The sequence below is a fragment of the Actinomadura syzygii genome (genome assembly GCF_008085905.1).
Lineage (GTDB): Bacteria > Actinomycetota > Actinomycetes > Streptosporangiales > Streptosporangiaceae > Spirillospora > Spirillospora syzygii.
Map to the genome: position 1 here is coordinate 449974 of NZ_VSFF01000005.1, position 55171 is coordinate 505144.

The window sequence follows — 55171 nt, forward strand, 5'->3', positions numbered from 1 at the left end:
AGGAACTGCGGCACGCGGTCGAGCAACCCGTCGGCGGGTACGTCTGCGACGTGCTCGACGGCTTCGCCTCGGCGGCAGAGTTTTCCACAGGCTGTGGACGGCCGTTGGCCGCCGCGCCGGGGCTCGCCCAGGAGCAGATCGGCCCGCCCGGCGCCGAGGACCCGGAGCGGATCGTGCTGCGCCAGACCGGACGGCTCCGCCGCGCCGCCGACGTCGGGACGGTCGCGGCCGCGCTCGCGGGCGTCTGCGACGGCGCGCTGCCGCTCGACCCGCTGCTCGCCGCGATCGCGCAGCTCACCGGCATGGCCGAGGACGAGGTCAGGGCGCACGCCGACACCGTCCTGCCCGAACTGATCGCGGACGGCTTCTTCAGCTAACGCGGCGGCGGGCGTCGTCCAGGGTGCGGAACGCGCTGGCGCGCAGGCGGCGCGACAGGCCCCGGTTGACGCGGTGCGCCCACAGCGGCCCGCCGTACAGCATGCCGGTGTAGCCCTGGACGAGCGTCGCTCCCGCCCGGACCCGCTCCCACACGTCGTCGGCCGTCTCGACGCCGCCGACCGAGATCAGCGTGAGCCGTCCGCCGGTGCGTGCGCGCAGGCGGCGCAGGACGTCCAGCGACCGCTCCTTCAGCGGCGCGCCGGACAGCCCGCCGGTCTCCTTGACCAGGGCGGGCGGGCTGAGCAGGGCGTCCCGGCCGATGGTGGTGTTGGTGGCGATGACGCCGTCCAGGCCGAGGTCGAGGGCGAGGTCGGCGACGGCGTCGATGTCGTCGTCCGCGAGGTCCGGCGCGATCTTGACGAGCAGCGGGACCCGCCGCGCCGACGTCCGGTCGGCGGCCTCCCGCACCGCGCTCAGCAGCGGGCGCAGATGCTCCACGGCCTGGAGGTTTCGCAGGCCGGGGGTGTTGGGGGAGCTGACGTTGACGACCAGGTAGTCGGCGTACGGGGCGAGGCGCTCGGCGCTCGCGACGTAGTCGGCGGCGGCCTCGGCCTCCGGGACGACCTTCGTCTTTCCGATGTTGACGCCGACGATCGTGCCGGGCCGCCGGTCGCGCAGCCGCCGCGCGGCGGCCTCCGATCCGGCGTTGTTGAAGCCCATCCGGTTGACGACCGCCCTGTCCGGGACGAGCCGGAACAGGCGGGGCAGCGGGTTGCCGGGCTGCGGGCGCCCGGTGACCGTCCCGATCTCGACGTGGCCGAACCCGAACGCGCCGAGCGCCTCGTAGGCGACGGCGTCCTTGTCGAACCCGGCGGCGAGCCCGAGCGGGGACGGGAAGTCGATCCCGAGCGCGTGCACGGCCAGCCCCGGGTCGCGGGGCGCGAACAGCCGCCGCAGCAGCGGCACCGCCCCCGGCACGGACTGGATCAGGCGCAACGTGCGCAACGTCAGGTGATGGGCGGTCTCCGCGGGGACGCGGGTGATGACCAGTGAGAACAGGAGTCGATACATCGCCCCGCGATTATCTCAGCCGCCGTCGCGGGCGGGCGGTCAGCGTCCCCGGAAGGCGCGGCGGAGCTGGAGACGGACGTCGCGGACGGCGTCCCGCATGGTGCGGCTCGCTGCCCGGACGGGGTCGCGCACGGTCACCCGCCACGTCGCGCGGACGCCGCATCCGAGGGGACGGAGCACGGTCGTCCCGACCCAGCGCGCCGGTGCGACGACCAGGACCCGCACGGGGACGACGACGAACGTCCGCCACAGCCAGCCCAGCAGGCGCGCCGCGAGCCGCCACGTCCCTCGGGCGCCCGCGAGGACGGGAGACAGGAGGTACCGCCAGACCGTCCGGGCCGGGATGACGATAAGGACGCGGGCCAGCCAGCCGAAGAACCGTCCGAGCTGCCGCCCCGACCAGCCGATGCCCGCCCCCAGCGCGAGGGCGAACGCGCCGAGCGCGCGCAGCGTCGGCCCCAGGACGTACCGCCACAGGAACGACGCGGGCAGGACGACGAGCACACCGAACACGAGCGCGATCCCGGCGAAGAGGAACCCGAGCCCGCGGCCGGTAACGGCCAGCAGCCACCGGAGCGGCCGGACAATCAGGAAACCCGCGAGCCGGCCGAGCCCGCGCCCGACGAGCGCGAGGAACGTTCCGATCGGGACGAGCAGCACGCGGTAGAACCAGCGCAGGAAACCGAGGACCACGACGACGGCCAGCCACCGCACCGGCCGGACGACGAGCAGCGACAGGACCGCGCCGATCCCGCGCAGCACGGCGCCGAGCAGGCGTCCGACCGGGGCGAGCAGTCCGGTGCGGATGCCCCGCGCGACCAGCCTCACCAGGTCGTAGACGACCCGTAGCGGCAACACCACGATCAGGGCGACGATCCGCGCGGGCACCACGATCCACGCGGGCCCGGCCGACGTGCGTTCCGGTGGCTGCTTGCTCCGCCTGACCGGATTCTGCGCGGACGGCTCGTCGCCGATGCCCACCATTGCGCCCGCCTTTCTGAGGCCGCCCCACCGGCGCCGGTGGAACGGATCATGCCTCTGACCCCGGCCGCGACTGGGTGGTTCCGGGCGGTTGAACCCGTTCCGAGGGGATCACCGTACTGCTCCTCGATCAGGGCGAGCGGTGCGGCGGCTCGACCCGATCGCCGTGCGGGACCTGGAACCGGAGCTGGGACGCAGACGACATGGAGGACATCCACGATGAGATTCCCGCGCTGGGCGATACCCGCCGCGGCCGCCCTGACCGCGTCGGGGCTGGTGCTCACCGCGTGCGGGCAGGAGAACGCCGGAAAGCGGCAGAACGCCGCGGCCACGCAGACCCAGCCGCAGGCGGACCCGTCGGCCGATCCGTCCGAGTCGCCCGCTCCCGAGCCCGAACCCACGACGCTTGAGGTCGCGAGCATCACCAGGCTCGGCAAGGTCGTCACCGACGGGACCGGCATGACGCTCTACCGGTTCGACAACGACACGGCCCGTCCGCCCGCGTCCACCTGCGCGGACGCCTGCGCGAAGGCGTGGCCGCCGGTCGAGGCTGGCGGCGGCGACACGCAGGTGAAGGGCGTCGAGCAGTCGCTCGTCGGCAAGGTGAAGCGGGCGGACGGCCAGTGGCAGGTCACGCTCGGCGGCTGGCCGCTCTACCGCTTCGCCAAGGACAAGTCGCCCGGCGACGTGAAGGGCCAGGGCGTCGGCGGGACCTGGTTCGCCGCCGCCCCCACCGGCAAGAAGGCCGCCGCCGTGAAACCGGCCACGGACAACCGCTGGAAGGGCTGGACGATCGTCAAGGCCCGCAAAGACCCGAAGCTCGGCCTGATCCTCACCGACGGCCAGGGCCGGACGCTCTACCGCTTCGACAAGGACACCGACAAGCCGCCGACCACGAACTGCTTCGGCGCGTGCAAGAAGGCGTGGCCCCCGGCCGTCTTCACCGGCTGGAAGAAGCTCAAGCTGGAAGGCGTCCCGCGCGGGCTGGTCAACTTCATCGAGCGCAAGGACGATGGCAAGTGCCAGCTCACCGTCAACGGCTGGCCCATGTACTACTACGCGAAGGACGGCCGGCCCGGCGACGTGAAGGGCCAGGGCGTCGGCGGCGTCTGGTGGGCCACCACGCCGTCCGGCAAACGCGCCATGGGCACGGGCGGCGGAGGCGGCGGCGGGTACGGCGGAGGTTACTGACCGCGCTTTGACCGCCCACACAGGCGAAGGCGCGGAGGAGTCGCGGGTCGGTCGGGGTCCGCGAACCCTCCGCGCCTTCTTCTATTTTTCCGCGCCATTTTCGTTTCGCTCGCTTGAGGTCATTTAGGGCTGCGTATATGAGCCCGCACAATCGTGGAACGTGCCACCATTAAGATCAATATTGCGCATTGAATTGCCGCCGGATGAAAGTGCGGTGATTGGAACTCCTTGCGGCGGGAGCCGCTCTCACCCTGAGCATCGCGGTTTACTCGGGCGGATTCGGGATACTCCATGGTTTCCGAGTGATGCTTTGCCGGGACGGATGGGTCGGGTGGTTCCAGTGGGAGCGATGTCACCTACGGGTTGGTTTACAGTTGCCGATCACTCTCCGGAACTCGACAGTCACTCGAACCGGTGATCTGATGGGGAGCGGAACCGCTGAGGACGCGGCCCACCGGAGCGTCGCACCCGAGGTGGCGCTTTCGGGAGGTCCGATGGTGGAGTCGGCCGGGCGGAACAGGCGAACCGCGCGAGCCGGACGTCGGCGCGCCGGGCCGGGCCCGGTGGCCGCCGCTCTCGTCCTGTTGGCGAGTGGGCTCGTGGCTTGTGGTGGTGGGGGTGGTGTCCCCACGCTGAGCTGGTACGTCAATCCGGACGACGGTGGTCAGGCCAAGCTCGCCACCGCCTGCTCGAAGGCGTCCGGCGGCAGGTACAAGATCTCGACCTCGGTGCTGCCGCAGGACGCGACGCAGCAGCGGGAGCAGCTCGTCCGGCGGCTGGCCGCCAAGGATTCCGGGATCGACATCATGAGCCTCGACCCGGTGTTCGTCGCCGAGGCCGCGAACGCCGGGTTCCTGCGCCCGTTCCCCGCGAATCAGGCGAAACAGTTCACCGAAGGCGTCTTCCCGGCCGCCGTGGAGAACTCGACCTGGGACGGACGCCTGTACGCGGCACCGTTCTGGGCGGGCACGCAGCTCCTCTGGTACCGGAAGTCCGTCGCGAAGAAGGCCGGTGTCGACCCGGCCGCGCCCGGCTTCACCTGGGACCAGATGATCGACGCGGCCGTCCGGACGGGCACCACGGTCGGCGTCCAGGGCAACAAGTACGAGGGCTACATGGTGTGGATCAACGCCCTCGTCGAGTCCGCGGGCGGGCAGATCATCGGCGCCGCGCAGAAGGGCGACGACGCCGCGATCGAGATCGGCTCCCCGGCCGGGAGGCAGGCCGCGACGATCGTCTCGAAGCTGGCGCGCTCGAAGGCCGCGAGCCCGAGCCTGTCCACCGACGACGAGGAGCGGGCCCGGTTCCTGCTGAACGGCTCGCGCGGCGGCTTCATGGTCAACTGGGGCTACGTCTGGCGGGCCGAGAAGGGCGACGCCGAGTCCGGGGTGATTCCGAAGACCATTCCGTCCGACCTCGGGTGGGCGCGATATCCGCGGGTGAGCGCTGGGCAGCCGAGCAAGCCGCCGTTCGGCGGCATCGAACTCGGTATCGGCGCGTACGGGAAATACAAGAACACCCTCGCCGTGGACGCCGTCAAGTGCCTCACGTCCACCCCGAACATGAAGCGGTACATGATCGACTCGGGTAACCCGGCGGCCCGCGCGGTCGTCTACGACGACCCGGAGATCAAGAAGGAGTTCCCGATGGCCGGGCTGATCAGGGACTCGATCAACGCTGCGGCGCCGCGTCCGATCACGCCGTACTACGGGGACGTGTCCGGCGCCGTGCAGAGCCGGTGGCACCCGCCCGCGTCGGTGGACCCGGCGACGACGCCGGGCCGGTCCGCGACGTTCATCCGCCAGGTCCTGCACGACCAGGCGCTGCTCTGAAGGGACGTCCGATGACCGCAGTCGAGACCGCCCCGGCGGCCGGTCGGCGGCGGCGCGGGAGCCGCGCCGAGCTGTCCGACCGGAGCCGCGCCGAACGCAGGCTCGGGCTGATCCTGTCCGCGCCGGCGGTGCTGGTCATGCTGATCGTGACCGCGTATCCGCTGGTGAACGCGCTGTACCTGTCGCTGTTCCGGTACCGGATCACCGCGCCCGACGACCGCGAGTTCGTCGGCCTCGCCAACTACGGGACCGCGCTGACCGACTCGCTGTTCTGGCAGGACGTCCTCACCACGTTCCTGATCACGTTCGTCACCGTGGCGGTGGAGCTGGTGATCGGGTTCGCGCTGGCGATGGTGATGCACCGGGCGCTGGTCGCGCGGCGCACCGTCCGCACCGCGATCCTGCTGCCGTACGGGATCGTCACCGTCATCTCCGCGTTCGCGTGGCGGTACGCGTTCGACCTCCAGTCCGGGTTCGTGAACTCGTGGTTCGGGCTCGGCGACTACGCCTGGTTCGCCGGACGCTGGTCCTCGCTCTTCGTGATCGTCCTGTCGGAGATCTGGAAGACGACGCCGTTCGTGTCGCTGCTGCTGCTCGCCGGGCTGGCGCAGGTGCCGCGCGACCTCGGTGAGGCGGCGACGGTGGACGGCGCGACCGCCTGGCAGCGGCTGCGCCGGGTCACCATTCCGAACATGAAGGCCGCCATTCTCGTCGCGGTCCTGTTCCGCACGCTGGACGCCTGGCGCATTTTCGACAACGTGTTCGTGATGACGTCCGGGCAGAACCAGACCGAGACGCTGTCGTTCCTGACCTACCGGCAGACGATCACCCGTACCGCCATCGGGCTCGGGGACGCCGTCGGGGTGCTGCTGTTCCTGTCCGTGGTGCTGATCGCGGTCGTGTTCATCCGGGGGTTCCGCGTGGACCTTTCTCAGGTGAAGGGCGAGAAGTGATGGAGAGCGCGCGTTCCAAATGGCTGTGGGGCGTCGCGTCCCTGCTCATCCTCGTCTGGACGGTCTTCCCGATCCTCTGGATCGTGATGCTGTCGTTCAAGCAGCCGGGCGAGGTGGGCAACAAGAAGGGCTTCCTCCCGGCCGACTGGACCTGGACGAACTACGAGACGGTCTTCAAGACCGACATCTTCACGTCCGCGCTGATCAACTCGATCGGCATCTCGGTGATAGCGACGTTCGTGGGCGTCGTGTTCGCGACGCTTGTCGCGTACGCGATCGCCCGGCTGGAATTCCCCGGTAAGAAGCTGATCCTGTCGTTCGCGCTGGCGATCGCGATGTTCCCGGTCGTCTCGCTCGTCGGCCCGCTGTTCAATCTGTGGCGCGATATCGGGCTTTACGATACGTGGCCCGGCCTGATCATTCCGTACATCTCCTTCGCGCTGCCGCTCGCGATCTGGACGCTTTCGGCGTTCTTCCGCGAGATCCCGTGGGAGATGGAGCAGGCCGCGCAGGTGGACGGCGCGACGACCTGGCAGGCGTTCCGCAAGGTGATCGTTCCACTGGCGGCGCCCGGCGTGTTCACCGCCGCGATCCTGACGTTCTTCTTCTGCTGGAACGACTTCGTCTTCGGGATCTCGCTGACCTCGTCGGACGCGGCGCGTCCCGTCCCGGCGGCGCTCGCGTTCTTCACCGGGGCGTCGCAGTTCGAGCAGCCGACCACCGCCATCTGCGCGGCGGCGGTCGTCGTGACCATTCCGGTCGTCGTCATCGTCCTGGCGTTCCAGCGCCGCATCGTGGCCGGGCTGACGTCCGGCGCCGTCAAGGGCTGAAAGGGATCCCGGCATGGCCGCCATCACCATGAAGAAGATCGTCAAGCGGTACGGCGACGGGTTCCCGGCCGTGAACGAGGTGTCCCTGGACGTGCGGGACGGCGAGTTCATGATCCTGGTCGGCCCGTCCGGCTGCGGGAAGTCGACGCTGCTGCGCATGATCGTCGGGCTGGAGGACATCACGTCCGGCGAGATGCTCATCGGCGGGAAGGTCGTCAACAAGGTCGCGCCCCGGCAGCGGAACCTGTCGATGGTGTTCCAGAATTACGCGCTGTATCCGCACCTCACCGTGTTCGAGAACATCGCCTTTCCGCTGCGGCTCGCGAAGACGCCGGACGACGAGGTGCAGCGCCGCGTCAAGGAGACCGCCGAACTGCTGGAACTGACCGAGCACCTCGACCGCAAGCCAGCGAACCTTTCCGGCGGGCAGCGGCAGCGGGTCGCGATGGGGCGCGCGATCGTCCGGCAGGCGGACGCCTTCCTGTTCGACGAGCCGCTGTCGAATCTGGACGCGAAACTGCGCGGCCAGATGCGCACCGAGATCTCGCGGTTGCAGCGGCGGCTCGGCGTCACGACCGTTTACGTCACGCACGACCAGACCGAGGCGATGACGCTGGGCGACCGGGTCGCGGTGCTGCGCAAGGGCGTCCTGCAACAGGTCGGGAGCCCGCGCGAACTGTACGAGGAGCCGGTGAACCTGTTCGTCGCCGGGTTCATCGGCTCGCCGTCGATGAACTTCCTGCCCGCGTCGGTCGACGGCGCGTTCCTCGACACCCCGCTCGGACGCTTCGAATTGCGCGACGACCGGAAGGCCGGGGCGCTCGGCGGTCGTGAGGTGGTGCTCGTCGGCGTCCGTCCGGAGCATTTCGAGGACGCTTCGCTCATCGGCGAGGAGAAGAAGGCGAAAGGCGCCACCGTCCAGGCCCGGGTGGACGTGACCGAATGGCTGGGCAACGAGCAGTACGCCTACGTCCCGTACGAGGCGCCCGCCGATGTGGCCGCGCAACTCCGCGACCTGTCCCGCGAACTGGACGGCGACCAGCTCCGCACGCAGGCCGTCGTCGCGTTGGACGCCGCCAGCACCATCAAGCCGGGCGGCGAGTCGGAACTGTGGATCGACACTGCGAAGGTGCACCTCTTCGACCCGGCCACCGGCGAGAACCTCACCCGCGACGAGGAACACGTCGCCCAGCTCAACCAGCTCGCGGACGAATCGCGCGACGCGCACCGAAAAGCGCATCGCGGCGACTGACGCCCCGGGCCGGGCACGCCAATCCCCACCGGGGTTTTGACGCATCCAGAACGGGTCCTCTGACAAAACCAGTTGATGCCTCTGAGAGCATCGGAGGCATGTATGAGAGCTTCGCCCACGAGTACGCCGACCACGCCGAGGACAGCTCCTACAACGCCCTCTACGACCGTCCCGCTGTGCTCGGCCTGGCCGGGGACGTCGCCGGGCTCGCCGTGTTCGACGCGGCCTGCGGCCCCGGCCTGTACGCCCGCGAGCTGCTGGAACGCGGTGCGCGCGTCACCGGCTGCGACGCGAGCCCCACGTTCGTCCGGATGGCCGGCGACCGCTGCGGCGGCCGCGCCGACCTGCGCGTCCACGACCTTTCGGAACCGCTCGACTGGGTGCCGGACGGCTCGTCCGATCTCGTCGTGTGCGCTCTCGCCCTCCATTACATCGACGACCGGGTGGCCCTGCTCCGGGAATTCCGGCGGATTCTGCGGCCGTCCGGCGCGGTCGTCCTTTCGACCGAGCATCCGACGACCGGCTGGCTCCGGCTCGGCGGCTCCTATTTCACCGAGGAACCGGTCGAGGAGTCGCTGAGCCCCGAGCGGGAATGGCCGATCCGGGCGTGGCGGCGCCCGCTGACCGCGATCTGCGCGGAGTTCCGCGCGGCCGGGTTCGTCATCGACGAACTGCTGGAGCCCCGGCCCGCCCCCGAAATGGCCGAGCGCTATCCGGACGACCACGCGAAACTGGAGCAACTCCCGGCCTTCATCGCGTTCCGGCTCGTCCCGAGGCCCTCGCCCGCCGGTGGCTCGGGCATCGGGGGAGCCGTCCGTCAGTAGGCGAGGTCCGCGGCCGTGCAGAGGACCTGCTTGCCCTTCTTGTTCCAGGTGCACTTGTCGTCGAGGGTCCAGAACTTCTTGGCGTACGCGGACCCGACGTAGCTGTACTTGCCGTTGAACACGCAGTACCCGCCGCCCGGCCCACCGGCCTGGATATTGCCCAGGGCGTCGTAGACGTTGAACTTGTAGACCTTGAAACCCTGGCCCATCCGGAGGGTGTAGTGGCGCTTCTTCTTGAGCCGCCACTTGTGGGAGATGTCGGTCGAGACCTCCTCCGTCACCTGGAACCCGACGGTCGCGTTGATCGACTTGATGGGCGCGCCGAGAGTGGCGGTCACGGTGTTGCTGACCTTGTGGCCCTTCTTGAAGTCGATGCTCTTCGGGCCCCAGGCGGAGGTGCGCCAGGGCCACTCGTTCTTCCAGACGTATTCCGTCCGCTCGAAGTGCCGGTATTTGGCGGTCCTGCCGCCGGGCACGACACAGGGGATTCCCTTCTTCTTCCCCAGGCTCTTCGCGGCCGAGACGGTGCCGACGTCCTTGGCCTCGCCGGGCTGATCGTGGACGGCGGCGGTCAGGCCGATTCCGCCGAGAGCGGTCACCGCGGTCGCGATCACCGCTGTCCGCGCCGCTTTCCGAGACACCTGCATGGGCTTTCCTTCCCGTGCGATTCACTGGGAAAGGAAATCTACGAGCGGAGCACACGCTCGAATCAGAGCCCCAGGACCCCAATCACGGCAGGGCCCAGAGGCCCTGTCAGAGGTTGGCGTACCTGGTGGGGGATACGCCGACCGTGGCGGTGAAGTCGCGGGTCAGGTGGGCCTGGTCGAAATAGCCGAGGTCATCCGCCAGCGCCGCCCAGTCGAGGCGGACGCCCTGGTCGGCGCGGGCCGCGGCCTCGTGCAGGCGGGCCCGGCGCAGCACCCATTTGGGGCTCGCGCCCACGTATTCGGCGAACAGCCGTTGCAGCGTCCTGGCCGAGACGTGCAGCGCCTCCGCCGCCTGGTCGACGCGGAAAAGGGCCGGGTCGGCGGTGACGGCCGCGACCATGTCCGCCACCTGCTCGGCGACGGGATCGGGCTCGGGAAGGCCGCCCACCAGGAACTCCTCGACCATCCCCACCATCGCGTCGAGGTCGTCGCCGCGCAGAACGGCGCGGGAGACGGCGTCCACCCTCGGGCCGAAGACCTCGGCGGCGGGAATCCTCCGATCGGCGAGATCGATCACCGGACCCGCCGCGAACGGCCGGAAACAGCCGGGCCGAAACTTGACCCCCAGGACGTGCCCGCGCCCCTCAAGCCGCCGAACGAACAAACTCCGATCCACTCCGTACACGAGCGGGCCCGGCTCCTCGAAAACAAGATGGACGTTCGGGTGCGACAGCACCTTCGTCTCGTACGGCTCCGCGACGCTCCACCGAACATGCCAGTAGAACTCCACGAACCCCGCCAGAGCCGGACCGGGCGAACGCCGGTCGAGCTCCGCGATGGTCGCGTGCTCGCGCGGATACAGCACCCCGCGTCCGAAATCGTCCATCTGACCAGGCTACTTGGCGCGTTTCTCCAAGAAGCCGTCCCGTCGGCGTCCGTAGCGTGAGACCCATGAACGACCAGCACGCTCACCTGAAGGAATGCGCCGCCGAGGCCGCTCGCGTCGCCCACGCCGTCCCGCGAGAGCGGCTGGACGACCCGACCCCGTGCGCCCAGTTCGACCTCCGCGAACTGGTGAACCACCTGGTTCTCTACACCTCGCACGGGCTGGAGCACCGCGCGCTGCGCACCGAGATCCCCGACGAGCTGAACTCACGCGACTTCACCGCCGACGCCGCCTGGCCGCAGGAGTACGCGGCCCAGCTCGACCGCGCGGTGGCGGCCTGGGCCGACCCGGCCGTGTGGGAAGGCGACATCAACGGCACTCCGGCCGCCGACGTCGCCGCGATGATGATCATGGAGCTGGCCCTGCACGGCTGGGACGTCGCGACCACCGTCGGCGAGGAGTACCGCCTCTCGCCTGAGACCGGCGAATTCGTCCTGGGAATCGTCGAGAAATACGCCGACATGTACCGCCAGTACGACGGTTTCGCCGACCCGGCGCCCGTCCCGGACGGCGCCTCGGCCTTCGCCCGCGCCATCGCCGCCTCCGGCCGCCGCGCCTGACCCGCCGGGGCGATAACCGCTCGCCCGCCACGCCGTCCGGCGGTTACGGTCCGCCCCATGACGACCGAACCGCCGGACACGCTGACCGCACCGCGCGAACTACTGCTCGACTACCTCGACTACTACCGCGCGGCCCTGCTGCGCAAGCTCGACGGAATGCCCGACGCCGACCTGCGCACCAGCAGGCTCCCGTCCGGCTGGACGCCCCTCGCCCTGCTGAAACACCTCGCGTTCGTGGAACGCCGCTGGTTCCGCTGGGGCTTCGCCGCCGAGCAGGTGGACGAGATCTGGGGCGAGCAACGCCCCGGCTCGCCCACCTGGCACGCGGACGACTCCGACACCCTGGAAAGCCTCCGAGCCCTCTTCCTGGACGAATGCGCCCGCTCCCGCGCCATCGTCGCGTCCGCCGACCTCCAGGACACGGCCCGCACCGGCGGTGCCTTCAACCCGCCCGACCACCACCCGGCCCTGATCTGGATCCTCTTCCACGTCCTCCAGGAATACGCCCGCCACCTAGGCCACCTGGACATAGTCCGAGAACTCTCCGACGGCACAACCGGCGAATAATCTCCGGCCGACTTCAGTCAGCCGTCGGCATTCGCCAAATTGATGTCGTCCTTGAGTTTGTTGCCGACCTTGTACGTGAAGTAACCCTCGTGCTGCATCCGGCCCACGACGATGCCGGGCGCGATACCGATCTCGTCGGCGAACCGCCTCACGTCGTCGAGCGTCTTCAGCCGGGGTAGCATTTCGGCCTTCGCCGGTGGGATGAGGAGGTCCCGCGCGAATTCGTCGGCCTCCCGCTCGACCGGATCCGACCGGCTCACGTCGCCCTCGACCCGGACCTCCTGCTTGCCGTGCCTGATGACGTGACACAACTCGTGGAAGAACGTGAACCACAGCTGATCGTTCTTCTTGTACCGGCCGCTGAGCATGACCATCGCCTTGGTCGGCGACAGCCATTTCGTGGCTCCGCAGGAGCGCGCGCCGGTGATCTCCGGAACCACGACCACGGCTATGCCGTTCGCGGCGCAGATGTCGCGCGTGAGCCGGAAGAACACCTCGGGAGGCTGGACGGTCAGTTGCCGGAGCCGGGGGAGGGCGGCCTCGATCCCGGCCTTGGTGTACGGCTCGCAGCGCACGTCCTGCGCCTTCAGTTCGCCCAGCCGGATCCAGGACGCGACGGCGCCGGGCCCCGCCTTGAACGCCTTGCTCTGCCGGAAGCTGACGGCGTTCGACTCGTACAGCTCCCGGTAGGTCTCGAGATGGGCGACGCCGAAGAACGTCAGCACCTGCTGGACGCGGCTGCGTTCGTCCTTGGGGCCTTCCGGCAGGGCGCCCCGCTTGACGAGTTCGCCCACGGGGATCTCGTCCTTCACCCAGCGGGCGAGCTCGGCGAAGTCATCGCGCTGATGCAGGCGTCGTACGGACGTCTGGTAGTCGGCCTCCAGCCGGTTCCACATCCGCGCGGGCATCCCGGTGACCAGTTCGAGGCGCGCCGCCACCTCCGGCGACAGCGGAACCAGTCCCTGGACGAGCTGGTTGACGTGCTTGGGGGTGAGGGCGAGGCGAGTGGCCAACTGCCGCTGGGTCATGCCGAGGTCGTCCAGGAACTCGCGGATCGTCTCGCCCGGCGGCACGGCGTAGTCGGGCTCCGTGGGCGGGTACAGCTCTCGGGGCGTCGCCATCGTCGTCACTCCCTTCCGAGTTTCGCCTGATCAGCCTTGGTGGTAGTCGATGATCTCAACCACCAGTGCGGCCGTGTCATCCGGGATCTCCTGGGCCTTTCTCTCCTCGTCCGTCATCAGGCGGAAGATCAGTCGGTAGCCCCCGTCCAGCCGGAAGGCGAAGCAGTCCTTGTAGTACTCGCCGTTGAGCGGATGGCAGTGCCCCGGCGCCCGCATGAGGTCGTCGAGGCAGTCGGCCGCGTCGATCGCCCGAAGCCGCGTGGCGATCCGCCTGGCGCAGACGGCGCCGTACTTCCTGCGAAGCTCCCGGTCGGACGCACAGAGGTCGCGCAGGTCCGGGTCCGCATACCGCACCTCCAATCGCGTCCCTCCCTCAGTATTAACCGAACAGGTAAACGCTGAACCCTCGTTCGGGAAGAACTCTGCCACAGTCGAATCATGATCGTTTGCGCGCGCGGCGGCTGTGCGCATGCGCTGGGACATTGCGGACAAGGCGCGGAGGGCCGCATCGATCGTGGCCGCATCCGGTCATGCGGCAGCGCGTCGTCTGCCGGTCTGCTCATGCCTGGCGGACGTGGCCTTGCGATGGCGTGATTAGGGTTCGAGGTGTGGTGCTCTATGCGGGGGTTGAGCCTTTCGGGGCCGGGGTTTTGGAGGTTGGGGACGGGCATCGGGTGTATTGGGAGCAGTGCGGGAATCCTGTGGGGGAGCCTGTGCTGGTCGTGCATGGTGGGCCCGGGTCGGGGTGTGGGGTCGGGTGGCGGCGGTTCTTTGATCCTGGGCGGTATCGGGTCGTGCTGTTCGACCAGCGGAATTGCGGGCGGAGTCTGCCCAGTGCCGCGGAGCCCGAGGTCGATCTGTCGGCGAACACCACCGGGCACCTGATCGCCGATATGGAGCTGCTCCGGCGGCATCTGGGGATCGATCGGTGGTTGCTGTTCGGCGGATCGTGGGGCTCGACCCTTTCGCTGGCCTACGCTCAGGCCCATCCCGCTCATGTCAGCGAACTGGTGTTGTTCAGTGTGGTGACCACCAGTGCGCGCGAGGTGGAGTGGGTCACCCGGGATATGGGACGCATTTTCCCGGAGGCTTGGGAACGGTTCCGCGATCACGTGCCCGTCGCGGAGCGGCAGGGCGATCTCGCTGCCGCCTATAGCCGTCTACTCCATGACCCCGACCCCGATGTGCGGGCGGCGGCCGCGCGCGAGTGGTGTCGTTGGGAGGACACCCATGTCGCTACGGCCCCTGGTCATCGACATGATGAGCGTTTCGACGACCCCGATTTTCGCATGGTGTTCGCTCGTCTCGTCACCCATTACTGGGCCCATGCCGCCTGGGTGGGCGACTCTTTGGTGGACGGGGCGACGAAGCTGACGGGTATTCCCGGCGTCCTGATTCATGGGGCGCTTGATGTGAGTAGCCCGCCGGACATCCCCTATCGGCTCTCCCGGGTGTGGGATGAGGCTGAGCTCGTTTTGGTTGGGGACGCGGGGCACGGCGCTGGTTATGTCGACGTGTCTACCGCGCTCGTCTCGGTGCTTGACGGGCGGTAGGTCAGGTCAGTTTCTTCAGGAGGAGTTCGAATTCCAGGTCGTCGCGCTTGGGGCGGCCGAAGCGCTCGTCGCCGTAAGGGAACGGGGACAGTTGGCCTGTTCGGATGTAGCCGCGGCGGACGTACCAGGCGATCAGCTCCGTGCGGGCGCTGATCACCGTCATGTGCATCTCGGCCGCGTCCCATTCGTCGCGGGCCAGGCGCTCGGCCTCCGTGAGGAGGGATTTGCCGAGGCCGCCGCCCTGCAGACCGGGGCGGACGGCGAACATCCCGAAATAGGCGTGGTCCTCGCGCCTTTCGACTTGGCAGCAGGCGTTCAGGACGCCGTCCGCCTCGGCGACGAGCACCACGCCCGCCGGGGCGGCGACGGCGGCCGCGACCATTTCGGGGTCGGTGCGCTGGCCGTCCAGGAGGTCGGCCTCGGTGGTCCACCCGGTGCGGCTGGAGTCGCCCCGGTACGCGGACTCGACGAGGGCGACTAGGGCGGGCACGTCCGAGGCGGCCGCGGTCCGGATTGCGGGCTTTACTGCGTCCATTTCCCCGAACTTAGCGCAGCCCCGATCAAGCCCCGGCGGGCGGCGGGGTCCGGCTTTCGACCCCGCCGCGGCGGTCAGCGGGCCGGGAGGACGCGGCCTCTGACCTCGCCGAACCCGATGCGGGAACCGGACGGGCCGGGCGCCGTCGCGCCGATGACGACCTCGTCGCCGTCCTCCAGGAACGTGCGCGGTTGGCCGTTGACCTCGATGGGCTCCTTGCCGCCCCAGGTGAGTTCGATGAACGCGCCGCGCTGGTCCTTGGCGGGGCCGGAGACCGTCCCGGACGCGAAAAGGTCGCCGGTACGGGACGTGGCGCCGTTCACCGTCATGTGCGCCAGCATCTGCGCGGGCGACCAGTACATCTCCCGGTAGGGCGGACGGGAGACGACCTGCCCGTTCCAGGAGACCGTTAGTTCGAGGTCGAGCCCCCACGGGTTCTTCTCAAGCAGGTACGGAAGCGGCTCAGGGTCCTGCGGCGGCGTGGCGACACGGGCCGCTTCCAAGGCGAGAAGGGGAACGACCCAAGGGGACACGGACGTCGCGAAGCTCTTCCCTAGGAACGGCCCAAGCGGAACGTACTCCCACGCCTGAATGTCACGGGCCGACCAGTCGTTGACGAGCACGACACCGAAGACACGCTCGTCGAAGTCGTCCGCACTGACCGGGGTGCCGAAGGACGAACCGGTGCCGACGACGAAACCGACCTCCGCCTCGATGTCGAGACGGCGGCTGGGCCCGAACGTGGGCGTGGTGTCGGACGGCGCCTTGCGCTGCCCACTCGGCCGGACGATGTCCGTCCCGGACGGAACGACCGTCCCGGCACGCCCGTGGTAGCCCACCGGGAGGTGCTTCCAGTTCGGCATCAGCGGCTCGGAGTCGGGACGGAACAGCCGCCCGAGATTCGATGCGTGGTGCTCGGACGCATAGAAGTCGACGTAGTCGGCGACCTCGAACGGCATGTGCAGGGCAACAGCGTCCACCGAGTAGACGGCCGCGTCGGGTACGTCGTCCGAGACGAGCTCGATTACCTGTTCGCGCACCTCCACCCACCGGGTGTGCCCCTGTTCCATGAAGGGGTTCAGGGACGGCGCGGCGAACACGTCGTCCAGGACGGTGAGGTCGACGACGGATTCACCTACGCGGACGCCCACGCGCGGGACGGCGGCGCCCGGCGCGGAGAACACGCCGTAGGGCAGGTTGGCGAGTCCGAAGAGGGAGTCCTCCGGGATCGCTATTCGGGTCATCAGGCGGTCTCCTGGAGCGCGGACGCGATGAGTCCAAGGTCCGCGAGTTCGGTCAGGGGGTCGGTGATGCTGCACGTGCCGAACGACAGGAAGCGGGCGCGGACGGCGGCCGTCCGGTCGTCGCCGAGCGCGGCGACGCGGGACGCCACGGCCCGCGCGTCGCGGTCGGCGAGGATCGCGGCGAGGTCGCCGCTCGGCCGGCCGATGATCGCCGCGTCGGTCGCGAGCAGCAGGTTGAGGAATCCGTGCTGGTGGAAGCCGGTCTCCGGGTCGGTGTTGCGGACGGGGTGGTGCAGCCCGGCCGTCGCCTTGAACGGGACGCCCGCGTCCACCGCCGCCTTGATCGCGGCGGCCAGCTCGTCCGGGCCGGGGTACAGGTGGGCCTTCACGCCGCCGGTGCGGAACTTCGCGCGGTGCCCGAGCGCGGCGACGGCGGCGATGATCGACGGGCGGCGGTCGTCCCGCGGCACCTCGACGAAGAGCGTCGCGCCGACGTCGCCGAGGAGGCGGAAGAACTCGTCCGCCTCCATCCCGGCGGGGACGGCGACCTCCAGGCCGCGGACGTCGACCGGCAGCTCGGCGGCGGTCGCGAGGGCCTTCGCCGCCTCGCACGGGCCGCCGGGCGCGGTGATCGACACGTCCAGCGGGTCGCCGTGCAGCAGCGGGTACAGCTCGTCGAGCGCGCTCGCCGGGAGGACGAGCGGGCCGACGACCGCGGCGTAGGGGGCGGCGCGGTGCGCGCGGTGGGCGGGGACGGCGTCCGCGAGCGGCGCGAGACCGGGCGGGAACACGGCGGCGTCGTCGCACAGGGCGACGGCGAATGCGGGAACGTTCACTTCTGCCGCCTCGCCCACGTCCAGGCGTACGCGTCGTCTTCGGAGGCGAGCCCGCCCTCACCCAGTTCGAGCGGATGGAACGTGTCGACCATGACGGCCAGTTCGTCGAAGAACTCGGCGCCGATGCTGCGTTCGTACGCGCCGGGCTGCGGCCCGTGGGCGAGCCCACCGGGATGGACGGAAACGGACCCCTGCCCGATGCCGGAGCCTTTTCGCGCCTCGTAGTTGCCGCCGCAGTAGAACATGATTTCGTCGGAGTCGACGTTGGAGTGGTAGTAGGGCACTGGAATGGACAGCGGGTGGTAGTCCACCTTGCGCGGGACGAAGTTGCACACCACGAAGTTGTGCCCCTCGAACACCTGGTGCACGGGCGGCGGTTGGTGCACGCGGCCGGTGATGGGCTCGAAGTCGTGGACGCTGAACGTGAACGGGTACAGGCAGCCGTCCCAGCCGACGACGTCGAACGGGTGCCGCGCGTAGGTCATCCGGGTTCCGGTGACGCCGCGTGAACCACGGTGCTTGACCAGGACGTCGACATCGGTTTCGTCTGACTGGAGCGGCTCGTCCGGTCCGTGGAGGTCGCGCTCACAGTAGGGAGCGTTTTCCAGGAGCTGCCCGTAGCGGGACAGGTAGCGCTTGGGCGGCGCGATGTGTCCGGTCGCCTCGATCGCATAGGCGCGCAGTGGCTCGTCACCGGTCGGCAGCCAGCGGTGCGTGGTGGACGTCGGGATGACGACGTAGTCACCTTGCTTCGCTTCGACCGTGCCGAAAATCGTTTCGACCGTGGCGGCGCCTGACTCGACGTACACGATCTCGTCGCCGGTCGCGTTGCGGTAGAGCGGAGACTCCTTGGCGGACACCACGTACGAGATACGGACATCGTTGTTGGCGAGGATGACCCGGCGGCCGGTGACGACATCTGTCTCGTCCCAAGTCTCCTTGGGGAACAGTTCGTGCAGCTTGAGGTGGCGCGGACGGAGCGGATGATTCGGTGTCGTCGTCACGTCCGGGACGTCCCACGCCTGCGAGTCGACGATCGCGGACGGGATCTCCCGGTGGTAGAGCAGCGACGAATCGGACGAGAAGCCCTCCTCGCCCATCAGTTCCTCGAAGTAGAGCCGCCCCTCGCCGTCCCTGTGCTGGGTGTGGCGTTTCGGCGGCACGTGGCCGACCCGGCGGTAGTGGGCCATGGTCCATCGCCTCCGATGATTAACGCATTAACTACTTTGATGCCGACACTACGACTGTTCTTCCGTCCAGGGAAGGCCCTAACCAGCGGGCGGTTCGGGCTGGTTAGGCGGTGAGGGCGGGTCAGCTCCGTTCGCGGACGTCGAACTCGTGCCGTCCCTCGATGAGCTTGTCCAGCAGCATGATGAGCATCCGCTGCTCGGTCTCGGTCAGTACGTCCGCCCACTGCCGCTCGCGTTCGTGCTGGTCGGCGAAGATGTCGAGCATCGCCCGCTCGCCGCGCGGGGTCAGCGACAGCAGGGCGGAGCGGCCGTCGCGCCCGCCCGGGGCGCGGGTCAGCATCCCGTCCGCGACCAGCGTCTTCGTGAGGTTCGAGACGGCGGCGCGGCTCATCCCGGCGAGCGGCGCGGCGCGGCCCGGCTCCAGCGGCCCGGCGAGCCAGGTGACGAACAGCAGCCGGAACGCCGACCACGAGTGCCCGCGCGGCCGGTGCACCGTGGACTCCAGGTCGTAGGTCACGATCGCCGAGGCCCGGTTGAGGGTCAGCAGCAGCCGGGTCGCGAGCCGGTGCGGGAAGCCGAACTCCCCGGCGAGCCTGTGTCCGGCCAGGTCGACGAACGACCAGAAGTCGAGCTCGTCGTCCGTTCGGGCGGTCATCGCGGGCCTCCTCGGGTGGTACATGATTTGACTATTTAACCCGGGTGGGACGCGGGTGTCAGCGGTCGATCATCGGGCATCGTCCCGGTGCGGGGCAGCCGAGGGGGTTCGGGAGGGACGATGGCGACCGTCGCCGACCAGTTCATCCAGGTGTTGCGGCAGGCGGGCGTCCGGCGCGTCTACGGGGTCGTGGGCGACAGCCTCAACCCGATCGTGGACGCCGTCCGCCGGACCGGCGGCATCGACTGGGTGCACGTCCGCAACGAGGAGGCGGGCGCGTTCGCGGCGGCGGCCGAGGCGCAGACCACCGGGCGGCTCGCCGTCTGCGCCGGGAGCTGCGGCCCCGGGAACACGCACCTCATCCAGGGCCTCTACGACGCGCACCGGTCGGGCGCGCCGGTGCTGGCGCTGGCGTCGCAGATCCCGAGCACGCAGATCGGCAGCGGCTATTTCCAGGAGACGCATCCCGAACGCCTTTTCGTCGATTGCAGCCATTATTGCGAGGCGATCAGCACCCCGGCGCAGATGCCGCGCATTCTGCGGACCGCGATCCAGCACGCGGTGGGGCTCGGCGGCGTCGCCGTCCTGACGCTGCCCGGCGACACGGCCAGCCAGGACACCGTGGCGCCTACCGGGGAGCATGACTTCCTGATCCGGAAGGGGATCGTGCGGCCGCCGTCCGACCAGGTGGAGCAGCTCGCCGGGGCGCTGAACCGGGCGCGCAAGGTGATGCTGTTCTGCGGTTCCGGTGTCCAGGGCGCGCATTCCGCGGTGATGGAACTCGCGCACAAACTGCTGTCGCCGGTAGGGCACGCGCTGCGCGGCAAAGAATGGATCCAGTACGACAACCCGTACGACGTCGGCATGAGCGGACTGCTCGGCTACGGCGCCTGCTACGAGGCCATGCAGGCGGCCGACCTGGTTCTGCTCCTAGGCACGGATTTCCCGTACGACCAGTTCCTGCCGGGCAAGAACACCATTCAGGTCGATGACGACCCGTCGAGGCTGGGCCGTCGCACGCCGCTGGACCTGGCCGTGCACGGCGACATCGGCGAAACACTGCGGCTGGTGCTCGACAAGGTCCAGCAGAAACAGGACCAGTCCTACCTGGACGAGATGCTGCACCGGCACGCCCGCGCGTTGGAGAACGTCGTCTCCGCCTACACGCGGGACATTGAGAAGCACATCCCCATCCACCCCGAATACGTCGCGAGCGTCCTGGACGACCTCGCCGCCGACGACGCGATATTCACCGTCGACACCGGAATGTGCAACGTCTGGATCGCCCGCTACATCACGCCGAACGGACGCCGCCGCGTGATGGGCTCGTTCGTCCACGGCTCAATGGCGAACGCCCTCCCGCACGCGATCGGCGCCCAGTACGGCGCGCCGGGCCGCCAGGTCATCTCCGTCTCCGGCGACGGCGGCCTCGGCATGCTGCTCGGCGAACTCCTCACGGTGAAACTGCACCGCGTCCCCGTGAAGATCATCGTCTTCAACAACGCTTCGCTCGGCATGGTGAAACTGGAAATGCTCGTGGACGGGTTCCCGTCCTACGAGACCGACCACGAGGCGGTCGACTTCGCCGCGATCGCCCAGGCGATGGGGATCGAGTCGTCCCGCGTGGAGAACCCGTCCGACGTGCGCTCGGTGATGGAACGTGCCCTGTCCGCCCGCCCCCGGCCCCTACCTGCTGGACGTCGTGACCGACCCGAACGCCCTCTCAATGCCCCCGCACATCACCCCGCAACAGGTACGAGGCTTCGCTCTGGCGGCAGGCAAAACCGTTCTGACCGGCGGCGTGGGGAAAATGCTGGACCTGGCCCGGAGTAACCTCCGAAACATCCCCCGCCCCTAAGCCGCTTTCAAATTGCGGAACGCTTCTTGTAGGCGAGCCCGGCGAGGGTCTCCCAGATCAGGCGGTGGGCGTTGTTGACGGTCAGGTCCGCGTGGTCGTAGGGCGGGCAGACCTCGGTGACGTCCATGGCCACCACGTTTGTCCGCAACGCGACCTGGCGGACGGCCCGGAGCAGGTCGACCGGCGCGAGCCCGCCGGGTTCGGGCGTCCCGGTGCCCGGCGCGAAACCGGGATCGAGCACGTCGATGTCGATCGACAGGTAGATCCCGTCGGTGCCGTCGCTCGCCTCGGCGATGACGTCGTCCATCACGTCCTGGATCCCGCGCTCCCAGATCTCCTGCATCGGGTGATGCCGCATGCCCTGCCCGCGCATCCATTCCTGCACGTCGGGCGGGGGCCAGTAGCCGCGCAGCCCCACCTGGACGAAGTCCCGCCCCGCGATCGCCCCGGACTCGATCAGCCGCCGCATCGGCGTCCCGTGGCTCGCGAGGTTGCCGCGCAGGATGTCCGCCGTGTCGGCGTGCGCGTCGAAATGGACCATTCCGATCCTGCCGTGGCCGTGGTGGTCGGCGACGGCCATCCCGCTCGGCCACGTCACCGAGTGGTCGCCGCCGATCACCACGGGGACGATTCCGCGGCCGGCGACGTCCAGCACCCGCTGGTGGATCGCCTTCCGGGACGGCTCCCACATGCCCGGCGAGACGATCGCGTCGCCGTAGTCGACCACCCACAGGTGGTCGAAGATCTCGATTTCCAGGTCGAGGTGGTAGCTGCCCGCGTCGTAGGCGTTCGCGCGCAGCGCCCGCGGCCCGAACCTGGCGCCGGGACGGTTCGTGGTGTTGTCGTCCCACGGCGCCCCGATCACGGCGACGTCGGGCGCCCACTCGTCCAACTGCGCGGGCTCGGTCAGATGCGGGCGCAACCCGAACGTGGGCACCCCCATGTACGAGGACGAATCGAGTTGGGCCTGCATCCCGGACGGCAGCACAGGACGGCCCGTGCCAGGCGCTTCATCTGTCATGCCGACAGTCCACGGCGGAGGCGGCGCGCTGTCGATGAAGGTAGCGTGCGGCTTAATGATCAGCTTCGTGCTCGGCGTGGAGGACCTCGCCGACGCCCGGTTCGCCGTCTCGCCGCTGCAGGAGGCCGTCCTCAGCCTGCGAGTCCTGCGTGACCCCGGCCTGTCGGCGCTGCATCTGCCGTGGCGCCGCTCGGTGCTCGGCCAACTCGGCGCGCTCGACACGACCCTGCTGATGTCCTTGATCGGACGACGCCTCGCCCTGCCCGACTTCCTGACACCGCCGCCGACCGCGTTCGCCCCGGCGTTCGAGGACGAGTTGGCCGCCGTCCGCCGCGTCCGCCCCGAGGTGATGCGCCGCGACATGGTCGCCGCACACGCGCCGGGCCCGCTGCCCGGCCCGCTGCGCGCGGCCGCCGGTGACGACGCGGCCGTGCTCCGCCTCGGCGACGAGATCCGCGCGGCCCTGCGCCGGTACTGGCGGCTGGCCGTCGAACCGGTCTGGCCGCGGATGCGGCTGGTCATGGAGGCGGACATGACCTACCGCGCCCGCCGCCTCGCCCTGGGCGGCGCACGCCTGCTCTTCGCCGACATGCATCCCGATCTGCGCTGGCGGGACGGAGTGCTCACGATCGACAAGACGATCGCCGAGCACCGCGTCGCGGCCTCCGGCCGGGGCCTGCTCCTGATCCCGTCGGTCTTCGCGCACCGCCCCGCGCCACCGGTCAGCCCAGACGAGCCACCCCTGCTCGCCTACCCTTGCCGCGCGCTGGCGACTTTGTGGACCCCGCCGCCCGCCCCCGTCCCGACGGCCCTCGCCGCCCTGATCGGCGCCCCCAAAGCCAACCTGCTCCGCCTCCTGGACGAACCACTGGCAACAGTCGAACTAGCCCACCACCTGAGAGTGACGCCAAGCGCCGTATCCCAACACCTGCGCGTCCTGCACAACACGGGCCTGGTGACCCGCACCCGCCAAGGCCGCCGGGTCCTCTACCACCGCACCTCCCTCGGCGATCAGTTGGCGGGTTGACGGAATGGCAGCCCTTCGCCGGTCAGTCGAAGGGGCGGGCCATTTCGGTGAGGGTTTCTTCGGCCAGTTCGGTCAGGGGGCGGAGAGGGCGCTCTTCTATGCCGGTCGAGGCGGCTATGCGGAGGGCCGTCATGAAGGCGCCGGCCATGACGCGGGAGCGGACGTCGCCTGGTGGGAGGTTCGAGCGGGCGGCGATGAGGTCGGCCAGGTGGCGCTCGAATTCGGCGTACTGGCGGAGCAGGCGGGCCAGGACGGAGGGGTGCTCGCGGGCCAGCCGGGCCTGCGCCGCCCATTGCGGGTCGGGTTCTTCCGGCCGTTCTTGCAATGCGCTCACTGCGGCGCGGAGAGCCGTCCAGGAGGATTCGCAGGCGGGGCGTGACTCGAAAGCCGCGAGCAGGGCGGACATTCGGCGTTCCGCGCCGTAGAGAAGCGCTTCCTCTTTGCCGCCGAAATAGTTGGAGAACGTCCGGCGGGAGACGCCCGCGGCGTCGGCGATCGCCTCGACGGTGACGTCGTCCAGGCCGTGCTCGGCGGTGAGGCGCATCGCGGCGGCGTGCAGGGCGCGGCGCGTGGCCTCCTTCTTGCGTTCGCGCAGACCTCCGGGCACCGCCATGATCGCCCAGCCTACTGCGAGGGCCTCGGCAGGGGACCCGGCGGGACCGTCGCGCCTCCGGTCACGGCACGCTAGTCTTGTCACTGTCAAGATTGGAAGGAGCCCGGTCATGGTGGACGATCCCGCGCTGGCGCGGCGGATGTGGCATCAGCTCGAACCCGTGCACGCTCTGTTCTGGTACTCGCCCGACGTGTTCGCCGAGGCGGAGGCCCTCGGGTACGAGGTGGACACCCGCTGGCCGAGCTATTTCGCCTGGCGCGCCGCGCCGCTCGGGGCCGCCGGGTCCGCGCTGGTCACGGCCGCTTTCTACAGTTTCAGCCCGCGGATGGTCGCCGAGCACGTCCCCGCCGTCTGGACGGTCGCCGCGCCGGAACGGGTCCTGGAGGCCCGCGTCCGCGCCGTCGACCGGATGTACCGGACGCTCCTCGGCGACGGCATCGCCGACCCCGCCCTCGCGGAGGCCGCCGACCTGGCGCGCGCCGCCGCCGCGGCCGCGAGCATCGCCGGACGTCCGCTCGCCGCCGCGAACGCCGACCTGACCTGGCCGGACGCGCCGCACCTCGTCCTCTGGCACGCGATCGGCATCCTGCGCGAGCAGCGCGGGGACGGGCACGTCGCCGCGCTCCTCGCCCACGGACTCGACCCGGCCGAGGCGCTCGTGTCGTTCGCCGCGATCGGCGCCGCGTCCGTGGAGACCTTCGCGAGCCGCGGCTGGACGGACGCCGAATGGTCCGCCGCCCGCGACCGGCTCGCGTCGCGCGGGCTCGTCCGAGCCGATGGGACCGCGACCGATCGCGGACGCGAGCTGCGCGAATCCGTCGAGCGGAGCACCGACGACCTCGCCTACGAGCCGTGGCGGGCACTCGGCCCGGCGAAGACCGCTCGGCTGGCGGAGCTCATGATGCCGATCCTGGTCAAGGTTCTGGAGACCGGGCTGCTCCCCGCGCAGAGCACCCTCGGAATCGGGAAAGTGCAGGCACCGCCCCGGGATCAAGGGGGTTCGGACTGATCGCCCGCAGCGCCTTCAACCTGGCCGAGGGCGCGATGACCGCCGCTCGACCGGCCAGGCGCGAACCCGGACCGTGAGGCGGCACGGTCGCCTCTGGTAATGCCGCGCCTTAGTCGGAGCGGTGCCGGAGGTATGCCTCGATCTCCGCGTCGTAGGCCTTCAGGAGGCCGTCCCGCTCGATCTCCTCGGCGGCGGCGCGGAGCTCCTGGCAGTCCACGCTCGGGGAGCCGGACGTCCCGTCGCCCATGACGACCGAGGCGGCCGGTTTCGCGAGGATCAGCGCGGCGAGGTCGCGCTGACGACGCACGAGGTGGTGGTTGCGGCGTTGCTCCCGGAGCAGCTCGTCCTGGAGGTCGATGCTGCCACCGGGGCGCCTGGCCTCCCAGAACGACCCCAGCATGAGGCACGCCGGACCGACGAGGACGGCGGCGACTAAGAGGCTGACGGCCCAGTGCACGGCAGTGCTCAAGGCGTGGTCCGGTAGTCGGCGTGCTTGTGACCGCGCGGCTTTCCGCTGGTGCTGGGTTCCATTGGTGGTCTCCGGCGCTTGGGGACGGATACAGAGTTGATCAGCGCGCTGACGTCCCCGTAGTACTGCCGACAGCCGTGCCCATAGGGCTCAAGGAACGCGGTGGACCCGCCCGGATGGGACGGGTGCCGTAGCCGCGGCGGCGTGAACAGGCGGGACTGGAACACGGTTCCGGCGGGACGTCCAGTGCCCTTCTCGATGATCATCCTGGCGAGAGTGTAACTCGAAGATCATCCCGGCGCGGGCGTAGTCGGTGTTCGCGCAGTTCCAGCCCTTCCCGGGGCGGGGGCCGGGCGGCCGCCGCCGCTGCCCGCGTTCGTGCTGGCGGCGATGGCGACGGCCGTCCTGGCGGAAGCGACGAGCGGGCGCGGGCTCTAACCGGTGACCACGTATTCGACGATGTCCTCGAAACGCACGATCTCCCCGCGGGCGCCCCAATTGCCTTCGGGGACCTCGTTTATGTGCACCCAGGCGCTGGTGGCCTCGGCGAAACGTCCCGGATCGTCGTCGGAGTCCGCGAGCACCTTGGTGACGCGCTGCACGATGTCGCGGCGCTTTTCGTCGTCCATCGAACCGGCGGGCACTCCGACCCGCACCACGTATTTCGGCTTCTCGTCGGCGGGCAACTGCTTTCCGCCGACGAACCAGGCGTCCACCTCATTCACCACGAGCCATGAAATCGCCCTGGCGGCCTCGGTGTCCGGAGCACCCTCGGCGACCATCACCTCCGAGACCAGCCGTCCCCCGATCTCCTCACGGCGGGCCTGGTCGAGCGAGCCCTTGCGAACGAACAGCTCCACGAACGGCACGAGTCAGTCCTCTCATTGAACTCTCCCCTCCCTGGAACGTACAACAGTGAGTTCAATCAATCAACCCACTACACTGGAGGCATGCAACGGACCAGCTTCGCCGAGATGCACTGCTCGATCGGGCAGACCCTGGAGCGCGTCGGCGAGTGGTGGACGCCGCTGATCGTCCGGGACCTCTACCTCGGCCTGCGCCGGTTCGACGACATCGCGGAGAACCTCGGCATCTCCCGCAACCTGCTCACCCGCCGCCTGGAAACCCTGGTCGCGGACGGAATCGTGGAGCGCCGGGCCTACCAGGAACGGCCGCCGCGCCACGAGTACCACCTCACCGAAGCGGGCCGCGAACTCGTGCCGGTATTGATGGCGGTGATGGCCTGGGGCGACAAATGGGCGACGCCGGCAGGCGGCCCGCCGGCGCGCCTGCTGCACCGCGACTGCGGTGCCGAATTCACGCCGCAGGTCGCCTGCTCATCATGCGGGAAACCGGTGACCGCCGACACCGTAAAGGTGCTGCCGGGCCCGGGCGCCGCTATCGGACTCGGGACGAAAGTGCTGGTCCGCCGCGGCCTCGCCGCGCTCAGGAAGAAGTAACCGCCCGACCCTCGTCCCCGTCCAATACGGCGGTCGCGGCGTGACCACCGCGACCAACCCGGAAACGGACCGCCTCGGCCGGTCGGTCGGGTCCGGGAAAGAACTGGCCGCCATTGGTTTCGTTCACATCGCCGGGGTCGCTCCGGCCCTCAGCGGGCGGCGAGGAGGAGGGCCGCCATGCTCGTGCCACTGACGATCTTCCCGGCCTCGACCAGGCCGGGTATTTCCGCGAGCGGCACCCATTCGATGCGCTCGGACTCCCAGTCGTCGGCGGGCGCGCCTATCCGGGTCGCGCCGTCCGCCCAGAAGATGTGATGCCGCGAATCACTGATGCCGGGCGTGGGATGGACGACGGTGAACGGCCGCATCGCCCACGGCCGCCAACCCGTCTCCTCTTCCACTTCCCGAGCGGCGGCCTCAGCCGGAGTCTCGCCCTCCTCAACGCCACCGATCGGGATCTCATAACCCCAGGCGTCGGTGATGAACCGATGCCGCCATTCCAACAGCACCCGCCGTTCCGCATCGACGACGACCGCGCCCGCACTGGCACCCCGCGCCCGGATCACCCGATGCTGCAACCGCCGCCCCCGGCTGATCTCCACCTCCGCCAGCCGAACCTCCACCCAAGGATCACTGAAGATCGACTCCTCGGAATGAACCTTCCAGCGCATGATCGATCCCCTCCGCTCCTCGCGGCACTCTGCCGCATGACCCGCTCTCCGCAGGTCTCTACCATCGCTGACGGTCGCGAGGCGGGCGCGGCGCTCAGTCGCCGCTACGAAACTCGCCCTCGTCCGGCCAGGTTCTGGACGTCTTGCAGTGTGGGCGGGCGCGGGTCGTCCCGGAACGGCGGACGGAGGCGGTCAGCGGTCTTGGGCGGGGAGGGTTAGGCGGAAGCGGGCGCCTTTGCCCAAGGTCGTTTCTAGTTCTATGTCGCCGCCGTGGGCGCGGGCGAGGGAGCGGGCTATGGCCAGGCCGAGACCCGCGTTGGCTCCGGCGGAGCGGTCTCGGGAGCGGTCGGCCCGGTAGAAGCGGTCGAATACGCGGGTTGCTTGTTCCGCGCCGATTCCCGGGCCCTCGGGGCTCACTCCTCGGACGCGGGTTCCGCCTCCGCCTCGGCCTCGTCGACCTCGTCCTCCTCCGCGAGGCGGCGGGTCGCCTGGTGGACGCGGACGGCCAGGATCGCGCGCGCGAACCGTCCGGCCAGCTCCCCGTCCATGACCTCGGGGACCTGGTCGACGCCGATCAGCCCGCCCAGCTTGGCGGTGACCGCGCCGACGTCGCCGACCCGCACGCCCCGGCCGTCCTCCAGGTCTTCGACGGCGGGCAGGTCGAGCGCGGCGCGCAGGGTGTCCTGCAAGGCGCGGACGGTGGCGGCGTCCCGGTCGATGCGGATCTCGGCGGTGTCCGTGCGCAGGTCGGCACGGTCCGCGCGGGCCTCCGCGCTGTCGGCGCGCTCCTCGGCGCGGTCGGCGCGGGTCGCCAGCTCGGCGGCCCGGGACGCGACGGAGTCGCGCTCGACCGTCAGCCCGGCGATCTCACCCCTCGCGGCGGACAGCTCGGCGCGCAGCTGCCGGTCGCTCTCCGCGGCCGCCTCCAGCTTGGCGCGCGCGTCCGACAGCTCGGAACGCGCCTCGGTCAGCTCGGTGCGCGCCGTGGCGAGCGCGGACTGCTCGGCCGCGAACTTCGTCGCCAGCTCGTCGCGCTCCCGCTCGGCGTCCACGCGGCCCTGGTGCTCGGTGCTCCACGCCGTCTCGGCGCGCTTGCGGAGCCCGTCCGCGTGCGCGGCCTCGTTCGCGGACGTGGCGCGGGCCTGCTGGTGGGCGCCCGCCTCCTTCCAGGCGTTGGCCTCGCTCTCCTGCGCGGCCGTGACGCTCGCCTTCGCGGCGGCGACGCCCTTGGCGAGCTCCTCCCGCGCGTCGGCGGCCTCCTGCAGCGCCGCCTCCGCGCGCGCCTCGGCGTCGCGCGTCCGGTCGTCGGCCTCGCTGGCCTGCTTCCGCGCGCCGCGCGCGTCGGCGAGCGCCTTCTCCGCGTTGTCCAGGACGCCGCGGACCTCGTCGTCCAGCCGCTTGCCGAGCGCGCTCGCCGCCGTGGTCACCTCGCCGACCAGCCCGGCGAGCCGGGTGACGTCGGCGGCGAACGCGCGGACCTCCGCCTCGGACCGCTCCAGCGCGACCGGCGCGACCGCCGCGACCGGTGCGCCCGGCGCGATCACCGCGCCGATGTCATCGGTGGCAGGGGCCTCGTCGGCCGGCGGCTGGAGCGGCGCCGTCACGATGTCGGCGCCCCCCGCGACGGCGGCGGGCCGTCCTTCCAGGCCGTCTTGATCTCCATGCACGGAGGCATCCTAGTAAAACGGCATGGTTCCGGGAATGGAGCGCGTCAAGTGGAATGGCGTGAGCCATGCCGGTTTGGCGTGAGGAGCGTCCCTCGCCGGAGACGCCCCGTTTCGTGCCGCCACTCGCGGTGACCGGATTCGCGCGCCCCGCCCGCCGCCGCCCGGCCGTCCCATGGCACGCATCGGCGCGCTCTTCGACGGCGGCAAGCGACGGTAAGCGGCCTTAAAGCGCGGCCGCAAAAACGCGGTTTCTACGCGGCGGGACGTCGGCCGCGCTGTGAAAGCCCAGGTCGTGGCTTCCTCCGTCGGCGCGGACGGGACCCGTCCAAAGGCGCGCATTCGTCGGACGCTGAAATTTTGACCACACCCCGAAATCTGGTTACCGACAGGTGATCGAAGTACGTTGCTCCCACACGGCACCTCCACCACCAGGTCCCGTAACCCCCGCCAACCCCCGAGCTGCCGCCGACGCTCCCAGGTAGTCGGTGGCGAAAGGTGGACAAAAGTGAATCGTGGTGCGCACCTCAAACGCGTCGTCCCGCTCCTGGGCGCCGCGCTGGTCTCGCTTCCCGCGCTCGGCGCCGTCCCCGCGACGGCCGCCGTCCAGCCCGCGCAACCCGCCACGCCCTACATGCACGCGCAGACCGCCCTCGCGGACCAGCTCACGAGCAGGCTCGGCGACCGGCAGGCAGGCACCTATGTGGACGCGGCCGGAAACCTCGTCGTGAACGTGACGAGCAAGGCCGCCGCCAAGCAGGTCACCGACGCCGGCGCCGTCGCCCGCGTCGTCAAGCACGGCCTCAAGCCGCTCAACGCCGTCAAGACCAGGCTGGACAAGTTCGCCGGGACGCCCGGCGCGGTCGGCATGGTCTGGAACGTGGACGTCGTCTCCAACGCGGTCGTCGTGCGCGTCCCGCAGAGTGACGACGACGCCGCGACCAAGGCGCTGATCAAGCGCGCGCGGGCGCTGGGCGACGCCGTCCAGATCAAGCGCGTGGACGGAGCGCCGCGCGTGACGCTCGGCCCCGGCGACGCGATCCTGACCGGCGGCTCGCGCTGCTCGGTGTCGGCGATCGGCAGCGGCAGCGGCGACGTCGTCATCACCGCCGGGCACTGCACGAACATCGGCCGGTCCTGGACGACGTCCGGCGGCCAGCAGGTGGGCAGCACCATCGCGGGCACCTTCCCCGGCCACGACTACGGGTTCATCCGCAGCTCCGGCCAGGTGCAGGTGACCAACGCCAACCTGACGACGGTCGGCCGCCCGCCGGTCGGCAGCCAGATCCAGAAGAAGGGCTCCACGACCGGGACGACGTCCGGGTCCATCAAGGCGTACGACGTGACGGTCAACTACCAGGAGGGCGACGTCACGGGCCTGATCTCGACCAGCGCCTGCGCCCAGCCGGGTGACAGCGGCGGCTCGCTCCAGGGCGGCAGCACCGCCATCGGGATCACCTCGGGCATCGCGACCAGCTCGTGCTCGGGCTCCGGTTTCGAGTCGTACTTCCAGCCGCTGGACGACGCGCTGAAGTCGCAGAACCTCACCCTCAAGCAGGGCTAGCGGAAATTCGTGTGGGGCTCCCTTCGACCGGGAGCCCCACATCGCCGTGTCCGGACGGTTCGTGCATTGGCGCATTCAGGTCACTCTGAAATTTCAGTTACGACTTGAAACTGGTTGCAGGTAGCTCTTCGCACTAGCTTGGCTACTCAGCACGACGCCGATACCACCAGGCGCGTGCCACCGCCAATCCCCCCGAGATGCCGCCGGCGCTCCCACACTGCCGGTGGCGAAAGGTGGACGAAGTGAACCGAGGTGTGCACCTCAAACGCGCGCTCCCCCCGATCCTGACCGCTGCCGCGCTGGTTGCGCTGCCCGTGTTCGGGACCGTTCCAGCCACCGCCGCGCAACCCGCCGCGGCGCCCGCCAAGCCGTCCCCGAAGGCGTTGACCGCGCTGTCCGACCAGCTCACGAGCAGGCTCGGCGCGCAGCAGGCCGGCTCGTACATCGACCGCGCCGGAAACCTGGTCGTCAACGTCACCAGCGCGGCCGCCGCGCAGCAGGTCAAGGCCGCGGGCGCCACGCCGCGGACCGTCGCGCACGGCAGCAAGCCCCTCGCCGCGTCCAAGACCAAGCTCGACCGCCTCGCGGGCAGCGCCGGGACGAAGGGCCTGTCCTGGGGCGTCGACGTCTACTCCAACTCGGTCGTCGTCAACGTCCCGAAGGGCGCGGACGGCGCCGCGACCGCCGCGTTCGTGAAGAAGGCGCGGGCGATGGGCGGCACCGTCCAGATCAAGCAGGTCGCGGCGGCGCCGCGGCTGACGCTCGGCCCCGGCGAGGCGATCCTGACCAGCGGTTCGCGCTGCTCGGTCTCGGCGATCGGCACCGGCAGCGGTGACTACGTCGTCACCGCCGGGCACTGCACGAACATCGGCTCGTCCTGGACGACGTCCGGCGGCGAGCAGGTCGGCACCGTCGCGGCGAGCCAGTTCCCGGGCAACGACTATGGAACGATCCGGGTCACGAACAGCTCGCTCCAGGTCTCCAACGACAACCTCACGGACGTCGGCCGTCCCGCCGCGGGAAGCCAGATCATCAAGAAGGGCTCCACGACCGGCACGACGTCCGGGACGATCGTCGGTTACGACCGCACCGTGAACTACCAGGAGGGCTCGGTCTCCGGCCTGGTCGAGACCAACGCCTGCGTCCAGCCGGGCGACAGCGGCGGCTCGCTGCAGAGCGGCAGCACCGCGATCGGCATCACGTCCGGCGGCACGACCGGGGGCTGCGGCGGCAACTTCCAGTCGTTCTTCCAGCCGCTGGACGTCGTCCTCCAGGGCCAGGGCCTGACCCTCAAGTAACACGCGAAACCACACGTGGGGCTCCCGACCCGCTCCGGGAGCCCCACTTCTTTCTCAGTCGGTGTCGGGCGTCTCGCCCGGCCAGGACTTCGGGGGCGGGCCGAACGCGCGGCGGCCGGCCTTCACGGTCAGGGCGGCCATGGCGGCGTTCGCGCCGCCGCCGATCACGGCGCCGATGCCGAACGGCGCGACCCGGCCGAGGACGATGATCCCCTGTTTCGTCCCGTACTTGGTGATGAAGTTCCTGCCCAGGATCTTGTTGATCTGGCGCAGGGTGTGGACGGGCACGCTGGCGACGACCTGACGTCCCCAGTGCTGCCCCGTGCGTTCAGCGATCTTGGTGATGGTGCCGGAGGCGCCGCCGCCGAGCATGACCCCCATGACGATCGTCCGGCGGCGCTCGATCTCGTCGATCGGAACGCCGTGGACCTCCGCGATCGAGAGCGCGAACAGGGCGCTCAGTTCCAGGGACGAGAAGGTCTCGCCCGCCGACAGCGCCAGCGAGACTCCAGTGCCGACGCCGGGCGCGGCCGCGGCCCCGCCGACCACCGCGCCCGACCCGGTCAGGGCGCTGACGTACATCCGCTCCAGGTTGCGGATGACCTGCGCCGGCGTCGCGTCCGGGTTCCGCTGGCGGGCCCGCGCGATGTTCTTGCGGACGATCGGGCTCTGGGTGTCGATCGCCTTGTCCAGGAGATCGAGGACCCGCTGCCCTCGCGCGGGTGTTCCCGAATCTGTCGAAACCGGTCCGTCGAGGGCATCCGTCGCCATGCCTTGAACCCCTTTTGTCTTCACGTCCGAGCCACTCATTCGACCAGGCGAGCGGACATCGGCGCCAGACAAACCGGGCAGCGGAGACTGCCACCTCTGGCCAGCGTCGTTACCGGGGGACGAGGTCGGTGATGGTTCGGGCGCCGTTCCAGAGTTCGGTCACGTGGTAGGCGAAGCGGTCGTAGAGGCCGTCCTCCTGCTGGCGCTGGATGTGGAGCATCGGGGAGTCGTGGCCGACGAGGTGCGCGAGGTGCGGGGTCACGAGCATCTCGTCGTCGAAGACGAAGACGCTCATGGCGATGTGGTCGTCGCCGTAGCGGGCCTCGATGCCCGGCACGTCGGCGATTTTGGACAGTTCGTCGATGGTGATGCGGATGCGGGTGCCGACGGTGAGGGGGACGCCCTCGACCGACTCGCGGCGGCGGGTGACGTCGCTGTCCGGGTCGCCGAGCAGGAAGCGGACCCGGCAGCCCACCTCGGCCTTCCGGCGCAGGACGCCCCGGAGGTTCGGGTTCTCCAGCCACAGGAAGTAGTTCGTGTAGCCCGCGAAGGTCAGTTCCTTGTTCGCCTCGCTGATGAGGCGGCGCCACACCGTCTTGGGGCAGGCGGAGCGGTACGGATACACCGCGATGACCTCGCGGTCGGGTCCCGTCTTCACGTTCTTGCGGATGGCGTCAGGCCACAACATGCCCTCATCAACTCCCAAGGCGTCCGAGGCTGCCCAGCGGTGCCGCGGGTGTGGCGTGCGAGCTTCGTCGGCCATCCACCGCGCCACCGTCTTCGCGTCCACTTGACAGGCTTCGGCGAGATCCTTCTCTGTCAGTCTCGCATTCGCCATCGCCTGCCGAAGCGACTCGTTGGGCATACCTACTCCGCCTCTTGCGGGGGACGGACGGGACGTCTGCGACCGTATCCCGAGTGCGTCCCAGACGTCCTGAGAACGGTGTTCACGTGTCCGGGCGGGTAGCGAATGCTCAATGGCTCAGGAGCAGTACGGTCTCCGGCGGTCCCGCGCCGGACGAGCCCTTGACGGAAGGCGGTTCCGGCCCATGCCGAAAGTGCACGGGGGCACACTGGTCACGCCATTGAGCGCGAGAGGGGAAAGGGCGTTCGCAGCCGGTTCGGCGCGTTTTCGGTGGGCGGGATGACCGGGTACCCGGCGGATTCTCCCGCCGGGACCGCCGGGGGATTGGACGCGATATTTCCGGCATCGCTCACGGTCCCGGCCAGGGTGCGGTCGCTGCTGCGGTTCCGCCTTCTCGAATGGGGCATGCGCCAGATCGTGGACGACGTTCTCCTCATCGCGGACGAATTGGTCGCCAATGCGGTGCAGAGCACGCCGGAGCGGGATATCCACGTTCAATTCCGACGAGACGTCAGGGTGGTCGAATTCGCGGTGTGGGACTCGTCCGTCGAGATGCCCGTGCTGCGGCCGGTGGTGGAGATGACGCTGGACGACGTCCTACCCGACCCGTGCGCCCTGGAGCCGGGGCAGGTGGACGGGGGCCGCGGGCTTCACATCGTGCGCGCGTTGGCGTCCGACTGCGGGGTGAGAAGGACCGAGCCGACGGGAAAATGGGTATGGGCCGCGATCGCCTTATGAACGTCATTGGTCAGGGTTTACGGGGATGTTCTGCGCCAGAGGATGACGCCGTCCTGGTCGGTGACCTGGTGGAATCCCTGCTGCGGTAAGGCCGCTATCGCTTGTGGGATCTGGCCGATCGGGACTGGGACGGTGGAGGGACGTCTGGTGTCCACGACAACCCAATCGACGGGCACATTCCTGAAGTTCGGGAAGAGGACCACATCGCATCGTCCGGTGAGTTGGGGTACGAGGAAGTTGGACGCCGCCACGGACGCATCGTCCGGAATAATTCCGATCACCTTCCGCGCGGCGGCGATGTGCGGGCTCGTCCGGTAGAAGTGCGGGTTGACCAGTTCTCGGAATTCCAGCCATGGCAGTGAGACCAGCCCGATCACCAGTGATAAAGGAACCGCCGCACGCGCGTACCAGCGGAGCGGCGTGTGCTGGCTTTCGCGCAACCTGCAGACGGCGTCCACGAGTGCGACGAACAGGATCGGCATCAGAACCGCGTTGTAGTGCACTCTCCCGACGCCCCAGTGCAGCGGAGAGGTCGAGAGAAGGCGGTAGCCGATTGTGGGAAGGGCGATACCGAAGATCGGGGACCGGAGTGCGGCGAAGGCCGTGGTGAGGCCGATCAGCAGCAGCAACTTGAGCTTCTCGGGGTGTTCGGCGAAGCTGCCGGGAAAATCCTCCACGGTCCCGAGGACTCCTCCGGAGGCGTGCTCTCCGGTCCCGCCGGACAGGCTGTCCCAGTAACCGTAGCCGGACGAGGAGAAGGACGGAATGATGACCATGGTGACGAGCGCGACGGCGCCCAGGCCGCCTATGACCAGGGCCGAACCCGTCCGCCATCGCCGCTTCAACAGGAGATAGCCGCCGACGGCGGCCACTGTGAGCCCTTGGTCCTCCTTGACCAGGAGTAGTGGGAGCGTCCAGGAGACGGCCGCGAACCATCGTTCCTCAAGGAGCGCGACAAGGGCGAAGGCGAGCAACGGAACGGCCAGCGCCACTTCGTGGAAGTCGAACGACACCGCGCCCTGAAATCCCCAGGACAGGCCATAGGCCGTCATCACCGCCAGGCCCCCGGCGGTGCCCAGTCGTGCGATGGCGAGTCGGCCGATCGGCACGACCGATACGGCGATCAGCAGCGCCTGCGTGATCAGCAGAAGTCGCGCGTCGGGCCAGAGGCGATAGAGCGGCCCAAGCGCCGCGAGCCATGGGTGGAAATGGTCGCCGAGCAGGTTCGTGCCCGGCCCTTTGAGGGGCACCAGGGGTGCGTGGAACTGCGAGTAGCCGCGCACGGCCTGCTCGAAGATGCCGAGATCGTAGCCGGTGCTGCGCATCTTCGCATGCCGATTCAACGAGTCGGTCAGGTATAACGCCGCGAAAACGGCGGCGAGTAACCAGGGCGGCCAAACTTTTGAGGGAACGGCCTCACCATCGGCCGCGTGACCGTTATCACGTCCATCTTCACGAGAAGTCAAAATCACCTGTCCAGGCACAAGGGTCAACTCCGCGACGCGGTCGGCGCCAATCCTTGGCGAGGCTACCTACGACAATGCCGGGCACCCACTTCGGGCGAGAACTCAAACTCGTATTAGATGCGTCCGAGTGTGCGTCCTTACGGAACCGAAGGTCACGTTCCATTGTCCGATCACGGTCGGGTCGTCCGCTTTTCAGTCACTCGCCGTTGCCTGTGCCTCACGGATCGCCCCCCGGATTCGGTCTCGGCGGGGAGCGTCTTTCGCCGCACCGAATAGCTCCAGCCGAAAAGGCTCTTGAACGCAGTCGAATCGGCCTGCCGGACTTCCTGATCACTGGTCAGGCGCGGTGGGGCGAAGGGCGGAGACGCGGTACATGACAGATAGTTTCGGACGACTTAACTGATGGACCGTTTTAGTGCCTTGCATGTCGCATCCGTTGTTAACTACCGTCTGATCACACCCCGCACTTCCTGTCCAACTCGAACACTGGAGGAATGAGTGCGGGTTTCTCTCGCAGTCAGGATGCTCACCACGGTGAGCGCCGGCGCACTTCTCACGACCGGTATCAGCGCGGTGGACGCCAACGCCGCGACGCCGTTCGACGCCACTCGTGGCGGCTTAGCGGCGCAAGCTCAAGGGGATGCCACTATCGCGGCGACCCACCGCCTCAAGAACGTCGCCACCGGGTACTGCCTGGACAGCAACAGTGCTCAGAAGGTCTACGCCCACGGCTGCAACGGCGGCAACTATCAGAGGTGGAGTATCTCCGGCGGCCGTCTCAAGGACGTCGCGACCGGTTACTGCCTGGACAGCAACAGCGCTCGGAAGGTCTACACCCACGGCTGCAACGGCGGCAATTACCAGAAGTGGGCCATCTCCGGCGGCCGTCTCAAGAACGTTGCGACCGGTTACTGCCTGGACAGCAACAAGGCCCAGAAGGTCTACACCCACTCCTGCAACGGCGGCAGCTACCAGAAGTGGCGCTACGCCTGATTCGCCACCCGATGAATAGCTAGTCGGTTCTCCGCAGGGCCGGTCAGAGAAAGGCCGCCTGCGGAGAACCGCGCCAATCCGCGGATCGGCCCGGCTCGGAGGCGACAGGATTTTTCCTGTAAGGCTGGGTATTGGGGGCTTAGCTTGTGAGAAACCCCCTAGGTGTGAAGGACGCATCATGCATCTCACCGGACGACTCACCGTCGCTGTCGCAGCGGCGACGCTCACGGGACCGCTGCTTTCCGTGCCGACCTCACGTGCGGCCGCCGCGCCGGACGTCACGTGCTTCTCCGGCAACCGCACCGCCACGCAGGACGGCTACCATCTCTCCGCGAACCTCTGCGACGGCCAGGGATTAACGGTCCTGATCCAGTTCGGCTCGGCCGCGGGCACCTACCGTTGCCGTACGGCGTTCGTGTGGAACGGCTTCCTGGGCGCGGACGGCTGCCGGCAGCAGTAGCTCGCCCAGCCCGACACCCGTGGAGTGCTTGCGGGAATTGGCGGCAGGGAGGGCGGGTCCGGCGTGATGCACGGTTCGGGCGTGCGAAGGGAACCGGACGAGGTTCCCGCCGAGCGCGCCCGCCTGCTGGCCGCGAGCGCGCGTCTGGCCGACCAGGAGTCGCCGGACCTCAACCGCGTCCGGGAGGTCAACCGCCGGTACCGTGCGCTGCTGCCCGACGTGACCGTGGCCTGCTCTCCCGCCACCGGCGCGCCGGTGACCTGGCCGATCGACGTGTTCGGGCTTGACGGCATGTTCTGGGACTACGAGTCACCCGTTCGACGCCCGTCGTCCACGCGGCCGCCCGACTGGCTCGCCATGACGGGTGCGATGCGGTTGGCGGAACCGGTGGAGCACCCGCCGTTCGCCGTGGTCCCGGGCCCGGAGGTGCCGTTCGTTGTGCCGCGCGTCCTGGGTAGCCCCGGTGTGCGGGCGGTGATCGCCGCCGTGCCGGTCGGCAGGCACACCGGGTGGGCCGTCAGCTACTTCGGGCCACGGCCGGAAGGCGTCCGGCTGGTGAACCTGTGGGGCACGAACACCTACCCGAAGTACCGGGAGTCCGGTGGGGGCGGCTGGGACTGGGCCGTACCGAGAGTCGCCGACTACGACTTCGAGCTGTCCCCCTGGCTCGACTCCGGCAAACTGCTATGGCTCGATGCCACCTCGCTGCGGTCGGGGACGTCCGGCTGCCCGTTCGTGGACCTCCCCGGCCGCAGGCGCATCACGGTCATCAGGAACGGCCAGGTCCAGCACCTGGCATCCTTCGCCGGTCACGGCGCGGGCTGACGATCAGCGCGGCACCCAGGTCCGGCACCACCGGGCACCGGCGTCGGCGACACTGTGAACATGCCCGTCCCGCCCGAACGCCTCAAAGAGCGCATCGGATACATCGTCAATCAGCATGGCACCCGGCACAGGCCGAGGCTAGAAGACGTGACCATCACCTGGCGCGGATCGTTCGGCTACCTGATCGGCTGGGACGGCTTCCTCCCCGGCATGAACGAGAAGATCGAACTCTGCCGGATCGAATACCTCGGCGACGATGAAGAATGGGGATTCGCGATATACGACCCGGCCACCGAAACCTACGTCCCCGGCCAGCTCGCCACCGGCCGGGACACCGGCCACCCCACCGAGGCATTCGACACCGCCGCCGTCATCCACCTCGCCGATTACACCGCGTGATCATCAGCACTGCCCACGACCCACAAGGAACTTCTGCGGGGCTGCACTAGTACGAGGGCGTCAGTGGTGTTTCACCTGCTGGACGAGGTCGGCAAACGCCTGTGGTGTGAGGACGAGGTGCCCTGCGCTTGGAGCCTTGCTGTCCCGAACGCCGATCCCCGCACCAAGTTCAGCGACCTCGATGCAGTCGGACTGGGTCGAAGTACTGCCGCTGTAGCTGCTCTTGCGCCAGGTGATCATAAAAATCGCTCCATCGTCTTGATGAGCATGCTTCGGGAGGCGTCTTTGGGTAGTGCCACGTCCCCAATGAGGTCGAACCACACCCTGTACGAGGCTATATCGGTCGCATCTTGTACGAGCCGCCCACCGCCGTGAGCAGCCGCGTAGACCGTATCCGCCCCGGCCACAGTCATGATTTTGAAAGACCCGTCGCGGCCGACATGCGCGCCGGCGGTCCTTGGGACGAGCCTGATCGAGGCGTTGGGGAGCGCGGCGAACTCGATGAGCCGGTTGAGCTGCTCGCGCATGATCCCGGCCGAACCGACGGGTTGTTCTATGACGCCTTGGTCGAGAATGACCCACACGCGGGGACGCGGCTTGCGGGTGAGGCAGTCCTGACGCTTGAGACGTGCCCTGACGCCTTCCTCGGGGTCCTCGACACCGGCGGCCGTGAACATGGCCCGGATGTAGCCCTCTGTTTGGAGGAGTCCGGGGATCCAGCCGAGTTCCCATATCCGGAGCTCGGAGGACCTGGACTCAAGATCCGAATGGGTTTTGAACCATTCGACGTCATGTCCCGCCTTGGCGAACTTCACCAAGCGCTGAAAGAAGTGGCCGAGGCTCCAAGCTTTGTCGATCTTGATTGCGTGTGCTGCCTGGAGTTTGGTCTCGCCGGACTCAACACGTGCGATCAGCGAGCGATCTCGATCGATCAGGTCGCCGACGGCGGCTAGCGACAGGCCGCGCTCTACTCGTTGTCTTCGCAGCTCAGCGGCTATGAGGTCCCATAGATTGCGGTCTGGATCGAATCCCGGGCGCGTTCGCATCGCTCACCTTCGCGTGTTGAGCTTGATGAACTCCCATAGCCACCGTACGACCGCAGGGCGCACTCTTGCCGGGAGATCGGCGAAATAGAGAGGCGGGTGAAATGGGAGCGAAAGTTGCGCACGTGGGCGAGTTGGACATTTCTTGTTCGGCTGCTCGGGCTGTGTCGCGGCGGGTTCGGGGGTTGGTGGAGAGGCGGCTTCTTGAATGGGGGCTTTCGAAGATCCTCGATGATGTTCTGCTGATCGTCGGGGAATTGGTCGCCAATGCGGTCGAGAGCACGCCCGGCGAAGAGATCCGGGTCCGGTTCAGGCGGGACGGGGCCTGCGTCGTTGTGGCGGTGTGGGATTCGTCGGGGCATCTGCCGGTGCTGCGGCCCGTCGTGGAGGTCGATGACGTGCGTCCCGACCCGTGCGCTTTGGAGCCGGGCCATGAAGAAGGCGGGCGCGGGCTCCAGATCGTGCGGGCGCTGGCGTCCGGCTACGGGGTCACGATGACGCGGCCGGTGGGGAAATGGGTCTGGGCGGAGATCTCGTGCTGACGCGCTGGCGCAGGCGGCGGGCCGTCCGGTATCTCGATGTGCTGGCGCTCGCGGTCAAGGCGCGCGGATGGCGATGCGTGAAGCTTTACGGGCGCGAATTCCCCAAGCCGATGCTGTGGGTCTACGCGAGTGGAGTCGCGGAGGACGTCGGGGTTGTCGTCGGGGTGTGCGCCGTGCCCGGTGGGTCTTGGGCCTATCACGATGTGAAGAAGGGGCGTTCCGGCTATCTGGTTCCGTGCGGGGACGCCAAGGCGGCGGCCGAGCAGATCGACCTGTTATTGAAGCACCGGATGTTCCCGTCCACCTGGTAGTGGAAGGGCGTCCGGGTGACGGCTTTCCAGCCCATCACCCGGACGATGAGGGTCAGCGGAGGGTGGCGGTGGTCAGCGGTTTGCCCAGGGCGCCGCCCTTGGCCCAGGTGTTGAAGGGGAGTTGCCAGAGGCCCCAGCCGTTCGTCCAGGCGAGGTTGCGTTTCGTGCCCGTAATGGTGACGAGGTCGCCTCGGTAGGACCAGTGGAAGAACCACTGGGCGTCGGCGGCGGGGGAGCGGGCGCAGCCGTGGCTACAGTTGCGGTTGCCCAGGCAGGACGGGTCGTCCATGTTCTGGTGGATGTACTCGCCGCTGTTGGAGATGCGGGTCGCCCACGGGACCTTCTCGTCGTACCAGCCCGGGTCGCCCTTCTTCTTGCCGGGCGGGCGCATCCGCTCCAGGCGGACGTGGTCCATCGTGAGGTGGATGCCGCTGGTGGTGAGCAGGTGGTCGACGCCGTCCGCCTGGACGTCGCCGCCGGTGCCGAGGCTGACGCCCCACGTCCGGATGACGCGGCCGTTCTTCCGCACGACGGCGCGGTGCGTCTTCGAGTTGATGTTGACGGTGTGCGAGTCGCCGATCCGGAAGCTCCGGGTGATGTCGCGGTCGCCGTAGACGTCGTCGCCGATCTTGAGCCCGGCGTAGTGGACGGTCACGCTGACCTTCTGCCGCGGCTTCCACGGGTGCTTCGGCCGGAAGACGATCGACGGGAGGCCGTTGAACGACTCCCCGGCGGACAGCCAGCGCCACGCGCCCTCGGTCGGGGTGGACGACGAGATCTCGATGCTGCGCTCGATCGCGGCCTTGGCCTTCTCCGGCACGGCTTTGTTGAACTGGACGAACACCGGCATCCCGGTGCCGACCGTCTCGTTCTCGCTCGGCACGACGTTGTTGACGCGGGTCGCGGCGGTGGCGCGGGAGGCGCGGAACGCGCTCGTCGCCGTCGTCGACTTGCCCTTCGTGGACGTCGCCGTCGCGGACACCTGGTAGCTCGCCCCGGGCCGCAGCGTCCACTGCGAGCGCCAGCGCGTCTTGTCGGGGGACAGGGCACCCGGCACTTCGGCGCCCTTCAACTTCACCGACACCTGGCCGAGCGTCCCGCCGGACGCGGTGACCGTGACGCCCTGGTCCGGACGGGCCTTGCCGTTGCCGTCCGCGGGGGTGATCGTCACTTTGGGGGAGCCGTCCTCGCCGCCCTTCGCGGTCGTCCCGCCGCCGCCGGTGTCCGAGCCTCCGCCGCATGCCGTCGCCAACCCCAGGACCAGGGCCAGCACCATGGCCTTACCTCGCACCGCTCTCCCTCATCAGCCCGCCGGTCCGCACACCGGCTACAAGATCGCTCACGGAACGGTCCGGGCGCCGCCCGGCCCACCGCGGAGGGCGGGACGGTCGGATCACGGCCTCCGATGCTTGTGACGTCCATGGTCCCGCGAAGGTTCACCGCTCGTGGCCGGTTCCAGGATCTTCCGCGCTTCATTGTGACAGGGCTTCCGCTTTGCCGTCGCGATGCGGGTTCGTTGGGATGTCAACGCAGGTCAGAAGCACTTTCGATCTTCTCTTCAAGAATGCGGCGGGGGCGGTTAAAAGCGGCGGGCCGGGGCGTGGCGCGCTGCGATCCTGATCCTGGCCGCCCGTGACGGCGCCGCACAGTCACCTTCCGGTGAGTTCTTGTCTGTGAGGGGACCACGATGAGAGCCCAGGGGTTGAGTACGTCCGTCGACCCGGATGCGGGCCTGGCGGACCTCGGCCAGGGCGCGGCCGTCCTCGCCCCCGTCGTCCCGTACCGCCGCGCCGTCGGCGGCGCGCGGATCCTCGCCGTCCTCGTCCCGGTGTGCCTCGCCGTGGCGGACGGCTGGGCCATGGCCGTCGCGGTCGCGGTCGCGCGGCCGGGCGGCGTCGTCCCCGGCACGGCGGGCGTCGCGGCCGTCGCGTGCAACGCGGCGGGCGGGCTCTACCGGACGCGCCGCAGCCCCTCCCTCTTCGCCGACGCGCCGCCGCTGCTCGCCCGGATCCTGCTCGTCGGCGGGTTCGCGGCGATCCTGCTGGACGGCGGGTACGGCGCCGCGCTGCTGATCACCGCGCTCGCCGGGACGACGTCGCTCGCCGCCCGCGCGTTCGCCAACGCCTCCGTCCGGACGTACCGGTGCCGCCGCACCCGGTCCCGCGCCGCGCTGATCGTCGGGACCGGCCGGACCGCCGCGCACCTCGCGTCCGTGCTGCGCGACCACGGCGAGCTCGGCCTCGCGGCGGTCGGGCAGCTCGCCACCGAGGCGCCCACGGGCCATCAGGAGGCGGCTCCCTCGGCGCCCGTGCTCGGCGAGCTGTCCGACCTGCCCGCGCTGGTCGAGGGGCACGGCGTCGACACACTGGTCGTGGTCGCCGAGGACCTGCGCGCCGAGCACCTGGCCGCCGTGCTGCGCGTGTCGTTCGGGCTGCCGTGCGAGACGCTCCTCGTCCGGCCGCCGTGGGACGTCGTCCCGGTGGCGGCGGCGCGGCGCGAGTACGTCGCCGGGCTGCCGTGCGCGCGGGTCACCTGGGGGCTCCGCGAACCCGCCGCGCGACGCGCGAAACGGCTGCTCGACATCGTCGTCGGCCTGGCGCTCCTCGTCCTCGCGCTGCCGGTGCTCGCCGCGTGCGCGGCCGCCGTGCGGCTGGAGGACGGGCCCGGCGTGCTGTTCCGGCAGCGCCGCGTCGGCCTCGGCGGGGAGGAGTTCGTCCTGCTGAAGTTCCGGACGTTGAAGCACGTCGAGGAGCGCGAGTCCGACACCCGCTGGACGGTCACCGGCGCCGACCGCACCGGCCGCGTCGGCCGCTTCCTGCGCGCCAGCTCCCTGGACGAGCTGCCGCAGCTGTGGAACGTCGTCCGGGGCGACATGAGCCTGGTCGGGCCGCGCCCGGAGCGCCCGCACTTCGTGGAGCAGTTCTCCCGCACCTGTCCGGGCTACGTGCTGCGGCACCGCGTCCCGGCGGGGATCACCGGCTGGGCGCAGGTCCACGGGTTCCGCGGGGACACCTCGATCGAGCTGCGCGCCCGCCTCGACAACCACTACATCGACCACTGGACGTTCGCCGGGGACCTGCGGATCCTGCTGCTCACCGTGCGCGCGCTGATCGTCCGGGACGCGGGATGAGCGCCGTCGCGTCGCTGCCCGTCCGGCTCCCGGCGCCGCCGCGGCGGCCGAGCTGGCTCGTCGCGGCGACCGTGGCGAGCGTCGGGATCCCGGCCGGGACGCGGACGGTCGGCTCCGGCGCCCAGGTCACCCCCGCCGACGTCGCCACCGCATGCCTGGTCGCGGTCGCCGCGTTCCTGCTGGTCACCGGGCGGGCGGAGCTGCCGCGCCGGGCGCTGCCCGCGTTCGGGCCGCTGGTCGCCGGGCTCGGGATCAGCACCGTGTGCTCGGCGGACACCGCGTCCAGCCTGCCGGGGTTCGTCCGGGACGCGCAGGTCTTCGTGCTCGTCCCGCTGGCCGTGGTCGTGCTCGTCCGGGACCGCCGCGACTTCGCGATCGTGTGCGGGTCGGTCCTCGGGCTCGGGCTCGCGGAGGCCGTGTTCGGGATCTGGCAGGCGCTCACCGAGCACGGCGCCGCCATGGACGGACGGAACATCCGCGCGGTCGGCACGTTCGGCGCGACCGACGTGATGGCCATGTCCGTCGTCGCCGGGATCGCGTTCCTCGTGCTGACCTCGCTCGGGCTGGCCGCGCCGGGACGCGGCGTCGCCGCCGTCCTCGGCGCGCTCGCCGGGCTCGGCGTCCTCGGCGCCGCGCTCGCCCTCGCGCTCAGCCGGGGCACCTGGGTCGCGCTCGGCGCCGCCGCCGTCCTGGTCCTCGTCGTGTTCGACCGGTGGACGGCCGTGAAGGTGCTGGCCTGCTGCGCGGCGCTGCTCGTCGTGACGGGCGCGGGCGCGGGCGGCGGCGCGCAGGCCGTCGTCGACCGGTCGCGCTCCCTCGCCGGGACGGTCGGCGCCCCCGACCGCTCCGTGGACGACCGCTACCACCTGTGGTCGGCCGCCCTGCGCATCTGGGAGGACCATCCCGGGACCGGCGTCGGCGTGAAGAACTTCCCCGCCTACCGCGACACGTACGCGGGGATCGAGCTGTCGTCGGGGAGCGAGACGTCCGACCCCGTCCACGGGTACGTGCGGCAGCCGCTGCTGTCGCCGCACAACGAGTACCTGCTGTTCCTGTCCGAGCAGGGCGTGTTCGGGTTCGCGGGGCTGTCGGCGCTCGGCGCCGTGCTCGCCGCCGGGCTGTGGGCGCGCCGCCGCGTCCGCGACCCGTTCTGGCTCGCGGGCGTCGCGCTGCTCGCGTTCCTGCTGGTCAACTTCCTGTACGCGGACCTCGGCGGGCCGACCTGCGCGCTCACCGCCGTCGTGATCGGGGTCGTCGCGTCGCGCTCCCTCGGGAACGTGCGCGACTTCGGGAAGGCGCGGGACCCCAAGAAGGTGCGGTCATGACGCGCGCGGGCTCGGTGGGACGGGCCGCCGCGCTGTCCGGCGCGCTGATCACCGCCGGGAACGGGCTCGGCTTCGTCCGCGACCTGACGATGGCGCACCTGTTCGGCGCGAGCGGCAGGACCGACGCCTTCCTCGTCGCCTGGACGATCCCCGAGACCGTCACGCCGCTGCTCATCGAGGACGCCATGGCGCTCCTCATGATCCCCGTCATGACCCGGCTCCTCGCGCGCGGGGAGGGCCCGCGCCCGCTCGTCGTCTCGACCCTGCCGCGGCTGGTCGCGGGCCTGTCCGCGGTGACGGTCACGCTGATCGTGGGCGCGCCCCTGGTGATGAGGCTCCTCGCCCCCGGCCTCACCGAGTACGGGCCCGGCATCCAGTGCGTGCGGCTCACGGCGGTCACCGTCGTCACGCTCGGCGTCGCCGGGTTCATGAGCGCCACGCTGCGCGCCCACCACCGGTTCGGGCCGCCCGCCGCGATCTACATCGTCAACAACATCGGCATCCTGCTGCTGATCGCCGCGCTGTCCGGGACGATCGGCGTGACGAGCGCGGCGGTGGGGATCGCGTTCGGGAGCGTCCTGATGGTGGCGGTGCAGGCGCCCGGGTTCGTCCGCTGCCTCCGCGCGCCCGACCGGCGGCCGCCCGGGGTCCCGCGTTCCGGCGATCTCGAAGTGCGGCTCGGGCTCGCGGCCGTCGCGCCGATCGTCGTGTACACGGTGACGCGGCAGGCGCAGGTGTTCGTCGAGCGGTTCCTCGGCTCCGAGCTGGCCGCCGGGTCGATCTCGCACCTGAACTACGCGCAGAAGGTCGCGCAGGTCCCGATGGTGATCTCGCTGCTGGTCGTGACGGTGACGTTCCCGAAGCTCGCCCGCGCCTCCGCGGAGGGGAACGTCGCCGAGGTCGCCCGCCGCATCCAGCGGGACCTCGCCATCGCGAGCGCGATGGTGCTCGTCGCGACCGCGTTCCTCGTCGCGTTCGCGCCGACCGTGACGCGGGCGCTGTTCGAGCACGGCGAGTTCACGGCGGCCGACACGCGGGGCACGGCGTCGATCATGCGCGTCTACGCGCTCGGCCTGTGGGGGCAGACGGCCGTCGGGCTCGCCGCGCGCGCGTTCTTCGCGGGACGGCGGCCGACCTGGCGGCCCGCCGCCGTGCTGCTGCTCGGCCTCGCGGCGACGGCGGCGATCGGGGCCGCGTTCGCCGCGTCCTTCGGGACGCTCGCACTCGCCGCCGGGAACGCCGCCGGGATCACGCTCGCCGCCGTCCTGCTGCTGGTCGGGCTGCGCGCGCGCGTCGCGCCGATCTCGCTGCGCCGGGTCGCCTCCGACGTGTCCCGGCTCGCGCTCGCCGCCGCCGGGGCCTGCGCGGCGGGGCTCGCCGTCGCCGCGACCGTCCCGGCCGGGATCGTCCAGCTCGCCGCCGGCGGGCTGGTGACCACCGCCGTGTTCGCCGTCCTGCTCGTCCTCGCGGGGCCCGGCCTCGTCGCCTCATGGATCGCCGTCAGGAACCGCACCGAATCGGGGGAGACCAGTGAGCCGTCCGACCGAACCGACCCGAGTCACCGAACCGACCCGGGCGACCGCGCCGGGGCGACCGGCGGAGCCGATCAGGCCGGTGCCGCTGGTGCTGATGTACCACTCGGTCGACCACTTCGATGAGGACCCGCACCTCGTCACCGTCTCGCCCGCGCGGTTCGCGCGGCAGATGGCGTGGCTGCGGGCGCGCGGCCTGCGCGGCGTCGGCATGGGCGAGCTGCTCGACGCGCACGCCGCCGGACGCGCCCGCGGCCTCGTCGGGCTGACCTTCGACGACGGCTACGCCGACTTCGTGACGCGGGCCGTCCCGGCGCTGCTGCGGTACGGGTTCGGCGCGACGGTGTTCGTCGTGTCCGGACGGATCGGCGCCTACAACGCCTGGGACGACGGCCCGCGCAAACCGCTGATGACCGCCGACCAGATCCGCACCGCCGCGGACGCGGGCATGGAGATCGCCTCGCACGGCCGCCACCACGTCTCCCTCCCCGGCGCGGACGACACCGAGCTGCGCGAGGAGCTGGAGGAGAGCCGGGCCGTCCTGGAGGACCTCGTCGAAGGCCCGGTCACCGGCTTCGCCTACCCGTACGGGCACGCGAGCGCCCGCGAGGTCGAGGCGGTCCGCGCCGCCGGGTACGACTACGCCTGCGACATCTCCCCGGACGAGCCGGGACGGCACGCGCTGCCCCGCGCCTACGTCGGCGACCGGGACGGGCCGGTGCGGCTGCGGGCCAAGATCGTCCGGCATGAGCTGCGCCGCCGGAGCCGCGTGTGACCCGAGTCCTGCACGTCATCACCGGGCTGGAGCACGGCGGCGCGGAACGCCAGCTCGCGCTGCTGCTGCGGCACCTGCCCGTGGACTGCGAGGTCGCGACCCTCACCCGGACCGGCACGCTCGGCGCCGAGATCCGCCGGACGGGCGTCCCCGTGCACGAGATCGGCATGCGCGGCAACCGGGACGTCGCCGCGCTGCCCCGGCTCGTCCGGCTGATCCGGCGGGGACGGTACGACGTCGTCCACACCCACCTGTACCGGGCGTGCGTGTACGGGCGCGTCGCCGCCCGCCTCGCCGGGACGTCCGCGATCATCGCGACCGAGCACTCCCTCGGCGACGAGCACATCGAGGGACGCGCCGTGACGCGCGGCGTCCGGGCGCTGTACCGGGCGACGGAGCGGCTCGGCTCGACGACGGTCGCGGTGTCGCCGACGGTCGCGGCGCGGCTGTGCGGCTGGGGCGTGCCGCCCGGCCGGATCACCGTGATCCCGAACGGGGTGGACGCCGCCGCGTTCGCGTTCCATCCGGGACGGCGCACCGCGACCCGGCGGCGGCTCGGCATCGGGCTGACCGAGCCGGTCGTGGGCGCGGTCGGACGGCTCGTCCCCACCAAGCGGTTCGACCTGCTGATCGAGGCGGTCGCGGCGCTGGACGGCGTCCGGCTGCTGCTCGTCGGCGCGGGCCCCGAGCGGGCCGCGCTGGAACGCCGGGCGCGCGACCTCGGCGCCGCCGGGCGGGTCGTCTTCGCCGGGGGCACCTCGGACGTCGCGGGCGCGCTCGCCGCGATGGACGTGTTCGCGGCGCCGTCCGTCCAGGAGACGTTCGGGCTCGGCGTGCTGGAGGCGCTCGCCGCCGGGCTGCCCGTCCGGTACACGACCTGCCCGGCGCTCGACGACCTCCCGCCCGGCGAGGCGCCCGCCGCCGCCCGCCGGCTGCCCCCGGACGCCGCGCGCTGGGCCGCCGAACTGGACCGCGAGGCCCGCACGCCCCGGGACCGTACGCGGGTGCCGCCCGCCGTCGCCCGCTACGACATCGCCGAGCAGGCCGCGCGGCTCGCCCGGCTCTACCTCCTCCCGGAGACCCCCGGCCGCGCGGGCGTTCCGAAACGAGAGGAGGCGCAGGATGCCGTCACATGACATCTACCGGAGGCGGGCGAGCCGGCGGCGGGGGAACAAGAGGCGGGGGCGCGCGGCGGTCCCCGTGCCCGGCGTCGGGCGCGCGCTGCTCGCGGCGGTGCTGCGGCGGTTCGGGCCGTCGCTCGCGTTCGTCGTCGCCGGGTTCCTCGGCGGGCTCGGGTACGTGCTGCTCGTCCCCGCCACCTACACCGCCAACGCCTACGTGCTGGTCGTGAACGACGCGCGGACGGACGGCCCGGCCGCGGTGAACTTCGCCCAGACGTTCGGACGGCTCGCGCCGCTGCCGGAGACCCTCGGGTACTCGGCGCTGCCGCTGCCGGCCGGGGCGGGCGGGGCGCCGCGGGACCACGTCCGGGCGTCCACCTCGCCGGACACGCCGCTGATCGAGCTGACCGGCAGCGCGCCGACGTCCCGCGCCGCCGCCGCGTTCGCCAACGCCGCCGCGGACGCGCTCGTCCGGTACGGGGCGGCGCACCGCGCCGAGACGGGCGTCCGCGTCGCGCCGATGAGCCGCGCGGTGCCGCCCGGCGCGCCCGCCTCGCCGAACCCGGTGCTCGGCGTCGGCGTCGGCACCGCGTCCGGCGTGCTGCTCGCCGGGCTGAGCGCCGCCGCGCTGAGCGGCCGCCGGCCGGCCCGGCGCCGGACCGTGCCCCGCGTCCTGATCGCGGGCCCGGCCGACGCGGAGCTGCGGTCATGACCAGGTCCGCCTGTTTCGCTTGCTTCGCCTGGGGGGCTCGTGGTTGAGGACGGGGACACGCCGGTTCGGGTGTTGCACGTCAGCCAGCCGAACGCGGGCGGCGTCGCCGTCTACATCGGGCAGGCGGTCCGCGAGCAGCGGGCGCGCGGCTGGGAGGTCGCCGTCGCCTGCCCGCCCGGCGGGGACCTGCCCGCGCGCTGCGCCGCCGCCGGCGTGCCCTGGTTCAGCTGGAAGGCCGGACGCGCCCCCGGGCCGCGCGTCCTGCTGGAGTCGCTCAGCCTCCGCCGCCTGGTGAAGGGCTTCGAGCCGGACGTCGTCCACCTGCACTCGGCCAAGGCGGGACTCGCCGGACGGCTGCCCGGCCGCCCGCGGGGCACCCCGACGATCTTCCAGCCGCACGGCTGGTCATGGCTCGCCGCGACCGGCGCGCAGGACGCGCTCAGCCGGTGGTGGGAGCGGCTCGCCGCGCGGTGGAGCGACGCGCTCGTGTGCGTCGGCCTCGGGGAGTTGCGCGACGGTGTGCGGGCGGGGGTGCGCGGGCCGTACCGAATCGTCCGCAACGGCGTGGACCGGCGGCTGTTCCGGCCCGCCGACGCCGCCGCCCGGCTGGTCGCGCGGACCCGGCTCGGGCTGCCCGCCGCCGTGCCGCTCGCCGTCTGCGTCGGCCGCCTCACCCGGCAGAAGGGGCAGGACGTCCTCGTCGCGGCGTGGCCCGCCGTCCTCGCGCGGTGCCCGACCGCGCGGCTCGCCATCGTCGGGGACGGCGCGGACCTCGACCTGCTGCGCCGCGCGCCGACCGCGGGCGGCGTGCTGTTCGCCCCGGCCTCGCGGGAGCCCGCCGACTGGCTGTCCGCGTCGGACGTCGTCGTGCTGCCGTCCCGGTGGGAGGGGCTGTCGCTGATCGCGCTGGAGGCCCTCGCGGTCGGGCGGTCGCTCGTCGGGTCGGACGTGCCCGGCATCGCGGAGGTCGTCCGTCCGGGGGTGGGGGCGCTGGTGCCGGCGGACGATCCGGCCGCGCTCGCGGCGGCGGTCGCGCACCGGCTGCTGCGCCCGGCGGTCGCCGAGCGGGAGGGCCGGGCGGCGGCCGCCGCCTCCGCCGGCTACGACCTCGGCCGGACGCTGGCGCTGCTCGCCTCGGTCACCCGCGAGGTCGCCGCCCTCCGCGACCACCGGTGCTCCGGCGGCCGATGTCCGGACGACCGCTGTTTCGACGACCGGTGTTTCGACGAGCGGTGCTTGGACGACCGCTTCTTCGACGGCGTCGCCTTGGACTGCGACTTGCTGGACTGCGACTTGCTGGCCGCGGACGCCCCGGACGCGGACGCCGCGGACGGGGGCGCCTTGGGGACCGGGGCGGCGGCCGGTCCGGTGCCGAACAGCTCGCGGTAGGCGGCCGTCGAGGCCGGGTTGCGGCGGCACGCCCACACGCCGTGCGGGCAGTAGTCGCTGATCGACTGATAGGCGACATCATGCGACATGATCCAGCTATGCATCCCGCGGACGAAAGCGGGATTGTCGTTGTTGCGGAAGAGCCCCCATTCGGGGAACGAGATGGGCTTGCGGTGTGCGGCGGCGAAATCGGCCTGTGCGCGCAGCCCGTACGGCTCGTTGACGAAATCCGTGAACGTGCCCCCGGTGGGCTGGTCGTAGGTGTCGGTGCCGATGATGTCGACGACGTCGTCGCCCGGATAGCAGTTCGTCCACGGGATGACGTCGCGGCCCCTGGCGGGCGCGAAATCGAAACGGAAACGCGCGCCGCGCACACCGCGCATGACCGTCACGATGCGCCGCCAATAGGCGCGCCACGCGGCCGGGTCGGGCTCGCAGCGGCCCGCGTACTGCTGCCCGTTCATCTCCCAGCCGAGGACGATGACCGAGTCGCCGGCGCGGTAGGCGGCGAGGCGCTGCGCGAGCGTCCGGTAATGGACGTCGAAGGCGCCCGCCGCGCCGCGCCGCAGCAGCGAGGCCAGCACCGGGACGGGCGCGCGGGTCTCGTTCGGGGCCATCATCGGGACGTTCACCACCAGCATCCGCCGCGGGTCGGCGGCCTTCCACCGGGCCCACGGCGCGAGCACCTGCTCCGGCCCCTCGATGTACCGCCAGTCGTTCCCGGGCAGATACGTGCGGCCGACCGTCACCGGCGCCCCGAGCCATTGCCGGAACTGCTCGACCCGCGCGACGCCCTCCGCGCCGGAACCGAGGAACGCGCCCAGCGGAACGTTTTTCGGCGATTCCACCGCCACCCGGTCACGACCCTTTTCGGCGGCCGCCCCCGGCGGCGCTCCGCAAAGCGCGAACACCAGCGCCGCCGCGGTCAGAATGGGCAGGGGTGAACGGTGCGAAAAGGGCATTTCACGGCGCCGTCCGAAAGGCCGCCCTGGTGCGTGGATATCGGCTGCTGCCATGCGTATAGTGTGCCATTGGACGTTCGTCGGCGAACTAATCGGCCGCTCACTTACAGGTCAAATTTTACGAATTTGGGAAGGTCGCCTTGGGTAATGGTCCGCTGGACCGGGTCCGCTGAGCGCATGGTCGCCGACACGCGGGTCCCGGCGGCGCCGCGGCTCGACCCCGGCCTGCCCGTCCTGCTGCTGCGCACCGACCCGAACGTCTTCCACCACGGGACGCTCGGCGTCATCCGCAGCCTCGGACGCGCCGGGGTGCCCGTGCACGCGATCCTGGAGGGGCGCGGCAACCCGTCGTCCCGGTCCCGCTACCTGCGCGGCGGCGAGCCGTGGGCGCCGCCCGCCGCGCGCCCGGCCGCGCTGCTCGGCCACCTGCGCACGATCGCCGCGCGGATCGGCGGTCGGCCGCTGCTCGTCCCGATGGACGACGCCGGGGCGATCTTCGTGGCCGAGCACGCGGACGCGCTGGCCCGCCGCTTCGCCTTCCCCGTCCAGGACCCGGACGTCCCGCGCCGCGTCGCCGACAAGTCGCTGCTGCTGGAGGCGTGCGCGGCGCACGGCCTGCGCTGCCCGCCGAGCCGCACGCCCGCGTCCGCCCGCGACGTGGACGCCGCCGTCCGCGACCTCGGGCTGCCGCTGATCGTCAAGTTCGCGCGGCCGTGGCGGCTCGGGCCCGGCCTGCGCAGCACCACGCTCGTCCACGCGCGGGACGAGGCGCACCGGCTGTTCGCCGCGTCCCGCGACGGCGGCCCCGGCGGCGGCGCGGGCCCGCTGGTCCTCCAGCGGCGCATCCCGCCCGGCGGCGGCGACTGGTTCTTCCAGGGCTACTTCGACGACGACCTCGGCTGCCTCTTCGGCGGGACGGGCCGCAAGCACCTCGCCCTCCCGGCCCACGCGGGCCACACCGTGCACGGCGAATGGGTCGCGAACCCCGAGCTGGAGCGGCTCGCGGTGCGGATCGTCCGGCTGCTCGGCTGCCGCGGCCTCGTCGACCTCGACTTCCGCCTCGACCCCGGCGACGGCGGCTACCACCTGCTCGACTTCAACCCGCGGATCGGGGCCCAGTTCCGGTTGTTCGCCGACCGGAACGGGCTCGACCTCGTCCGCGCCCTCCACCTCGACCAGTCGGGTCGGCGCGTCCCGGACGCGCGCCCGGCTTTCGGCCGGAACCTGCTCGTGGAGAACCACTTTCTGCGACGGTCCGCCGGACGGCCCCTGCTGCGCGCGGCGACCCTCCGCCCGTTGCGCGAGGCCGACGAGTTCGCCTGGTTCGCCGGGGACGACCTGCCGCCCTTCCTCGCCATGGGAGGGCGCAGCGTGCTCCGCGCGGCCCGGCGGCTCCGCACCAGGTGACACCGCGAACACAACGGGGGGAACGAACATGATCGACTCGGTTGGCGACGTCGTGATCGCCGGCGCCGGGCCCTACGGCCTGTCGGCGGCGGCCCACCTGCAGAACCTCGGGCTCGACGTGCGGATCATCGGGCAGCCGATGCGGTTCTGGGCGGAGAACATGCCGGAGGGCATGCATCTCAAGTCCGAGCCGTTCGCGTCCAGCCTGGGCGCGCCGCACTCGGGCATGCGCTTCACCGACCGCCATCCGGACTGGCGGCTCGGGCACCCGATCCCCCTCGACACCTTCGTGGCCTACGGGCGCTGGTTCGCCTCCGTCGCGATCCCCGGCACCGAGGACGCGCAGGTCGTGAACGTCGAGCGCGGCGGCCCCGGCGGGTACGTCGTGACGCTGTCCACGGGCGAGACGATCGCGACCCGCGCGGTCGTCGTCGCCGTCGGGGTCGGGCCGTTCGCGCACATACCGGACGAGCTGGCGGGCCTGCCGTCCTGGCTCGTCTCGCACAGCAGCCGGCACCGCGACCTCGGCCTGTTCGCCGGGAAGGAGGTCGCGGTGATCGGCGCCGGGCAGTCCGCGCTGGAGACGGCGGTGCTGCTCGCGGACGCGGGCGCGTACCCGCACGTCCTCACCCGGCGGCGCGAGCTCGACTGGAACACGGTGCCGGAGGAGCACCGGTCCCCGCGGGCGCGGCTGCTCGGCGGCCCCCGCTCCGGGCTCGGCACCGGCTACCGGACGTGGCTGTGGGCGGAGCGGCCCGGGCTCGTCCGGTACCTGCCGGAACGGTCCCGGCAGAAGATCGTCCGGGAGACGCTGCCGCCCGCGGGCGCGTGGTGGCTGCGCGACCAACTGGACGACCGCGTCCGCGTCTCGACCGGCCGCTACCTCGCGAAGGTCGCCGAGGACAACGGCGGCGTCGCGCTCACCACCATCGACCGAACCGGCGCCCGGACCGTCACTGAGGCCGAGCACGTCATCGCCGCCACCGGATTCGTCCCGGACGTCGACCGGCTCGACCTGCTGTCGCCGGAGCTGCGCGCCGAGGTGACGACCCGGTTCCGGGCGCCGGTGCTCAGCCGCGACTTCGAGTCGTCGGTGCCGGGGCTGTACTTCGCGGGCCTCGCGGCCGCGCCCACGTTCGGGCCGGTGATGCGGTTCGTGCACGGGTCCGGGTTCGCGGCGCGGCGGATCTCGCACCACATCGTCCGGCGGACGCCGCCGATGCGGGCGCCCGCGGGCGGTGCCGTCGTGGCGCCGGACACGTCCCTGGAGACGGACGCCTCCACCAGGTGAAGGATCTTCCTCCGGCGGGCGGTGCTTCGCGGCGCCGCCCGCCGGGTGCTCCGGCGCGCTAGCGCCAGGGCGGTCGGGCGCGGCGTTTCGCGCGCTCGGCGCCCGCGGTGGCGGCGGCCCAGCGCCAGCGCGCGTAGAGCGTCCAGGCGGTGGTGCGGGCGCGCCCGGAACGGGGCGTCTGAACTGGGGGGACGCTCGGCAGCACGAGCACCTGGAGCTCGCTGCGGCGGACGAACCTGCGGGCCTCGCGGCGGGGCGCGGCACGGCGCCGCGGCGGGCGCAGACGCATGATCGCGGACGCGGGGTCGGGCATCGCGGGCTCCTCGGGCGGGGCAGCAGGCGCCGCAGGTCGAGCACCGAATGTATCGCACTCGATACCGTCCGCCATCCTTCCTCTGAACCCGGCGTGAACAGCGGGTGCGCGAGTGGTGCGCGGGGGTGGCGGGGAAGCGTCGGGCGCGGCCGGAGCCCACGTTCCATGGCGAAATCCTCGAATTGCTGTAAAGCGGTCATCATGCCGCCGGAAAACCGGGTTCCGCCAAAGCGAAATTAATGCGGAGGTAAATGATCCCGCGACATGCCGGGCGGCCGAACAATGGCTCCTTGATCGTGCGTGGGGCGGTGCTACCTTCGTGCCGCTGACTCGGTACCGCCAGCGGAAAAGGCGGCAGAAAAGGAGAGAAACGGACGTGGAACCGGCACCGATCCAACGCGGGGCGAACCGCCCCGAGGGTCGGCTTCCGCATGCCCTCGGCACCGTTCTCGTCCGGCTCGCCGCCATTGCGGGCCTCGCCTTCGCGGGCTGGATGGCCCTGGCCGCGCTGAACGGCTCGTCCGCCTCCGCGACCGAGCACCGCCCGAACACCGGACGCCAGCACGACCCCGACGACACCCCGCTCGGACACCTACGGGCCCCCGCACTCCGCACCCCCGCACTGGGGACACCCGGAGTACGGACCCTCGGACTCCGAACGCCCGCACTCGGGACACCCGCGCTCCACGCATCCGGAGTCCGGACACCCGGAGTCGAGACGCCCGGAGCCGGGACGCCCAGGCTCCACGCATCCGGAGTTCGGACACCCGCGCTCCACGCGCCGGGTGTGCGGACGCCCAGGCTTCAAGCATCCGCGCTTCGGCCGCCCGCGGTTCGGGCCGCCGGGGTTCGCGCACCCGCCCTTCGCGGGTCCGCGGTTCGGACGCCCGCACACCGAGCGCCTGCGGTTCGGGCGCACGGTGTTCGCGCGCCCGCTCTTCGGACGCCCGTGGTGCGGGCGTTCGCGCAGGGTGGGGCACT

The 55171-nt window shown here is 70.8% G+C and carries 58 protein-coding genes and 1 pseudogene (1 of these 59 cut by a window edge); 32 read left to right on the forward strand and 27 right to left on the reverse strand.

Features of this window, described 5'->3' with window-relative positions; all coding sequences use genetic code 11:
* Positions 1–377 carry the end of a DUF7059 domain-containing protein gene (locus FXF65_RS14675; protein WP_187412291.1) on the forward strand. The gene continues 1066 nt to the left of window position 1, outside the view, so only the last 377 of its 1443 coding nucleotides appear in the window; its start codon lies off the left edge, out of view; it ends in the stop codon at positions 375–377.
* Here FXF65_RS14675 and FXF65_RS14680 read toward each other — a convergent pair.
* Complete coding sequence (locus FXF65_RS14680) at positions 370–1449, reverse strand: quinone-dependent dihydroorotate dehydrogenase (protein WP_148350452.1); 1080 nt, start codon at positions 1447–1449, stop codon at positions 370–372. The genes FXF65_RS14675 and FXF65_RS14680 overlap by 8 nt on opposite strands.
* 39 nt (positions 1450–1488) lie before the next feature.
* A complete protein-coding gene (locus FXF65_RS14685; RefSeq protein ID WP_148350453.1) occupies positions 1489–2433 on the reverse strand; it encodes a hypothetical protein in 945 nt (314 codons plus the stop codon).
* Between the two features lie 216 nt (positions 2434–2649).
* Between FXF65_RS14685 and FXF65_RS14690 the strand changes: the two genes are divergently transcribed.
* From FXF65_RS14690 to FXF65_RS14715, 6 genes are all read left to right on the forward strand, one after another.
* Positions 2650–3621, forward strand: coding sequence for a hypothetical protein (locus FXF65_RS14690; RefSeq protein WP_148350454.1), 972 nt, complete (start codon positions 2650–2652; stop codon positions 3619–3621).
* A 494-nt stretch (positions 3622–4115) separates the two neighbouring features.
* Positions 4116–5453: an extracellular solute-binding protein gene (locus FXF65_RS14695; protein WP_148350455.1), complete on the forward strand. Its 1338-nt coding sequence runs from the start codon at positions 4116–4118 to the stop codon at positions 5451–5453.
* 11 nt (positions 5454–5464) lie between these two features.
* Entirely contained in the window at positions 5465–6406 is a 942-nt protein-coding gene (locus FXF65_RS14700) for a carbohydrate ABC transporter permease (protein WP_148350456.1), read from the forward strand.
* Positions 6406–7236 (forward strand): carbohydrate ABC transporter permease, encoded by an 831-nt coding sequence (locus FXF65_RS14705; RefSeq protein WP_148350457.1) that lies wholly within the window; start codon positions 6406–6408, stop codon positions 7234–7236. The genes FXF65_RS14700 and FXF65_RS14705 overlap by 1 nt, the downstream gene beginning before the upstream one ends.
* A gap of 13 nt (positions 7237–7249) precedes the next feature.
* Complete coding sequence (locus FXF65_RS14710; RefSeq protein WP_148350458.1) at positions 7250–8488, forward strand: ABC transporter ATP-binding protein; 1239 nt, start codon at positions 7250–7252, stop codon at positions 8486–8488.
* A gap of 98 nt (positions 8489–8586) precedes the next feature.
* Positions 8587–9312: a class I SAM-dependent methyltransferase gene (locus FXF65_RS14715; protein ID WP_148350459.1), complete on the forward strand. Its 726-nt coding sequence runs from the start codon at positions 8587–8589 to the stop codon at positions 9310–9312.
* On the opposite strand, the gene FXF65_RS14720 is transcribed toward FXF65_RS14715, so the two are convergent.
* Together FXF65_RS14720 and FXF65_RS14725 are read right to left on the reverse strand one after the other, a co-directional pair.
* The gene (locus FXF65_RS14720) at positions 9306–9959 is read right to left on the reverse strand and encodes a hypothetical protein (protein WP_148350460.1); all 654 of its coding nucleotides are present in this window, start codon (positions 9957–9959) and stop codon (positions 9306–9308) included. The genes FXF65_RS14715 and FXF65_RS14720 overlap by 7 nt on opposite strands.
* A 106-nt stretch (positions 9960–10065) precedes the next feature.
* Positions 10066–10845 (reverse strand): helix-turn-helix domain-containing protein, encoded by a 780-nt coding sequence (locus FXF65_RS14725; protein ID WP_148350461.1) that lies wholly within the window; start codon positions 10843–10845, stop codon positions 10066–10068.
* 65 nt (positions 10846–10910) lie between these two features.
* On the opposite strand from FXF65_RS14725, the gene FXF65_RS14730 reads away from it, so the two are divergent.
* Together FXF65_RS14730 and FXF65_RS14735 are read left to right on the forward strand one after the other, a co-directional pair.
* Positions 10911–11465: a TIGR03086 family metal-binding protein gene (locus tag FXF65_RS14730; protein ID WP_148350462.1), complete on the forward strand. Its 555-nt coding sequence runs from the start codon at positions 10911–10913 to the stop codon at positions 11463–11465.
* Between the two features lie 57 nt (positions 11466–11522).
* Positions 11523–12032: a DinB family protein gene (locus FXF65_RS14735; RefSeq protein ID WP_148350463.1), complete on the forward strand. Its 510-nt coding sequence runs from the start codon at positions 11523–11525 to the stop codon at positions 12030–12032.
* 17 nt (positions 12033–12049) lie between these two features.
* On the opposite strand, the gene FXF65_RS14740 is transcribed toward FXF65_RS14735, so the two are convergent.
* Positions 12050–13153, reverse strand: coding sequence for a HigA family addiction module antitoxin (locus tag FXF65_RS14740; RefSeq protein ID WP_148350464.1), 1104 nt, complete (start codon positions 13151–13153; stop codon positions 12050–12052).
* 30 nt (positions 13154–13183) lie between these two features.
* The gene (locus FXF65_RS14745; RefSeq protein WP_187412292.1) at positions 13184–13582 is read right to left on the reverse strand and encodes a type II toxin-antitoxin system RelE/ParE family toxin; all 399 of its coding nucleotides are present in this window, start codon (positions 13580–13582) and stop codon (positions 13184–13186) included.
* Between the two features lie 182 nt (positions 13583–13764).
* Here FXF65_RS14745 and pip point away from each other — a divergent pair, with 182 nt between their 5' ends.
* On the forward strand, positions 13765–14706 hold the full coding sequence (gene pip / locus FXF65_RS14750) for a prolyl aminopeptidase (protein WP_425458750.1): 942 nt from the start codon (positions 13765–13767) through the stop codon (positions 14704–14706).
* Position 14707: 1 nt separating this feature from the next.
* Here the strand turns inward: pip and FXF65_RS14755 are convergent, their stop codons facing one another.
* From FXF65_RS14755 to FXF65_RS14775, 5 genes are all read right to left on the reverse strand, one after another.
* Complete coding sequence (locus FXF65_RS14755) at positions 14708–15241, reverse strand: GNAT family N-acetyltransferase (protein ID WP_148350467.1); 534 nt, start codon at positions 15239–15241, stop codon at positions 14708–14710.
* A gap of 74 nt (positions 15242–15315) precedes the next feature.
* Positions 15316–16485 (reverse strand): fumarylacetoacetase, encoded by a 1170-nt coding sequence (gene fahA / locus FXF65_RS14760; protein WP_148350468.1) that lies wholly within the window; start codon positions 16483–16485, stop codon positions 15316–15318.
* Positions 16485–17321 carry a hypothetical protein gene (locus FXF65_RS14765; protein WP_148350469.1) on the reverse strand — a complete coding sequence of 279 codons (837 nt, stop codon included), beginning with the start codon at positions 17319–17321 and terminating at the stop codon, positions 16485–16487. The genes fahA and FXF65_RS14765 overlap by 1 nt, the downstream gene beginning before the upstream one ends.
* Positions 17318–18511, reverse strand: a complete 1194-nt coding sequence (locus FXF65_RS14770; protein ID WP_148350470.1) for a homogentisate 1,2-dioxygenase — start codon at positions 18509–18511, stop codon at positions 17318–17320. Before FXF65_RS14770 ends, FXF65_RS14765 begins: the two co-directional genes overlap by 4 nt.
* 121 nt (positions 18512–18632) lie before the next feature.
* Positions 18633–19166, reverse strand: a complete 534-nt coding sequence (locus FXF65_RS14775; protein ID WP_222868555.1) for a MarR family winged helix-turn-helix transcriptional regulator — start codon at positions 19164–19166, stop codon at positions 18633–18635.
* A gap of 120 nt (positions 19167–19286) precedes the next feature.
* On the opposite strand from FXF65_RS14775, the gene FXF65_RS14780 reads away from it, so the two are divergent.
* On the forward strand, positions 19287–20999 hold the full coding sequence (locus tag FXF65_RS14780; RefSeq protein ID WP_425458748.1) for a pyruvate dehydrogenase: 1713 nt from the start codon (positions 19287–19289) through the stop codon (positions 20997–20999).
* A gap of 32 nt (positions 21000–21031) precedes the next feature.
* On the opposite strand, the gene speB is transcribed toward FXF65_RS14780, so the two are convergent.
* Positions 21032–22045, reverse strand: coding sequence for an agmatinase (gene speB, locus FXF65_RS14785; RefSeq protein ID WP_222868556.1), 1014 nt, complete (start codon positions 22043–22045; stop codon positions 21032–21034).
* 55 nt (positions 22046–22100) lie between these two features.
* Between speB and FXF65_RS14790 the strand changes: the two genes are divergently transcribed.
* Positions 22101–23072, forward strand: a complete 972-nt coding sequence (locus FXF65_RS14790) for a helix-turn-helix domain-containing protein (protein WP_148350472.1) — start codon at positions 22101–22103, stop codon at positions 23070–23072.
* A gap of 22 nt (positions 23073–23094) precedes the next feature.
* Here the strand turns inward: FXF65_RS14790 and FXF65_RS14795 are convergent, their stop codons facing one another.
* Complete coding sequence (locus FXF65_RS14795; protein ID WP_148350473.1) at positions 23095–23685, reverse strand: TetR/AcrR family transcriptional regulator; 591 nt, start codon at positions 23683–23685, stop codon at positions 23095–23097.
* Between the two features lie 109 nt (positions 23686–23794).
* On the opposite strand from FXF65_RS14795, the gene FXF65_RS14800 reads away from it, so the two are divergent.
* Complete coding sequence (locus FXF65_RS14800) at positions 23795–24694, forward strand: SCO6745 family protein (protein ID WP_148350474.1); 900 nt, start codon at positions 23795–23797, stop codon at positions 24692–24694.
* A 109-nt stretch (positions 24695–24803) separates the two neighbouring features.
* On the opposite strand, the gene FXF65_RS14805 is transcribed toward FXF65_RS14800, so the two are convergent.
* The 3 genes from FXF65_RS14805 to FXF65_RS14815 form a co-directional block, all read right to left on the reverse strand.
* On the reverse strand, positions 24804–25163 hold the full coding sequence (locus tag FXF65_RS14805; protein ID WP_148350475.1) for a hypothetical protein: 360 nt from the start codon (positions 25161–25163) through the stop codon (positions 24804–24806).
* Positions 25160–25429 (reverse strand): hypothetical protein, encoded by a 270-nt coding sequence (locus FXF65_RS14810; RefSeq protein ID WP_148350476.1) that lies wholly within the window; start codon positions 25427–25429, stop codon positions 25160–25162. The genes FXF65_RS14805 and FXF65_RS14810 overlap by 4 nt, the downstream gene beginning before the upstream one ends.
* A gap of 168 nt (positions 25430–25597) precedes the next feature.
* On the reverse strand, positions 25598–26032 hold the full coding sequence (locus tag FXF65_RS14815; protein ID WP_148350477.1) for a tautomerase family protein: 435 nt from the start codon (positions 26030–26032) through the stop codon (positions 25598–25600).
* Positions 26033–26113: 81 nt separating this feature from the next.
* Here FXF65_RS14815 and FXF65_RS14820 point away from each other — a divergent pair, with 81 nt between their 5' ends.
* Positions 26114–26623, forward strand: coding sequence for a winged helix-turn-helix transcriptional regulator (locus tag FXF65_RS14820; RefSeq protein ID WP_187412293.1), 510 nt, complete (start codon positions 26114–26116; stop codon positions 26621–26623).
* Positions 26624–26772: 149 nt separating this feature from the next.
* On the opposite strand, the gene FXF65_RS14825 is transcribed toward FXF65_RS14820, so the two are convergent.
* The 3 genes from FXF65_RS14825 to FXF65_RS14835 form a co-directional block, all read right to left on the reverse strand.
* Positions 26773–27294: an NUDIX hydrolase gene (locus tag FXF65_RS14825; RefSeq protein WP_148350478.1), complete on the reverse strand. Its 522-nt coding sequence runs from the start codon at positions 27292–27294 to the stop codon at positions 26773–26775.
* A gap of 192 nt (positions 27295–27486) precedes the next feature.
* Positions 27487–27711 carry an ATP-binding protein gene (locus FXF65_RS14830; protein ID WP_222868557.1) on the reverse strand — a complete coding sequence of 75 codons (225 nt, stop codon included), beginning with the start codon at positions 27709–27711 and terminating at the stop codon, positions 27487–27489.
* On the reverse strand, positions 27708–28961 hold the full coding sequence (locus tag FXF65_RS14835) for a coiled-coil domain-containing protein (RefSeq protein ID WP_148350479.1): 1254 nt from the start codon (positions 28959–28961) through the stop codon (positions 27708–27710). Before FXF65_RS14835 ends, FXF65_RS14830 begins: the two co-directional genes overlap by 4 nt.
* A gap of 505 nt (positions 28962–29466) precedes the next feature.
* Between FXF65_RS14835 and FXF65_RS14840 the strand changes: the two genes are divergently transcribed.
* Positions 29467–30522, forward strand: a complete 1056-nt coding sequence (locus tag FXF65_RS14840) for a S1 family peptidase (protein WP_148350480.1) — start codon at positions 29467–29469, stop codon at positions 30520–30522.
* Positions 30523–30764: 242 nt separating this feature from the next.
* On the forward strand, positions 30765–31820 hold the full coding sequence (locus tag FXF65_RS14845) for a S1 family peptidase (protein WP_187412294.1): 1056 nt from the start codon (positions 30765–30767) through the stop codon (positions 31818–31820).
* A 54-nt stretch (positions 31821–31874) separates the two neighbouring features.
* Here FXF65_RS14845 and FXF65_RS14850 read toward each other — a convergent pair whose 3' ends face one another.
* Both FXF65_RS14850 and FXF65_RS14855 read right to left on the reverse strand, forming a co-directional pair.
* The gene (locus tag FXF65_RS14850; protein WP_148350482.1) at positions 31875–32591 is read right to left on the reverse strand and encodes a hypothetical protein; all 717 of its coding nucleotides are present in this window, start codon (positions 32589–32591) and stop codon (positions 31875–31877) included.
* A 109-nt stretch (positions 32592–32700) separates the two neighbouring features.
* Positions 32701–33279: a DUF5919 domain-containing protein gene (locus tag FXF65_RS14855; protein ID WP_246198641.1), complete on the reverse strand. Its 579-nt coding sequence runs from the start codon at positions 33277–33279 to the stop codon at positions 32701–32703.
* A 582-nt stretch (positions 33280–33861) separates the two neighbouring features.
* Here FXF65_RS14855 and FXF65_RS14860 point away from each other — a divergent pair.
* Positions 33862–34194 (forward strand): ATP-binding protein, encoded by a 333-nt coding sequence (locus tag FXF65_RS14860; RefSeq protein WP_187412295.1) that lies wholly within the window; start codon positions 33862–33864, stop codon positions 34192–34194.
* A 17-nt stretch (positions 34195–34211) separates the two neighbouring features.
* On the opposite strand, the gene FXF65_RS14865 is transcribed toward FXF65_RS14860, so the two are convergent.
* Positions 34212–35678 carry a DUF2079 domain-containing protein gene (locus tag FXF65_RS14865; RefSeq protein WP_148350485.1) on the reverse strand — a complete coding sequence of 489 codons (1467 nt, stop codon included), beginning with the start codon at positions 35676–35678 and terminating at the stop codon, positions 34212–34214.
* Positions 35679–36194: 516 nt separating this feature from the next.
* On the opposite strand from FXF65_RS14865, the gene FXF65_RS14870 reads away from it, so the two are divergent.
* The 4 genes from FXF65_RS14870 (at position 36195) to FXF65_RS43740 (ending at position 38337) form a co-directional block, all read left to right on the forward strand.
* On the forward strand, positions 36195–36653 hold the full coding sequence (locus FXF65_RS14870; protein ID WP_222868558.1) for an RICIN domain-containing protein: 459 nt from the start codon (positions 36195–36197) through the stop codon (positions 36651–36653).
* 178 nt (positions 36654–36831) lie between these two features.
* A complete protein-coding gene (locus FXF65_RS14875; protein WP_148350487.1) occupies positions 36832–37113 on the forward strand; it encodes a hypothetical protein in 282 nt (93 codons plus the stop codon).
* An 81-nt stretch (positions 37114–37194) separates the two neighbouring features.
* Complete coding sequence (locus FXF65_RS14880) at positions 37195–37938, forward strand: hypothetical protein (RefSeq protein ID WP_148350488.1); 744 nt, start codon at positions 37195–37197, stop codon at positions 37936–37938.
* A 147-nt stretch (positions 37939–38085) separates the two neighbouring features.
* Positions 38086–38337, forward strand: coding sequence for a hypothetical protein (locus FXF65_RS43740; RefSeq protein ID WP_187412296.1), 252 nt, complete (start codon positions 38086–38088; stop codon positions 38335–38337).
* Between the two features lie 60 nt (positions 38338–38397).
* On the opposite strand, the gene FXF65_RS14890 is transcribed toward FXF65_RS43740, so the two are convergent.
* Positions 38398–38577: a DUF397 domain-containing protein gene (locus FXF65_RS14890; RefSeq protein WP_148350489.1), complete on the reverse strand. Its 180-nt coding sequence runs from the start codon at positions 38575–38577 to the stop codon at positions 38398–38400.
* On the reverse strand, positions 38574–39383 hold the full coding sequence (locus tag FXF65_RS14895) for a helix-turn-helix domain-containing protein (RefSeq protein ID WP_148350490.1): 810 nt from the start codon (positions 39381–39383) through the stop codon (positions 38574–38576). The genes FXF65_RS14890 and FXF65_RS14895 overlap by 4 nt, the downstream gene beginning before the upstream one ends.
* Positions 39384–39505: 122 nt before the next feature.
* Between FXF65_RS14895 and FXF65_RS14900 the strand changes: the two genes are divergently transcribed.
* Together FXF65_RS14900 and FXF65_RS14905 are read left to right on the forward strand one after the other, a co-directional pair.
* Positions 39506–39922: an ATP-binding protein gene (locus FXF65_RS14900; protein ID WP_187412297.1), complete on the forward strand. Its 417-nt coding sequence runs from the start codon at positions 39506–39508 to the stop codon at positions 39920–39922.
* Positions 39916–40233, forward strand: a complete 318-nt coding sequence (locus FXF65_RS14905; protein ID WP_148350492.1) for a glycosyltransferase family 4 protein — start codon at positions 39916–39918, stop codon at positions 40231–40233. The genes FXF65_RS14900 and FXF65_RS14905 overlap by 7 nt, the downstream gene beginning before the upstream one ends.
* Positions 40234–40285: 52 nt before the next feature.
* On the opposite strand, the gene FXF65_RS14910 is transcribed toward FXF65_RS14905, so the two are convergent.
* A complete protein-coding gene (locus FXF65_RS14910) occupies positions 40286–41524 on the reverse strand; it encodes a L,D-transpeptidase (protein ID WP_246198642.1) in 1239 nt (412 codons plus the stop codon).
* A 396-nt stretch (positions 41525–41920) separates the two neighbouring features.
* On the opposite strand from FXF65_RS14910, the gene FXF65_RS14915 reads away from it, so the two are divergent.
* The 7 genes from FXF65_RS14915 to FXF65_RS14945 are packed head-to-tail and all read left to right on the forward strand — an operon-like array spanning position 41921 to position 50217.
* Positions 41921–43363, forward strand: a complete 1443-nt coding sequence (locus tag FXF65_RS14915) for an exopolysaccharide biosynthesis polyprenyl glycosylphosphotransferase (protein ID WP_148350493.1) — start codon at positions 41921–41923, stop codon at positions 43361–43363.
* Positions 43360–44688: an O-antigen ligase family protein gene (locus FXF65_RS14920; protein ID WP_148350494.1), complete on the forward strand. Its 1329-nt coding sequence runs from the start codon at positions 43360–43362 to the stop codon at positions 44686–44688. The genes FXF65_RS14915 and FXF65_RS14920 overlap by 4 nt, the downstream gene beginning before the upstream one ends.
* Positions 44685–46346 (forward strand): lipid II flippase MurJ, encoded by a 1662-nt coding sequence (locus FXF65_RS14925; RefSeq protein WP_148350495.1) that lies wholly within the window; start codon positions 44685–44687, stop codon positions 46344–46346. The genes FXF65_RS14920 and FXF65_RS14925 overlap by 4 nt, the downstream gene beginning before the upstream one ends.
* Positions 46303–46995 carry a polysaccharide deacetylase family protein gene (locus FXF65_RS14930; protein WP_246198643.1) on the forward strand — a complete coding sequence of 231 codons (693 nt, stop codon included), beginning with the start codon at positions 46303–46305 and terminating at the stop codon, positions 46993–46995. Before FXF65_RS14925 ends, FXF65_RS14930 begins: the two co-directional genes overlap by 44 nt.
* Entirely contained in the window at positions 46992–48131 is a 1140-nt protein-coding gene (locus tag FXF65_RS14935) for a glycosyltransferase (RefSeq protein ID WP_148350496.1), read from the forward strand. Before FXF65_RS14930 ends, FXF65_RS14935 begins: the two co-directional genes overlap by 4 nt.
* A complete protein-coding gene (locus tag FXF65_RS14940) occupies positions 48118–48828 on the forward strand; it encodes a YveK family protein (protein ID WP_148350497.1) in 711 nt (236 codons plus the stop codon). The genes FXF65_RS14935 and FXF65_RS14940 overlap by 14 nt, the downstream gene beginning before the upstream one ends.
* Positions 48829–48867: 39 nt before the next feature.
* A complete protein-coding gene (locus tag FXF65_RS14945; RefSeq protein WP_148350498.1) occupies positions 48868–50217 on the forward strand; it encodes a glycosyltransferase family 4 protein in 1350 nt (449 codons plus the stop codon).
* Between the two features lie 281 nt (positions 50218–50498).
* On the opposite strand, the pseudogene FXF65_RS46115 reads toward FXF65_RS14945, so the two are convergent.
* A pseudogene (locus FXF65_RS46115) lies at positions 50499–51233 on the reverse strand (glycoside hydrolase family 26 protein); the annotation flags it as partial.
* A gap of 123 nt (positions 51234–51356) precedes the next feature.
* Between FXF65_RS46115 and FXF65_RS14955 the strand changes: the two are divergent.
* Positions 51357–52586, forward strand: a complete 1230-nt coding sequence (locus tag FXF65_RS14955) for a carboxylate--amine ligase (RefSeq protein ID WP_148350500.1) — start codon at positions 51357–51359, stop codon at positions 52584–52586.
* Positions 52587–52614: 28 nt separating this feature from the next.
* Positions 52615–53877 (forward strand): NAD(P)-binding domain-containing protein, encoded by a 1263-nt coding sequence (locus FXF65_RS14960; protein WP_148350501.1) that lies wholly within the window; start codon positions 52615–52617, stop codon positions 53875–53877.
* 58 nt (positions 53878–53935) lie between these two features.
* Here FXF65_RS14960 and FXF65_RS14965 read toward each other — a convergent pair whose 3' ends face one another.
* The gene (locus FXF65_RS14965) at positions 53936–54190 is read right to left on the reverse strand and encodes a hypothetical protein (RefSeq protein WP_148350502.1); all 255 of its coding nucleotides are present in this window, start codon (positions 54188–54190) and stop codon (positions 53936–53938) included.
* Positions 54191–55171: the final 981 nt, after the last annotated feature.

What these genes read in the sequence shown, in the direction of transcription:
- FXF65_RS14780 (WP_425458748.1), top strand. Translation starts at nt 19,287, where the DNA reads ATGGCGACCGTCGCCGACCAGTTCATCCAGGTGTTGCGGCAGGCGGGC.
- FXF65_RS14855 (WP_246198641.1), bottom strand. Translation starts at nt 33,279, where the DNA reads ATGTTGTGGCCTGACGCCATCCGCAAGAACGTGAAGACGGGACCCGAC.
- FXF65_RS14925 (WP_148350495.1), top strand. Translation starts at nt 44,685, where the DNA reads ATGACGCGCGCGGGCTCGGTGGGACGGGCCGCCGCGCTGTCCGGCGCG.
- FXF65_RS14860 (WP_187412295.1), top strand. Translation starts at nt 33,862, where the DNA reads ATGCGCCAGATCGTGGACGACGTTCTCCTCATCGCGGACGAATTGGTC.
- FXF65_RS14730 (WP_148350462.1), top strand. Translation starts at nt 10,911, where the DNA reads ATGAACGACCAGCACGCTCACCTGAAGGAATGCGCCGCCGAGGCCGCT.
- FXF65_RS14770 (WP_148350470.1), bottom strand. Translation starts at nt 18,511, where the DNA reads ATGGCCCACTACCGCCGGGTCGGCCACGTGCCGCCGAAACGCCACACC.
- FXF65_RS14790 (WP_148350472.1), top strand. Translation starts at nt 22,101, where the DNA reads ATGATCAGCTTCGTGCTCGGCGTGGAGGACCTCGCCGACGCCCGGTTC.
- FXF65_RS14680 (WP_148350452.1), bottom strand. Translation starts at nt 1,449, where the DNA reads ATGTATCGACTCCTGTTCTCACTGGTCATCACCCGCGTCCCCGCGGAG.
- FXF65_RS14705 (WP_148350457.1), top strand. Translation starts at nt 6,406, where the DNA reads ATGGAGAGCGCGCGTTCCAAATGGCTGTGGGGCGTCGCGTCCCTGCTC.
- FXF65_RS14800 (WP_148350474.1), top strand. Translation starts at nt 23,795, where the DNA reads ATGGTGGACGATCCCGCGCTGGCGCGGCGGATGTGGCATCAGCTCGAA.
- FXF65_RS14955 (WP_148350500.1), top strand. Translation starts at nt 51,357, where the DNA reads ATGGTCGCCGACACGCGGGTCCCGGCGGCGCCGCGGCTCGACCCCGGC.
- FXF65_RS14825 (WP_148350478.1), bottom strand. Translation starts at nt 27,294, where the DNA reads ATGCGCTGGAAGGTTCATTCCGAGGAGTCGATCTTCAGTGATCCTTGG.
- FXF65_RS14850 (WP_148350482.1), bottom strand. Translation starts at nt 32,591, where the DNA reads ATGGCGACGGATGCCCTCGACGGACCGGTTTCGACAGATTCGGGAACA.
- FXF65_RS14735 (WP_148350463.1), top strand. Translation starts at nt 11,523, where the DNA reads ATGACGACCGAACCGCCGGACACGCTGACCGCACCGCGCGAACTACTG.
- FXF65_RS14965 (WP_148350502.1), bottom strand. Translation starts at nt 54,190, where the DNA reads ATGCCCGACCCCGCGTCCGCGATCATGCGTCTGCGCCCGCCGCGGCGC.
- FXF65_RS14895 (WP_148350490.1), bottom strand. Translation starts at nt 39,383, where the DNA reads ATGCGAACGCGCCCGGGATTCGATCCAGACCGCAATCTATGGGACCTC.
- FXF65_RS14775 (WP_222868555.1), bottom strand. Translation starts at nt 19,166, where the DNA reads ATGACCGCCCGAACGGACGACGAGCTCGACTTCTGGTCGTTCGTCGAC.
- FXF65_RS14755 (WP_148350467.1), bottom strand. Translation starts at nt 15,241, where the DNA reads ATGGACGCAGTAAAGCCCGCAATCCGGACCGCGGCCGCCTCGGACGTG.
- FXF65_RS14715 (WP_148350459.1), top strand. Translation starts at nt 8,587, where the DNA reads ATGTATGAGAGCTTCGCCCACGAGTACGCCGACCACGCCGAGGACAGC.
- FXF65_RS14915 (WP_148350493.1), top strand. Translation starts at nt 41,921, where the DNA reads ATGAGAGCCCAGGGGTTGAGTACGTCCGTCGACCCGGATGCGGGCCTG.
- FXF65_RS14795 (WP_148350473.1), bottom strand. Translation starts at nt 23,685, where the DNA reads ATGGCGGTGCCCGGAGGTCTGCGCGAACGCAAGAAGGAGGCCACGCGC.
- FXF65_RS14695 (WP_148350455.1), top strand. Translation starts at nt 4,116, where the DNA reads ATGGTGGAGTCGGCCGGGCGGAACAGGCGAACCGCGCGAGCCGGACGT.
- FXF65_RS14710 (WP_148350458.1), top strand. Translation starts at nt 7,250, where the DNA reads ATGGCCGCCATCACCATGAAGAAGATCGTCAAGCGGTACGGCGACGGG.
- speB (WP_222868556.1), bottom strand. Translation starts at nt 22,045, where the DNA reads ATGACAGATGAAGCGCCTGGCACGGGCCGTCCTGTGCTGCCGTCCGGG.
- FXF65_RS14720 (WP_148350460.1), bottom strand. Translation starts at nt 9,959, where the DNA reads ATGCAGGTGTCTCGGAAAGCGGCGCGGACAGCGGTGATCGCGACCGCG.
- FXF65_RS14810 (WP_148350476.1), bottom strand. Translation starts at nt 25,429, where the DNA reads ATGATCATCGAGAAGGGCACTGGACGTCCCGCCGGAACCGTGTTCCAG.
- FXF65_RS14700 (WP_148350456.1), top strand. Translation starts at nt 5,465, where the DNA reads ATGACCGCAGTCGAGACCGCCCCGGCGGCCGGTCGGCGGCGGCGCGGG.
- FXF65_RS14690 (WP_148350454.1), top strand. Translation starts at nt 2,650, where the DNA reads ATGAGATTCCCGCGCTGGGCGATACCCGCCGCGGCCGCCCTGACCGCG.
- FXF65_RS14685 (WP_148350453.1), bottom strand. Translation starts at nt 2,433, where the DNA reads ATGGTGGGCATCGGCGACGAGCCGTCCGCGCAGAATCCGGTCAGGCGG.
- FXF65_RS14890 (WP_148350489.1), bottom strand. Translation starts at nt 38,577, where the DNA reads ATGATCACCTGGCGCAAGAGCAGCTACAGCGGCAGTACTTCGACCCAG.
- fahA (WP_148350468.1), bottom strand. Translation starts at nt 16,485, where the DNA reads ATGACCCGAATAGCGATCCCGGAGGACTCCCTCTTCGGACTCGCCAAC.
- FXF65_RS14960 (WP_148350501.1), top strand. Translation starts at nt 52,615, where the DNA reads ATGATCGACTCGGTTGGCGACGTCGTGATCGCCGGCGCCGGGCCCTAC.
- FXF65_RS14920 (WP_148350494.1), top strand. Translation starts at nt 43,360, where the DNA reads ATGAGCGCCGTCGCGTCGCTGCCCGTCCGGCTCCCGGCGCCGCCGCGG.
- FXF65_RS14940 (WP_148350497.1), top strand. Translation starts at nt 48,118, where the DNA reads ATGCCGTCACATGACATCTACCGGAGGCGGGCGAGCCGGCGGCGGGGG.
- FXF65_RS14725 (WP_148350461.1), bottom strand. Translation starts at nt 10,845, where the DNA reads ATGGACGATTTCGGACGCGGGGTGCTGTATCCGCGCGAGCACGCGACC.
- FXF65_RS14875 (WP_148350487.1), top strand. Translation starts at nt 36,832, where the DNA reads ATGCATCTCACCGGACGACTCACCGTCGCTGTCGCAGCGGCGACGCTC.
- FXF65_RS14820 (WP_187412293.1), top strand. Translation starts at nt 26,114, where the DNA reads ATGCAACGGACCAGCTTCGCCGAGATGCACTGCTCGATCGGGCAGACC.
- FXF65_RS14740 (WP_148350464.1), bottom strand. Translation starts at nt 13,153, where the DNA reads ATGGCGACGCCCCGAGAGCTGTACCCGCCCACGGAGCCCGACTACGCC.